Annotated in this window: 36 protein-coding genes, 1 tRNA gene and 1 pseudogene; 26 read left to right on the top strand and 12 right to left on the bottom strand. The window is 66.2% G+C overall.

Features of this window, described 5'->3' with window-relative positions; translation table 11 throughout:
- Positions 1–18 precede the first annotated feature (18 nt).
- Positions 19–95 (top strand) — tRNA-Met (locus GGD88_RS14705).
- Between the two features lie 190 nt (positions 96–285).
- Here the strand turns inward: GGD88_RS14705 and drmB are convergent.
- The 7 genes from drmB to GGD88_RS14740 all read right to left on the bottom strand — a co-directional run bounded on the left by drmB (position 286) and on the right by GGD88_RS14740 (position 16,178).
- On the bottom strand, positions 286–2,187 hold the full coding sequence (gene drmB, locus GGD88_RS14710; RefSeq protein WP_184436777.1) for a DUF1998 domain-containing protein: 1,902 nt from the start codon (positions 2,185–2,187) through the stop codon (positions 286–288).
- Between the two features lie 21 nt (positions 2,188–2,208).
- Positions 2,209–5,730 carry a DISARM system helicase DrmA gene (gene drmA, locus GGD88_RS14715; protein ID WP_184436779.1) on the bottom strand — a complete coding sequence of 1,174 codons (3,522 nt, stop codon included), beginning with the start codon at positions 5,728–5,730 and terminating at the stop codon, positions 2,209–2,211.
- 24 nt (positions 5,731–5,754) lie between these two features.
- Entirely contained in the window at positions 5,755–6,288 is a 534-nt protein-coding gene (locus GGD88_RS14720; RefSeq protein WP_184436781.1) for a hypothetical protein, read from the bottom strand.
- Positions 6,285–7,721 carry an HD domain-containing protein gene (locus GGD88_RS14725; protein WP_184436783.1) on the bottom strand — a complete coding sequence of 479 codons (1,437 nt, stop codon included), beginning with the start codon at positions 7,719–7,721 and terminating at the stop codon, positions 6,285–6,287. Before GGD88_RS14725 ends, GGD88_RS14720 begins: the two co-directional genes overlap by 4 nt.
- 40 nt (positions 7,722–7,761) lie before the next feature.
- Positions 7,762–11,844, bottom strand: coding sequence for a DNA methyltransferase (locus GGD88_RS14730; protein WP_221237172.1), 4,083 nt, complete (start codon positions 11,842–11,844; stop codon positions 7,762–7,764).
- Between the two features lie 5 nt (positions 11,845–11,849).
- Positions 11,850–15,083: a DISARM system SNF2-like helicase DrmD gene (drmD, locus tag GGD88_RS14735; protein ID WP_184436785.1), complete on the bottom strand. Its 3,234-nt coding sequence runs from the start codon at positions 15,081–15,083 to the stop codon at positions 11,850–11,852.
- Between the two features lie 216 nt (positions 15,084–15,299).
- Entirely contained in the window at positions 15,300–16,178 is an 879-nt protein-coding gene (locus tag GGD88_RS14740; RefSeq protein ID WP_184436787.1) for a helix-turn-helix domain-containing protein, read from the bottom strand.
- A 425-nt stretch (positions 16,179–16,603) separates the two neighbouring features.
- Here GGD88_RS14740 and GGD88_RS19425 point away from each other — a divergent pair.
- Positions 16,604–16,798: pseudogene (locus GGD88_RS19425) on the top strand (transcriptional regulator domain-containing protein); the annotation flags it as partial.
- Between the two features lie 46 nt (positions 16,799–16,844).
- Positions 16,845–17,432 carry a DNA -binding domain-containing protein gene (locus tag GGD88_RS14745; RefSeq protein WP_184436789.1) on the top strand — a complete coding sequence of 196 codons (588 nt, stop codon included), beginning with the start codon at positions 16,845–16,847 and terminating at the stop codon, positions 17,430–17,432.
- 130 nt (positions 17,433–17,562) lie between these two features.
- Here GGD88_RS14745 and istB read toward each other — a convergent pair whose 3' ends face one another.
- Together istB and istA are read right to left on the bottom strand one after the other, a co-directional pair.
- On the bottom strand, positions 17,563–18,441 hold the full coding sequence (gene istB, locus GGD88_RS14750) for an IS21-like element helper ATPase IstB (RefSeq protein WP_184436791.1): 879 nt from the start codon (positions 18,439–18,441) through the stop codon (positions 17,563–17,565).
- Positions 18,438–19,697, bottom strand: a complete 1,260-nt coding sequence (gene istA / locus GGD88_RS14755) for an IS21 family transposase (protein WP_184436793.1) — start codon at positions 19,695–19,697, stop codon at positions 18,438–18,440. Before istA ends, istB begins: the two co-directional genes overlap by 4 nt.
- 190 nt (positions 19,698–19,887) lie before the next feature.
- Between istA and GGD88_RS14760 the strand changes: the two genes are divergently transcribed.
- The 13 genes from GGD88_RS14760 (at position 19,888) to GGD88_RS14820 (ending at position 33,159) form a co-directional block, all read left to right on the top strand.
- Positions 19,888–20,841 (top strand): ArdC family protein, encoded by a 954-nt coding sequence (locus GGD88_RS14760; RefSeq protein ID WP_184436795.1) that lies wholly within the window; start codon positions 19,888–19,890, stop codon positions 20,839–20,841.
- Positions 20,841–21,341 carry a thermonuclease family protein gene (locus tag GGD88_RS14765; protein ID WP_184436797.1) on the top strand — a complete coding sequence of 167 codons (501 nt, stop codon included), beginning with the start codon at positions 20,841–20,843 and terminating at the stop codon, positions 21,339–21,341. The genes GGD88_RS14760 and GGD88_RS14765 overlap by 1 nt, the downstream gene beginning before the upstream one ends.
- Before the next feature lie 74 nt (positions 21,342–21,415).
- Positions 21,416–23,572, top strand: coding sequence for a ParB/RepB/Spo0J family partition protein (locus tag GGD88_RS14770; protein WP_184436799.1), 2,157 nt, complete (start codon positions 21,416–21,418; stop codon positions 23,570–23,572).
- 71 nt (positions 23,573–23,643) lie between these two features.
- On the top strand, positions 23,644–24,645 hold the full coding sequence (locus tag GGD88_RS14775) for a DUF7146 domain-containing protein (protein ID WP_184436801.1): 1,002 nt from the start codon (positions 23,644–23,646) through the stop codon (positions 24,643–24,645).
- 247 nt (positions 24,646–24,892) lie between these two features.
- Entirely contained in the window at positions 24,893–25,834 is a 942-nt protein-coding gene (locus GGD88_RS14780) for a DUF2493 domain-containing protein (RefSeq protein ID WP_246423800.1), read from the top strand.
- A 224-nt stretch (positions 25,835–26,058) separates the two neighbouring features.
- Positions 26,059–27,195, top strand: a complete 1,137-nt coding sequence (locus GGD88_RS14785) for a YaaC family protein (protein WP_184436805.1) — start codon at positions 26,059–26,061, stop codon at positions 27,193–27,195.
- A 967-nt stretch (positions 27,196–28,162) separates the two neighbouring features.
- Entirely contained in the window at positions 28,163–28,501 is a 339-nt protein-coding gene (locus GGD88_RS14790; RefSeq protein WP_184436807.1) for a DUF736 domain-containing protein, read from the top strand.
- A 198-nt stretch (positions 28,502–28,699) separates the two neighbouring features.
- Entirely contained in the window at positions 28,700–28,939 is a 240-nt protein-coding gene (locus GGD88_RS14795; protein WP_184436809.1) for a helix-turn-helix transcriptional regulator, read from the top strand.
- Positions 28,936–29,472, top strand: a complete 537-nt coding sequence (locus GGD88_RS14800; protein WP_184436811.1) for a S26 family signal peptidase — start codon at positions 28,936–28,938, stop codon at positions 29,470–29,472. Before GGD88_RS14795 ends, GGD88_RS14800 begins: the two co-directional genes overlap by 4 nt.
- A complete protein-coding gene (locus GGD88_RS14805) occupies positions 29,460–30,101 on the top strand; it encodes a lytic transglycosylase domain-containing protein (protein ID WP_184436813.1) in 642 nt (213 codons plus the stop codon). The genes GGD88_RS14800 and GGD88_RS14805 overlap by 13 nt, the downstream gene beginning before the upstream one ends.
- Positions 30,102–30,348: 247 nt before the next feature.
- A complete protein-coding gene (gene rlxS, locus GGD88_RS14810; protein ID WP_184436815.1) occupies positions 30,349–32,316 on the top strand; it encodes a relaxase/mobilization nuclease RlxS in 1,968 nt (655 codons plus the stop codon).
- 76 nt (positions 32,317–32,392) lie between these two features.
- Positions 32,393–32,863 (top strand): antitoxin PaaA2 family protein, encoded by a 471-nt coding sequence (locus GGD88_RS14815; RefSeq protein ID WP_184436817.1) that lies wholly within the window; start codon positions 32,393–32,395, stop codon positions 32,861–32,863.
- Complete coding sequence (locus GGD88_RS14820; protein ID WP_184436819.1) at positions 32,860–33,159, top strand: type II toxin-antitoxin system RelE/ParE family toxin; 300 nt, start codon at positions 32,860–32,862, stop codon at positions 33,157–33,159. Before GGD88_RS14815 ends, GGD88_RS14820 begins: the two co-directional genes overlap by 4 nt.
- On the opposite strand, the gene GGD88_RS14825 is transcribed toward GGD88_RS14820, so the two are convergent.
- Positions 33,131–33,814 (bottom strand): DUF433 domain-containing protein, encoded by a 684-nt coding sequence (locus tag GGD88_RS14825; protein ID WP_184436821.1) that lies wholly within the window; start codon positions 33,812–33,814, stop codon positions 33,131–33,133. The genes GGD88_RS14820 and GGD88_RS14825 overlap by 29 nt on opposite strands.
- A 181-nt stretch (positions 33,815–33,995) precedes the next feature.
- Between GGD88_RS14825 and GGD88_RS14830 the strand changes: the two genes are divergently transcribed.
- The 4 genes from GGD88_RS14830 (at position 33,996) to GGD88_RS14845 (ending at position 36,182) form a co-directional block, all read left to right on the top strand.
- A complete protein-coding gene (locus GGD88_RS14830) occupies positions 33,996–35,063 on the top strand; it encodes a type IV secretory system conjugative DNA transfer family protein (RefSeq protein ID WP_425502600.1) in 1,068 nt (355 codons plus the stop codon).
- A gap of 68 nt (positions 35,064–35,131) precedes the next feature.
- Positions 35,132–35,344: a helix-turn-helix domain-containing protein gene (locus tag GGD88_RS19430; protein WP_425502601.1), complete on the top strand. Its 213-nt coding sequence runs from the start codon at positions 35,132–35,134 to the stop codon at positions 35,342–35,344.
- A 23-nt stretch (positions 35,345–35,367) separates the two neighbouring features.
- The gene (locus tag GGD88_RS14840; protein ID WP_184436824.1) at positions 35,368–35,592 is read left to right on the top strand and encodes a hypothetical protein; all 225 of its coding nucleotides are present in this window, start codon (positions 35,368–35,370) and stop codon (positions 35,590–35,592) included.
- 62 nt (positions 35,593–35,654) lie between these two features.
- Positions 35,655–36,182, top strand: a complete 528-nt coding sequence (locus GGD88_RS14845; RefSeq protein WP_184436826.1) for a hypothetical protein — start codon at positions 35,655–35,657, stop codon at positions 36,180–36,182.
- Here GGD88_RS14845 and GGD88_RS14850 read toward each other — a convergent pair.
- Complete coding sequence (locus GGD88_RS14850; protein WP_184436827.1) at positions 36,171–36,788, bottom strand: hypothetical protein; 618 nt, start codon at positions 36,786–36,788, stop codon at positions 36,171–36,173. The genes GGD88_RS14845 and GGD88_RS14850 overlap by 12 nt on opposite strands.
- Positions 36,789–37,115: 327 nt before the next feature.
- Here GGD88_RS14850 and GGD88_RS14855 point away from each other — a divergent pair, with 327 nt between their 5' ends.
- Genes GGD88_RS14855 through GGD88_RS14875 form a run of 5 tightly spaced genes read left to right on the top strand, consistent with a single transcriptional unit; the run spans position 37,116 to position 40,108 of the window.
- Positions 37,116–37,532, top strand: coding sequence for a CopG family transcriptional regulator (locus GGD88_RS14855; RefSeq protein ID WP_184436829.1), 417 nt, complete (start codon positions 37,116–37,118; stop codon positions 37,530–37,532).
- Positions 37,529–38,497, top strand: coding sequence for a P-type conjugative transfer ATPase TrbB (gene trbB / locus GGD88_RS14860; protein ID WP_184436831.1), 969 nt, complete (start codon positions 37,529–37,531; stop codon positions 38,495–38,497). The genes GGD88_RS14855 and trbB overlap by 4 nt, the downstream gene beginning before the upstream one ends.
- Positions 38,498–38,523: 26 nt before the next feature.
- Positions 38,524–38,862, top strand: a complete 339-nt coding sequence (locus GGD88_RS14865; RefSeq protein WP_184436833.1) for a TrbC/VirB2 family type IV secretion system protein — start codon at positions 38,524–38,526, stop codon at positions 38,860–38,862.
- Positions 38,859–39,131 (top strand): VirB3 family type IV secretion system protein, encoded by a 273-nt coding sequence (locus tag GGD88_RS14870; protein WP_184436835.1) that lies wholly within the window; start codon positions 38,859–38,861, stop codon positions 39,129–39,131. The genes GGD88_RS14865 and GGD88_RS14870 overlap by 4 nt, the downstream gene beginning before the upstream one ends.
- The gene (locus GGD88_RS14875) at positions 39,125–40,108 is read left to right on the top strand and encodes a hypothetical protein (protein WP_221237174.1); all 984 of its coding nucleotides are present in this window, start codon (positions 39,125–39,127) and stop codon (positions 40,106–40,108) included. The genes GGD88_RS14870 and GGD88_RS14875 overlap by 7 nt, the downstream gene beginning before the upstream one ends.
- A gap of 582 nt (positions 40,109–40,690) precedes the next feature.
- Here GGD88_RS14875 and pyrE read toward each other — a convergent pair.
- On the bottom strand, positions 40,691–41,269 hold the full coding sequence (pyrE, locus tag GGD88_RS14880; protein WP_184436837.1) for an orotate phosphoribosyltransferase: 579 nt from the start codon (positions 41,267–41,269) through the stop codon (positions 40,691–40,693).
- A 172-nt stretch (positions 41,270–41,441) separates the two neighbouring features.
- On the opposite strand from pyrE, the gene trbJ reads away from it, so the two are divergent.
- Positions 41,442–42,200, top strand: a complete 759-nt coding sequence (gene trbJ / locus GGD88_RS14885) for a P-type conjugative transfer protein TrbJ (RefSeq protein WP_184436839.1) — start codon at positions 41,442–41,444, stop codon at positions 42,198–42,200.
- Positions 42,201–42,384: the final 184 nt, after the last annotated feature.

Genomic DNA, 42,384 nt, shown 5'->3' on the forward strand with positions numbered 1-42,384 from the left:
GCCCCATACATCCACCACCGCGGGGTGGAGCAGTCCGGTAGCTCGTCAGGCTCATAACCTGAAGGTCAGAGGTTCAAATCCTCTCCCCGCAACCACAGAAAAGCCCGCTAAGTCATACACTTAGCGGGCTTTCTTCATGTGCCTAAATCCACCCAATTTCCCGCCCAGGTAACATATAGGTAGCTCCAGAAAGCGAATTTGCGGCGGCATGGGCGTAGGCCGCGGCCCATTCCGAGGGGTGGGGGACGGCCGTCTGGTTGATCTGGCAAGGTGTAGCCAGTCCGCTCACGAAGTTGTCCGTTGCCATGCGTGTTCAAAAAACGCGGAGCCGCCACTTGCGAGCGTATCGACCAAAAACGCCCTGTCGAGATACTGGTTCCGCGCTTCGCAACTGGTTTCAGAGACGAGTAGGCATCCATGACAAGCTGCGCCCTGCAGGGCTCTGTCATCCAAAGTGGTGCCGGGATCGTGGTCCGAGCAAATTGGATCGTTCGAGCAGACATGGAGACGCTCAAAGGCGCGTCTGAAGATGGGAACGATCATCCGATGCTGGGCGACTACGCCGCCCAATGTCCCTTGAGTCCCAGACGTCGCCGTATAGATTAGAAGTCCACACTTGTCAAAACGGCCAGGCTGAGACAGTGACTCCAGCGCGTAAACTCTTTCTTTCAACGCGTTGGCTGGGTAACCGCAGACCAAGGCAATTTCGCTCATCAGCGCATGCGAAAGGCTATGAATCATGGTGTAGACAACGCCGGGCAGGCGAAGCGGATCGATGTCGCGGCTCAGGGCCCAGGTGCGATAGGCCGCCGAAAGGCGCGCCGCACGTTCCTGTGTTCCCGTCCTTACCAGCCAATCGGCGACCGAGGCCGGGTCGAAGTGAAAAAAGAGCCCTTCACCGAACTGCTCGACCGCCGGCAGCCAATCCAGGTCCGAAGAGAGTGGTGCTCCGTCAACCTTGAGCTGTATGTCTTCCAGTTCATCGTCGAAGGCAGTTCGTGCAGCTTCGAATCGAGTGAAACCGTATAGACAAGAGACCTCTCGCAGCCGATGGACGGCGATCAAAGCCTGGATACCTGAGCAGATAGGGTCACTGTCCGGATCCCAGGTAACGCGCGACAGCGTTTCCGCGAACAGCCGGGCCTGCCGTGTGTCCTCACCGATGTGCGGTCGGCCGCAGGCGAACACGTCGAACTCGGCTAGTTTTGGGGAGCGGGATAGGTTTTGTGTCGCCTGGGTGATCTGCCTTTGAACCTCGTCCCAAACCTCCTGATTTGACCAGCCCTCAAGCGCAGCCTTGAGCTCCGGCACCACCTTCCGGGCGACGCCGATCTCAGCCGCGCTGTCGCATTCCTGTAGACGGCTAAGATTGGCCTGCACCCGCTGGGCCAGCTCGTCAGAGGCCGCCGGCAGTGAGATGACTGTTGCGATCTGCGCGAAGTAGGCATTGGTGGCGGTGCGAGTCAGAAGACGGAGGGCCTTGTTACATCCCGCCGGGTCCGGCGTGTCTAGCCAAGGCCGCTCACCCTTGCACGGGCCCAGTCGGCCCGGCGCGAACAGCTGATCCAGGCTGAGGCTGCGCCCGCAATCGCACCGAATGCTCACATCCCGCGGGTCTGCGCTGGTGCCTTTTTCCACCATCCAAAGCGGTTCGCGGCAGTGGTCCTGCCCATGCACCACCCAGCGCCAATCAATATCCTGGAGGTGCCCTTTCTCGCACGCGCCGACGAAGCGGATCGGTGTGACGGTCCGCTTTCTGCCGTTGTCATCGATCCATTTCAGTTTACCCGAGGGATCGAGGTCGCCCCATTTTACTAAACGGCGTCGTCGTTCTCGGTTCGCGTCCTCGGCATTGTCCTGAGGCCCACCGTCCTCGGCGTCCACGACGAACCAGATCGGAAACACAGTGACCTGGACGCCTGGAGGCGCTTTCGTTCCCGGCTGATCTTCCAGCAAGGGCGGCGTTCGGAGGGACAGGTGGCGGGCTTCGTCGAGACGGCCGGCGGCTTTGAGCATGGCCTCCAAGCGGGCGGCAAGGCGATCCTCCTCGATCACTCTGAACGTGCCATCCCGCATCTCCCAGCGATCGAGTCCGCCAATCAGGACGGATCGAGTGGGCAGGTCCACCATGGCGCCGGGACCGAACGTGGTGATCAGTTGGCCAATCCGCTGGGTCGTGCGGCTCATGCTGAAGGTTCCCCGGATCCGTCAGTCGAGATCATCGGCATTGGCCAGTGGCTGGCCCCATGGGTTCATGACCTTGAGATAGACGCTGCCCTCAACATCCCGCATGGACCATCCGGCTACAAAATTCTGATGGTCGGGGCTTTCGTCCTTGATGAGGGGATCCAAAGGTGCATAGAGGAGATGCCGCCTGCCGCCCCGATGGGAATAGGAAAAGCGGGTCCCTTGAGCCGTCAGGTCATCGGCCGTGCGCGTCCATGCGTCAAGAAGGTCGGCAACACGGGTCCTTAGTGCTCCTTTTCCGCCCACGACGCAGTCCTCGTCTGGCACCCGGCTCACAATAGCGTCGATCACGCGGGTGCGGACGTCGGGATTGTCGGACAACGCGCCGACGGCCGTTTCCGCCGTCATCGCTGAATCGATATGGCGCCCGATCGCAACCACGATGGCGGCCAGCGCTCGGTCGAGCGCGCGTGGGGCCCAAGGTGTCACTGTCGTCGCCTCCACCGACCGGTAGAACGATCGGTGGAAGGCGCCGAAACCCTCATAGTGCGTCCGGTCCCGTGGCTTGTGCAGGTTCAGGATGGTCAGAACCAACCCCGGTCGAAAGGCGTCCCGGCCCACGCGGCTGGTGGACTGGATGTATTCGGCCGCTGTTTTCGGCTGCCCCTGAACGACCATCACGCCGAGCCGAGAGATATCCAGGCCCACCGAGATCATGTTGGTGGCGAGGGCGACATCGACACGCGCGCCAGACAGGGAAAAGGGGCGCGATAGGGCCGTCTTGGCCTGGGCCACGTCGTCTGTCGAGACGCGCGACGTCAGTTCCAGGGGTTCGCCGATGTGGCGATCCGCGAAGGGGGCGTCCGGCGGGGCTAGGCGGCGCCGCTGGCGTCCGTACCCCCGGGCATAGTTGCGCACTTCGTCCTCGACGATGCGCCGCGCACCGCCCAGTTCTCGCAGGCTGTTGAAGTAGCATAGCGCCGTCATGTAGGGGTCCGCCGCCGCCCCGTGCTCTTCGAACGCCTTCATGCCGGCGGCCGTCAACGTGTTGAGGGTCCTCAGGAACACCAGCTTCGGCCCACGTCCCTGGGCCGCCAGGCCGACATACCAGCGCGGTGGATTCTGCTCGTCGCGCACGGTTCGGGCAAAAAAGCTGTCCGTGCGGTCGATGCCGGGGGGCGGGAACACGGCGGTATCCGTCCGGTCGAACAGCAGCCGGATCTGCTCCGAGGCCTGACGAACCGTCGCCGTCGATGCGACGATCTTGGGCCGGACACGCCCCCCGTCATGAACCCTTGAGGCCAGACGGTCGATGGCTGTCTCGTACAGCGCCGCCACGGTTCCCAGCGGCCCCGAGATCAGATGCAATTCGTCCTGGATGATGAGGGCAGGCGGTTCAAGCGTTGACCCGTTGAACAGCGGCCGTCCCGCGCGTGGGTCATCGGCGGCGCCGAAGAAGCCCAGGTCGGCCTCGAACCGATCCACATGGCCGAAGAAATGCCCGGTCTCGCCGATCCACGGAAGGGCAGCGAACTTATCCACCGTGGCGATGAGGAACGCCGGCAGGCGGCGATAGATGGCATCATCCACCGTGACGATGGGCAAGGGGCGGTCGCCTGTGAAGTCACAGGCCGTATTGGCGCACCGGATCTCCAGGTTGTGGGGTGTCTGGGCGTTCGGGACCAAATCGAACGACTGCCGCGAGAACGCCGTGCCGCACCAGGGACATGTCTTGAGTGGAGCCGGCGGCTTTTCTCCTGTCCTCTTGAACCGACGCACCTGCGTGACGGCGGTATGGTTGCCGGTGTTGCCTCGGCCCCCCAGGACGTTCGGGGTTGCCGCCGAGCCCACCCACAGCCCGATCTCGATGGGCCAGTCTCCCAGCACCGGCCGGCCCTGCGCATCCACCAGGGCCGGGTCGGTGCGCGCCAGCTCGAGGGCGCAGACCACGCCGGCGGCCCGCGACAGCTGGTCCAGGGTCAGCAGACGCAGCGTGTAGCGCATGATGACGGTGACCCCAGCCCCCAGGACACCTGAGGCAGACAGTCGTCTGTGGGCGATGGCGAACGCGGCGAGCCCGAGGTAGGCCTCCGTCTTTCCGCCACCGGTGGGGAAGAACAACAGGTCCACCGTCTCCCTGTCGGGATGGTCCCCCTTCACCAGCCCCGGCAGGTTGAGGAGCACGAAGGCAAGCTGAAACGGTCGCCAGCGCAGGGCGGCAACGGTTTCCGGGGCCTGGCCGATGTCCGATCCAATCCGCTGCCGGTGTGCTCGAGATACAGCCCGGTTCGCGATGGCGAACGCCTGCCGGGCGCGGGGCTGTTCGCGCAGCAGCCGAATGCCCTCGGCGATGCGGTCGCGGGCGCGGCGCATCGCCGTGACCAACGTTTCCCCGGTCTCGCGTCGCCGGGGTGCCAGCAGGCTGGCGGCCTCAGTGACTTGGGACCCAATCCAAGTTCCGTACTGGTCCGGTAGGGGGGCCAGGGCATCCCCGAGGGCTTCGCCAGTGCCATCGGCCAACGCAGCCAGTGCCTCGGCATCGAAGGCGACGTCCGTGATGGCTTCGTTTGGTGCGATCCGGTCCACCTCCGCCAGCGGTAGCGGGGTTGTCCAGACGTGGCGGACCACACCGTCGGTGGGATCGCGTGTCCAGTCCGTCGCCGTGTTGCGGCCGGTGGCAAAATCCTCTTCGTTGCGGTAGTGCAGGTCGGCGACGCGCAGGTCATGATCGGTCGAACGGTAGTCCGACAGGTCCAGCCGAGGTGCGAAGCCCGCGTCGCAGAACACGTCAAGCCGGGCCTGGAACGCATAGCTGACGTCGCGGTGTCGGCTGCGTGGCCGACGCCGTCTGTTGACCAGGAACAGGGTGACGACCAACACCTCCCGCGTGTGTCCTTCCGGCATCCGGATCGTGGTCGGCCGGGCCACGCTTTCCAGCACCAGGGCACCGCCGGCGCCCATGGGGGCGGCACTGCCTGGCAACACCGTCCGGGCGGGTGCGCCCGGTGCGACGTCAATCGTGACCTTTGCCTCGCCCGGCTGGCGGATCCAATCCGGCGCGAAGGGGTCCTGGTTCTCGCTGTCTTCTGTCTCAGCCGTGCTGATGTCCGTGGCCTCGGGGGCGCGCCAGATCGTCGGCAGCGGCGGTTCGGTGACATAGTCGCCCCAGGTGGCCCGCACCTGAAGGCGGGACACGGTGCGGTCCACCAGAACGGTCAGCCCCACCGACGAGGGCAGGAAGCGGCGCTTGGCGGCTGGGGTGTCGTCGGCAGCCTCATCGTCAGCCGCGCCATCTCCCAAGACAGAGGCATCGGTGTCTTCCGTCTCCAGGAGCGTTTCCCGATCTTCCTGCATGGTGGGGTCATCGGCCGCGCCGACCGGGTCCTCCGCCGGCGCGATGAAGCCGGTCAGGTACCACCGCGAGGGCGGCTCCTTCAGGCGTTCGCGGGCCAGATCGGCGTCGGTCGGCTGCGGTGCAGGCCCAACCAGATCGCGGCGCAGAACGTCGACAAGCTGGGAGCGGATGGCGGAGGGCGTGGTCATGACAACGGGATCGGGTACGGCATGTCAGGCGATGGCCGGGAGCGGCTTGGGGGTTTTGAGCGCGCTGATCTGCCTGTAGATGTCCTTCGCTTTCGCCAAGCGCTCCGGCGAGGCCTTTTCCGGCTTGCGGCGCGCCGTTTCCTCCCAGGGATCGGGGACCTTCTCGACCATGTGCAGAAAGGCGGCGGTGGCGGCCAACTCGAGTTCGATGGCACCGAACGTCGCGACGGTGCTAACGAAGGCACTCTTGCCCTCGTCCAGCGTCTCCGGATCGGAATCGACGGTATAGATCGAATACCAGCCGCCCCACTGGGTGGGTTTTTCCTCCTCCTTGACGAGTTCGAAGACTTCGGCCAACTCCATGGCGTCCGACAGGTCCTCGCTGTAGGGGCCGTAGTGCCGGTATTCGAAGTCGAATCCCTCGCCGTAGCCGGCGAGTTCCATCAGGTAGGCCGTTTTCTGAAGGCGGGTGCGTCCAACCAACCTACCTCCGGCATGACGGACGATGCTGACGGCCTTTTCCCGGTCGGCCATAGCCTTCCTCATGAACCCGGTCATGTGCCCGTCCCCCCTGTTTCCTGGTCCAAGGCTGTCCTCACCACCGCTTCGGCATCCGGGTCGTCACGGCCCACATAGGCCCTGAAAAACTCGAACGGCTCAACCGCCGCAACAATCGGCGACACGGTTGCGATGTCAACCACATCGCCGGCCAGAGAGCGCATGTGGATTTGATTCAGAGGCCCTTTCGATCCCTGCAGTCGGGTATAACAGCTTCGTTTTCCCTCATCGATCAGAATGCGCGGCGCTTGGGCGGCATTGTCCGCGTTGAATTGCTCGATCCGCTGCCCGATCAATTCCTGGCGCGCTTTCACCCATCGACGTTGGTCCTCACGCTCAGCCTCGGTCATGGCCTTGTGCGCCGGGCGCCGCCGTTCAAGTTCGATGCGGATATCGATGCACCTCGGCAGCCTTCGGTCCAGAAGCATGCGGCTCAGACGCCCAACGTCCGCGTCATTTGCCTCCCGCATCATCGGCAATGCGCCCCAGAACACGGTGTCATCGAGGTCCAGGGCGCGATCAAGGCAATCGGGCGACACGGCAAACCGGATGATCGGGTGCGTCTCCGGCAGGCCGGTTGCCGCGACGTTTTCCGACTTCACCAGCGTCATGACGCGCGCCATCAGTTCGGTGAACACTTTTTCGGCGGCGCGGGTTGCCTTGTGAAAGTATACATTGGGATAGAGGTGAAACAAAGAGAGAACGTAGTTTTCCGCCGCTTGCGTCGCTTTCGGGCCGAGCACGAAGGTCTCGATGGTACCGGCGGGTTCGTTGTCCTCCACCACCTGAACCTCACCGATCTCCAGGTTCGCCGTCAGCCACTCAAAGTCGATCCTGCTGTTGCGCACGCCGGTCATCAGGCTGTCGCGCCGCATGTAATCCAGGCGGTCGGCATCGAACTGGCTGGATACCACGGCGTCATAAAGGGTACCCGGCCCCTTGCGCCCGATCAGCGTCGCGACGTCATTGGCGAAGCCGCTGCCCATCGCTCTGAAAGCCTCGGCGATCTCGCTGTCCCGGATCAGGCGCTGGCTGACCTCTTCATGGCTGGCCAGCGCCAGACCGAAGCGCTCGCCGATCTTCTCGAAGGCATGGCTGAACATGCCGTGGCCGACATCGTGAACCAGGGCGGCGGCCACGGCAACGCGGGCGTCATGCTCAAGAACTTCGCTTCCGGAGTCCGAGATATATTTCCGAATGATGCCCATCAGGCGCCGGGCGGTGTGGAAAACGCCGAGGCTGTGCGCGAAGCGGGTGTGGGTCGCGCCCGGAAACGTGTATTCCGAAAAGCCAAGCTGGCGCACGCGGCGCAGGCGCTGAAACGGGCGTGTCTGGACCACGGTCCACAGGGTTTGTTCAAACTGACTGCGGTCGAACGGGATCAGATCGTGCAGGGGATCGCGGATGCGCTGGGGTCTGGCGGACGCGGTCATGAGGGCTCCATCAGGGACGACACCCTGACGTGTACCACTCTCAGGGATCGGCGAAAAGTTCGCCCTGACGATCGGGCGCGCGGCCCGTCCCTTTGGTCTCGTCGCCGTCATCTTCCGCATCGTCTCCCGCGTCGTCCCGGGGGCCGGCGGTCAGGCCGAGGGCCTGTTCCGCCGCCGCGCGCTCGGCGTTGAGGGCCAACAGGCGGGCCAGCACCTCATCGCGCACCGGGGCCGGCCAGAACAGGCGGCCCTGATAGGTGAAGTCGGCTTCCGTGTCTTCGGTCAGGAATTCCGGCACGGCGTCGGGGATCAGGTCGTCCCAGCCATAGGCGCGCAGGACGGCGTGGTCCATGGCGGTGTGCAACTCCCGCAGGCGCACGATGTCAGCCGATTTTTCGCGGGGAGTGTGGAAGCGGTTGTAGGTCTTGGTCAGGCCCTCGTCGCGCGCGATCATCAGCGCGGCGCGGTGGTCGTGATAGGCGCGGCCGGCGGCTTCCAGCGCCGGGTCAATTGAATTGTTAAGAAAGGGGAATGTGAAAAAACAATCTGATACCGTGTACGTTAAATCGTCCTTAAATGTGGTTCCAAAAAACCTTGCCCAAGTTTCATGAATTCTGCATTGAATGCATGAAAATTTGATGTCGTTTCCCAGAAATACATTTAAGTTCTGCGAAAATACCAAACTGCTCTGCAGTATTGAGATTAGAAATTGTGGAGATGCCTTGCTAGAGGTCGCGTAAACCCAATCGTTTGACGAAATGTCACAATACAGGCCAGACCTTCTTTCAGCGAAGCGCCACCATCGGTTTCTATAGGCTGGCCGGTTGTCCGTGGCCCTTTCAGGGCGAACCGTACGCTCTATGATCTCCAACAGATCCGGCCAATCCGCCGCCACCGGGCCGGGGTAGTCGCGCGCCATGATGCCATCGCGTCTTTGTCTGTCCCGCGCCTCTTCCGACAGATCCCACCAACTGTCCGTGTTGGGGTCGCGGCGCAGGGGGAAGTCCTCGAAGTCGATCACATAGCGCCGGTGCCGCTGGCGCGGGTCATTGTTGACCTCCTGGCCGCCGATATAGGGGAAGATGCGTTCCGCGTTGCGCGGGTCCTTCTCGATCAGGCGTTCCATGTCCGCCAGGGACGACGCCTCCCCCTTCGCCGCAGCGACGTCATCGAAGGTGAAGCCCATGCCGAGCACGATGGAGCCCTGGAACGCCTTGCCCCGGTTGGCCGTCAGCCGTTGCGGGGAGTCGTCCAGCGGTCCGTCCACCAGATAGGCGGAGATGCGCTCGACCAGCCGCCCGTCCAGCAGTGGCTTCGCGACCGTGCCCTTGACCACCGTGACGACGGAGACCACCACGGCGGCATCGCCCGGCCATTTCAGGCGGCGGGTGGCGTGGCTGATGGCACCGCCGGCCTTCAGGATGGCGGTCAGGCCGGTGGCCCGGGTGTCGCCCTGGCGGATGGTGTTGGTGGCGATCAGGCCGAAGGCGCCGCCCTCGCGGATCAGGCCGAAGGCGCGGCGGAAGAAATGCGCCACCACATCGCTGTTGCCGTGGGCGCCTGGGTTGATCGTCTTCAGCCAGTCAGCGTATCCGGCGCGATGGCCGGCCGCCAGGGTGTTCTTGCCGGCGAACGGCGGGTTGCCGACGATGGCGTCGAAGCCCGGGTTGGGCCGGTCCACGAACACCTCGGGGAATTCGACCGGCCAGTGGAACGGCGTGACCGGATGCTCGCCCCGCCGCAACCCGGTGCGCAGGTCGTCCACCTTGCCCTGTTCGGCCGGGCTGTCGTGCCAGCTTTCCAGGTCCTGTCGCGCCTTTTCCCGGGCGCGCGCCCTGTCGGCGGAGAAGAAGGCGGCGATGACGGCATCGCCCAGCCGACGCACCTCGTCCAGCACCGGTTCGACCTGGCGCAGGCGCACCTCCTGTACGGCCTGGGCGACATCGTCCGGAGCCTCCCGGATCTCCCGCCGCGCGGCCATGACCTTGTCGATGCGCTGGCGGACATGCCGCGACAGCAGCGGCACGCCCTTGCCGCCCGGCGCCCAATGCAGCGCGCCGATGGCGGTGAGGGTCAGGCCGACGAGGCTGTCGCCGGCCTTCAGCGCATGGTCGAGGAAGGTGAACTCGTGGTCGCGGGCCAGGGTGGCCAGCCACAGCGACAACCGCGCCAGATCGACCGCCATCGGGTTGCGGTCCACGCCGTACAGGCAGCGTTGCGCCACCAGACGGCGCGCCAGCAGATCCTCGTCCTCATCCGACGGCACCTGGGGGCGGCTGCCGGGATGACGTGCCCAGGCGGCGACCAGGGCCTCGGCCAGCACGCGGCAGGCCTCGACCAGGAAGGCGCCGGAGCCCATGGCCGGGTCGCAGACCTTCAGGTCCAGCACCTGCGCCGGGGTGGCGTCCGGCCCCAGACGCTCCAGGGCCGGCGCCAGGGTCTGGCGCACGATCGGGCCGCTTAGGTCGCGCGGGGTGTAATGGCTGCCTGTGCGGCGACGCTCGTCGGTGGGCTGCAGGATGGCGGCGCCGGCCGGCAGCACGGCGGCGCCGGGGCTGCCGCGCTCATCCGCGATGGGTTCCAGCGCGGCCGCCAGAGCGGTGCGGTCGTTGGCGGCCTTGAGCGCGCGTTCCACGCCGGCGCCGAAACTGGTGCGGTGGGTGCCTTCCTTCAGGCGCTTGAGGCGATCCTTGGCCTTCAGCCCAACGAGTTCGTCCAGATCGACGTAAACCGGCACCGCGTTGCGCTTGCCGCCGCGGATGGCCAGCACGGGGCCGCAGGCGGCCTCGACCGTGAAGCCCATGACGGTCTCGTAAACCGAGCCGATTTGCTCCACGTCCAGGGTGCGGTAGGACAGGCGCTCGCCGTCCAGCATCAACAGCCCGTCCAGGATGGCCAGGACGGTGCCGTCGGTCAGGGCTGGAACGCGCGACGCCTGGTCAGGGGTGGCCCGGCCCTCCAGAAACGGGAAGCGGGTGGGGTCGAACAGCGTGCCGCCGCGCCCGATCATGAAGCCGCCCCGGACGCCGCCATGGATCATGCGGAACAGGGCGAGGATCTGGCCCCAGCCGCCGACCCGCTCGTCCATCGTGTCGGGGTGGCGGGCGCGGTCGTCCAGCAGGCGGGCATGCAGGCCGCGCAGGGCATAGCCGCGCTCGTACAGATCGCGGGCGGCCGCGTCGGTGCGGGCCGGCAGCAGGTCCCGGTCCTCGGCGAACAGGATGAAGACGAGGCGGAGAAGGACCGTCAGCAGGCCCTCGTACAGGTGCTGCGGCCGGTGTTCGACCAGGCCGGCGATCAGGTCGGGTTCGGCGGCCTTGAAGCCCCGGAGCAGGTCATGCAAGGCTCCCAGCACCTGCCCCGACAGCTTTGTCGAGACACTGGCCTGGGCGGCACGGCTTTCACGCAGCAGCGCGGACAGCCGGTGGCTTTCCGGTGCCGTGAACAGGCGCTCGACACCCAGCATCAGTTTGAGCCCGCCCAGCATGGACCGCCCGGCGACGGTCGTCAGCGGCTGCAGCGGGAAGGCGAGCCAGCCGGAAGTCTCACCCTTCGGCGCATAGACCAGCCGGATCTCGGCATCTTGAGGGCGCTGCCGTGGTTCACAGACCAGCACGCCGGCCTCGATGCCGCTTTCGCGCAGGAGGCGTTCGAAGCGGTGTTGCGGGGTCGCTTCCCAGCCGTCCAGGCCGCCGCGCGCGTCGGGATCGACACCGGGCGCCTCCAGCCGGACCAGAAGCTGATGGCGGGGCGCGCCGTTGGCCCCCGCGCCGGATTTGCCCGCCGCTTGAACGGCCCACTGCGGTTCCAGCGTCGTGTCGTAGTCCGGCAAATGGACGCAGACTCGGTCGTCCAGCGCGGGACCGTCGGGCGCACCCTCGATCCGCGCGGCCGGCCAGCCCAGGATGTCGCTGAAGAAGGCCCAAGGGTCGGGCAGGGATGGGCCGTCATCTGTCGGGTCGCCCAGCAGCGCCGCGACGGCGGCGTTGTCGGCGCGGGTCTGGAGTTCCGGCACCAGACCCAGCTCGCGCAGCCGCTCCGGGGCGACCACGAGGCCCACGGGCCTGACATGATCAAGCCATTCCCGATCCGGATCGGTCAGGGGGATGTCGGCGTTTCGCATCCGCGTCATCCCGTCGCCGGCCAAAGATAGACGAGGCCGACCGCCTCCACCCGGTGTGCGCGCGGGGCATGGGCGTCGCGGACGCGGGCGGGTTCCTCGGCGATCTCGCGATCAAGGGCGGTCAGGCGCTCCGCCCAATGGCGGCGGTCGCGCTCGCGCTGGCGGCGTTCCTCGGCCGGCCAAAGTTCAAGCTGATCGGCGTCTTTCGCCGTTCTTGCGATGCGCGCACGCTGGTCCACCAGAAGCGCTTTCAGGCTGTCCGCCTCGCGCGCGCCCAGGGTTTCCAGTTGTGCCGTCACGGTGTCCAGGCGCGACGCCGCGCGCTCGTTCAAGGTCGCCTTGAGGGCGCGGGAGTCACCGGGGGCCATGGCGCGTACGCGGTCGGCCACGGACTCAGGTACTGGACGACCAGCGCGGAGGGCGTCCTCAAGCTGGTCCATGGTGGTCGCCTCGCCCGTCTGCCCCAGGGCCTTGAGCGGGGTTCGGCCCCAGTCCCGTTCGCGAATCAGAGCGGTCACCGGGATGAACTCCTCGTGCAGGCGGGCGGCGCCGGGGCCATAGACGGCCAGACGCCCGACCATGACGAGACGCGGCTGGGCACCGGGACCGATCAGGGCGCAGACGCGGTTCAGGCGGGCCTGGAAACCCTGCGACAGGAACCGCGACAACAGCCGCCGGACGAAGCGGTGTTCCAGGTGGATCTGGACCACGTCGGCAGCATCGGCGCCCGTCTCTGCGATGGGCGGTTCGAAGGCGACGGCGCGGGCCGGTTCACGCTGGCGCCAGACGGCGACGGGTTCACGGTGTCCGCGTTTGCGCGGGCGGAGATCGTCGAAGATGGTTGTCCAGCCCGGATCATTCGCGAACAGCGGCAAGGCGGGGTCCAGCCTGAAGGTCTCGACGCCGTCCTTCAGCGTGTCCGCGCGGGCCGCATCCAGGGACACCCCCGACCGCCCCAGGGCCGTTTCGACCACGCGTCGCAGCTCACCGGGATCAATGCCGACCTTGCGTCGGGAATCTTCCAGAACACGGCGCAGATCATCCAGGTCCGCCTTCAGGCGTGAGATGCGGGCGTCCCGTTCGTCGTCCATCTCGTCGCGGCTGGTGGCAAGGCCCGCGTCGTCCTCTTCGGCGTCGATGGCCCGTCCCAGCGCGGCGGCATCGCCCTGTCGGATCCCCGCGCGCGTCAGGCGATCCGAGATGCGCGATTCGACGACCTGCCCGACGGAGCCAAGCTGGGTGCGGATGCGCTCGGTTTTCTCCACCAGGGTGCGCAGGACTACGTCTTCCGCGCGCTGCGCATACACAAAGTAGCGGCACGTCACGACGGGGGAAGGCTGAAGCTTGCGGTCAATACGGCCGTTGCGTTGTTCCAGGCGGCTGGGGTTCCAGGGCAGGTCCACATGAATCAGGTCGTGGCAGTGGCTTTGCAGGTTGATGCCCTCCCGCGCGGCATCGGTACACAACAGGATGCGCACGGGCGCCTTGTCCGGATCGGCGGTGAAGGCGGCCTTGACGGCCTCGCGGCGGTCGGCACCGGTGGCACCGGTGAAGGTTTCGACGCGAGCATCGGCGCGGTCCGTCTCGGCCAGGGCTTCCAGCAGGCGCTTCTGCAACCAACGCCGGGTGTCTTCGTACTCGGTAAACAGGATCAGCCGGCGGCGGGTCCAGGTCGTGCCGTCGTCGGCCAGCATGTGGGTCCGCACCCATTCCATAATCCAGTCGACGCGCGCATCGGGTCTGGTTGCCGCCGGTTTCGCCACCGCCAGCATGCGATCAACGTGTTCAAGCTCGTCCGCAAGGGCGGTGCGGGTCGCTTCGCGGGCGCCCAGACGGGTGATTGCGTCCGTCTCGTCATCCTCCTCCCGGTCCAGCATGTTTTCGAGGGTGGCGTCGTCGTCCGCGCCTGGGAGCAGGTCGTCAAGGTCCGGTGGCGACAGGTCGTCCGGCTTGGGCCTGTCCAGGAGGTCTTTCTCTGCGGCGTCCAGCGCGGCGGCCAGGGATCGGCGGTGAACCTCCAGCGTGCGGGCGAACGCCGCGACCGAAGACAGAAGGCGCTGTTGCAGATGAATGAAGACCAGCGTTGCCCGCGTCCGCTGTCCGGGCGGAAGACCTGCCAGACGACTGTCGCGCACGTCGGCATATGCCATCAACATGCGCGACAGAACGAGTTCCGGCGAGGAGTCTGGCAAGCCGTCCAGGACAACCGGCTCCACCCTTCGTTCAGGAAAGGCACGAGAGTCGATGGCTCTCAGGTCTGCCTTCAGGCGGCGCACCATGATCGGCTCCAGGTCCCTCGGGCGCACCGGCACTCCCCGCGTGAAGCGCTGCGGGTCCAGGATTTCCAGCAGGGCCGAAAAGCTGTTGGAATGGCCGTTGTGGGGCGTGGCCGTAAGGAACAGGCGATGTTCGAACCGGGGTGCGATGTCGCGGATGGCCTGGGTGAACTGGCTGTCGATGGCGTATTTTGCGCCGCTTGCGGGGGCTGAGTTGTGCGCCTCGTCGAGGATCAGTAGTGAACGGGGGCGGAAGGAGCCGAGGATATCGCGCAAGCCGGCCGTGTAGGTCTCATCGGTCAACAGGCGGTGCGAAATGATGAAGCGTGACCCAGTGCTCCAGGGGTTGACCCCAAACCCCCTCAATCGCCGCAGCTCGGCAAGCCTTTCTCGGTCGATGATGGTGAATGAAAGGCCGAACTTGGCTTCCAACTCGTCCTGCCATTGCTGAGTCATGGATGGCGGGGCCGCCACCGCTATCATGTCGATGCGCCGCCGTAGCAGGAGTTCGCGAACAATCAGGCCGGCCTCAATGGTCTTGCCCAGGCCGACGTCGTCAGCGATCAGCAGGTTGACGCGTGGGAGTCGGAGCGCCTTGCGTAGTGGCAACAGCTGATAGGCATCCAGGCGAATACCGGCCCGGAACGGCGACTGCAATAGATGCCGGTCCGCCGAGGTCGCCGTGTTCCATTTGAGGGTTCGCAGATAGGAGGCGAACACTGGAATGTCGTCCGTGCCGTCTCGAGCGATTTCCCCCCACGCATCATCCGACAAAACCTGCGGCGCGATCTCCGCAGACCAGACCACATCCAGTTGGTCACCCTGAGCGTCGTCGGAAATACAAGAAAGGTTGAGGAAGGGCGTCCCGCCATCAGGGTGCGAAGCGCCTTCTACAAGCCAGGGGCGTCTACGGATCTCGACGAAATCTCCTACGGAAGGATGGCGCTCCACCGAGTTCTCCATGTCAGGTGTCGCCCTCATCCTGCCTGATCTGGTTCTCCAATCAAGGGTCGAGGATCAAGCCCTGTCAGATCCTTTCAAATCTGAAAAGCCTTATCGTAGCGTGGCGCTGGCGGCCGCGATGCGGATTTATCTCCGCATGATGCACTCTTAACGGATCCCGATCCCGCCTGCACCGCTTTCGTGAAACCGTTCTGGCGAGTGCTTCTGAGGCGGCCACTAAATCCTGTCCCGGCGGAACTGCGAGGGCGTCGTTCCGGTCACCTTGCGGAACACTTTGGTGAAATGTCCGTGGTTGGAGAAGCCTACGTCCAGGGCGATGTCGACGATGGTCCGGCGGTCGTCCAGTAGGAGTTCCTTCGCCTTCTCGACCCGCCGTTCATGGAGATACTGGTACGGGCTGCGGCCGAACGAGGTGTGAAACGCAGTGCCGAAGTGTGAGCGGCCGAGGCCGACCACTGTGGCCATCTCGGAAAGCGGAACGGTGCGGTCGAGGTTGGCGTCTATGAAAGCCGTGATCCGTCTCTGTCGCGAGGCGCCGAGGCCCCCGGAGAGATAGTGCGCGTCACCATCTCCGACGGCGTACTTCTCAAAAAGCCGGAATGCGAAAGCCGCGCCGAATTGGTCGACGGACCGGCTTGCTCTTTCAGCCGCCTGATTTAGGGTTTCCGCAAACCACGGGATCATGTCCGACAGCACGGTGTCCTCGACGACAGCAGAGGGGATGAGACGCGGCACCTTCCCCTGGAACATCGGCGCAATCGACGACTCCACGAACTCCGGCGTCAGCGCCACAATCAGGGCGGCATCGCACCCATCCCATTCGACCCGCACCGGCCGATCCGCCGGGATCAGATGGAAAGCGGTTCCGGACAGCGATACCGTCTGGTCCTTCGGCGCGTCCAGGGTGCGCCAGCGGGCTGTCACCGCGCTCGCCGGCCGCACGAGCGCCGTCTGAAGAAGTTTCGTCCAGTGCCCCGGACGGGGCGGGAACCGGCAGCGGCAGACGATGAGGCCGTTACCGGTCGCCCGCTCGGTCAGAGTGTCACACAGGACCAACCTGTCCGCCTGGAAATCGATCGTCAGGATGTCCGTCATGGCAAGCGCTCCATGATCGGTGCGGTCGACACCCCCCAAGCACGCTCTCGCAGCGCGCAACCGCTAAAGGCACGGCAAGACTTCGATTATGGTTCATCGTCTTCTTGTCTTAATTGTGTCGACAGAAAATGGTCGTTGGACGGATGTATGGCGATGTTTAGAGCCGCTCTAGTCTGCGGGCATCGCGTCTCACTGCCGGGGAAACAGCAGAGGTCTGCGACGTTTTGGTTCGTTTGCCTGATATCGCATGAGACCCCGGTATTTCGTGAAAGCCGCTCTTGCCAGGGTTGTCGATAGTCATCGACAGGGCCGCGTCAGGTAGAACGGCCGGAACTCCGAACATCCTCTGATCCCGTTCCAATCCGGTGCGACATCGTCGGCCGGTTGCGCCGTTTCGCGCCGTGGTCCTTGAGGAGGGCCGTTCCATGATCGAGAGGCGCCGCTTTCCTCCGCCGCCTTTTCCGCCGCCCGACTGGCGGAACGCCGCGACCTATCGCCCCCTGCTGGCGCTCGACCGAACCGCCTGGGCTTGGCAGTGGCTGAAACGCAACCCGGACTTCCTCGTGTCGGTGCGGCGGACCCGGCCGTACGCGAGCACACCCATTGCCAGGACGCCCGCGCCTCGGTTCGTGATCTCGCCCCGTGCCGAGATGGACCACCAATGGGGTGTCCTGTTTCGCCGACGAGACGATGGACCTGGTGTTCTGGTCGAGCGAGATGGTGCCGAGCGTCCTGACCGTCGAGGCCCGGGCTGGGGATGCCACCGCGGCCGAGCCGTTCGACCTGGGCCGGCTTCCGCTGCCGATCATGCTGCTGCGGCAACCGAGCAGCGCCCGGCAGTTGCTGATCCGGGACGGGGCGCGCTGCCTCCAGATCGAGGTGCTGACCAATGGAACGCCCCGGCATCCCGCGCGGCATCCGGTCCGCCTTCTGTTTCCGCTGGGGCCGGCGCCCGAGGACGAGCCGCGCCTGTTGGCCTTGCGGCGGTTCCTGCATGTCCGGCGGGAAAGCGTCCTTCCCGACCGCCTGTACCCGCCGGAACGGCGTGCCGGGCGGTGGCTGGACATGCTACGCGCCTGCGATGCGCGACGGGCCGGAGCGTCCCAGCGCCAGATCGCCGCCGCCATCTTCGGCGCGGACCGGGCGGCGCAGGACTGGGGCGGGCGGTCGGACTATCTGCGCCTGCGGGTTCAGAGACTGGTTCGCGGCGCCGAGAACATGGCGGCTCGGGGGTATCGCGACCTCCTTCGGTAAGCGGGAACCTGCTGGAGGCGGAGGGTCGGTGGGGGATCCGCGACGGGTTTGGATGGCGGAGGGAGTTGTCAACGCCGCGTGAATTTTCCCCAGAAGTGGCGCGCGAATTTTCCCCACATTGAAAAAAGGGTTATGTGTTGGGCTGTTGATCGGGGCTCCTGTTTTTCGGTGGTCGGCCCCTTCGTTTCGGCGCCGTCGGGGACGGTGATGTGGACGGTCGGGCCAGTGTGTTTTCCGGGATCAGGCCGGCGTGCTGACGCAGGCGATAGCTGGCGCCTTCGATCTGTATAACGACGGCGTGGTGGAGCAGGCGGTCGAGCAGCGCGGTGGCGACGACGGGATCACCGAAGACGTCGCCCCACTCGGCGAAGCCGCGGTTGGACGTGAGGATCATGGCGCCGCGCTCGTATCGGGCATTGACGAGCTGGAAGAAGAGGTTGCCGCCGCCGGGGATGACGGGCAGGTAGCCGATCTCGTCCACGATCAGCAGCGCCGGCCGGCAGAGGAAGCGGATGCGTTCGCGCAGGGTGCCCTCGCGTTCGGCCTTGGCGAGGGATGCGATGACCTCGGCCAGGGTGGCGAAATAGACGCTGCGGCCGGCCTTGACCGCCTCGACACCCAGCGCCAGGGCCAGATGGCTCTTGCCGGTGCCGGGCGGACCGAGCAGATGCAGGACCTCATGGCGGTCGATGAATTCGAGCTGCGCCAGGGTGAGGATGCGATTGCGGTCGAGCGACGGCTGGAAGGAGAAGTCGAAGTCGGCCAGGGTCTTGACCGTGGTCAGCCGGGCCATCTGCAGGGCTGCTTTCACGCGGCGTCCCTCGCGGCCGGTGTATTCCTCGGCCAGCAGGGCGTCGAGCGCCTCCAGCGGGGCCACCTCACCGCGCTCCAGCTGGCGGATGGTGTGGTCGAGAATCTCCAGGGCACGCGGCATCTTCAGGCCGACGAGATGCCGCCGCAGGCTGTCGACGGTGGAGGTGGCGCCGGTGGTGGTCACGGTCGAGGTCATGGCCGCGCCTCCCCGGCCAGGCGCCGCCCGACCTCGGCATAGACGTCGAGCGGCCGGCGCGACACCCGGGTGCCCCCAAAACCGATCGGCTCGGGCGGCGGGTCGCGCGGGGTCTGGCTGTTGGGCGGCGGCGGCGCCGTGCGGTGACCCTCGGCGATGCGGCGCAGCCCGCGGCCGTCCAGCACGGGATGGCTGGCGATCAGCGTGTCGTCCTCGAGGATGCGGATCTCGTCGGCGAGGACATGGACCTCCACGGCGCGCCGCCGGGTGCAGTCGGGGACGCTGTAGAGGTTGCCGCCGACGGAGACCATGCCGTCGCGCGTGACGCGCCGCTCCAGGCTCAGCACGGCGCGGAAGGGGCCGGCCGGCAGCGGCTTGAGGGACGGCCGTTCCTCGGCGAAGTGCTCGGCGACGATGCGGCGCGTGGTGGCATGGCACCGCGCGTTGGCCACCTCGTCGCGCCACTGCTCGAACTGCCGGTTCAGGTCCTCGAGGGAGCGGAAGCTGCGGCCCAGGAAGAAATCCTGGCGGACATAGCGGAACGGCCGCTCGACCTTGCCCTTGGTCTTGGCGCGATAGGGCCGGCAGGCCTTGGGCGCAAAGCCGTGGTGGGCGGCGAAGGCCAGCAGGGTCCTGTTGTAGACGATGCCCTCGTCACCGTCGCCCTGGACGGCCGTCTTCATGCGGTCGAAGAGCACCTGCTCGGGGACCCCGCCGACGGCGGTGAAGGCGGCGGTGAGGCAGCGCAGCACCGTCTGCAGGTCCTGGTGGGGGACGAAGCGGCCCCACAGGAACCGGCTGTGGCCCAGCACGAAGGAGAACAGCCACACCACGCGCTCGGTTCCCGGTTCGTCGGTGAAGGTGGTGCGGAAGTGGGCGAAGTCCACCTGGGCCTGGCGGCCTGCCGGGGTCTCGAACCGGCGCTCGAAAGCGGGACTGGCGGCGGGTCGGACGGTTCGGACATAGTCCTTTACGGCGGTGTAACCGCCGCTGTAGCCGCGCTCGCGGATCTCGCGCAGCAGCCGCTTGGCGGTCAGCTCGGGCACAGCCTGAAGACGCTGGCGCAGATACTCCTGCCAGGGGGCAATGACGGGCTCCCTGGGCGGCCGGGGGGCGTAGACCGGCGGCTCCAGCCCGCGCTTGATGCATTTGCGGACCGTCTTGCGGTCCAGTCCGGTGCGCCGGGCAATGGCCGACAGGCTCAGGCCCTGCCGGTGAAGATCAAGGATCATGACAACGTCCCCAAGTGTGACCACCGCGCCCTCCGCCCCCTCTGTTGGAGAGCGGCATCTGGGAGGCGCGGCGTTCGCGTAACCCTGGGGGCTAGCCCCCAGGGTTACGCGACGGTTGCGTCAGGGTGGGGAATTTTCAAACGCCACAAATGGGGAGTTTTCATCCGGCACTGACAGGGAGTGGCCTTCCGCCGGCCCGTCGGGGAGACATGCCATGTCCCGCGCACCCGCACGGCGGTCCAACGGCGACCGCGCGAACCTGTATTCCGAGATCACCGACCGCATCATCGCCGAGCTTGAGGCCGGGCGCCTGCCCTGGGTCCAACCCTGGGGCACCGATCAGGCCCGCACAGCGGTCGGCCTGCCGCGCAACGCCGGCTCGGGCCGGCCGTACTCCGGGATCAACGTCCTGATCCTCTGGGGAGCCGTCATCGAACGCGGGTATTCCGGCCAGGGCTGGTTGACCTTTCGGCAGGCCAAGGCCCTGGGCGGCTCCGTCCGCAAGGGCGAGCGCGGCACCACCGTCGTCTACGCCGACCGTTTCGTGCCGGAGGACGAGCGCCGCCGCGCTCTGGAGAAGGGCGAGAATCCCCAGGCCATCCCATTCCTGAAGCGCTTCACGGTGTTCAACACCGACCAGTGCTCCGACCTGCCCGAGGACATCGCCACCACCGCGCCGCCGGTTCCCGAGGGCCTGATCCTGCCCCGTGCCGAGGCCCTGATCGCCGGCACCCGGGTGGATTTCCGCATCGGCGGCAACCGCGCCTTCTACAACCCCCTGCACGACTTCGTGCAGGTGCCTCCTCCGCAGGCGTTCTACGAAACGTTGAATTGGCATCGCACGGCGCTGCATGAACTGGGTCACGCGAGTGGCCACAGAACGCGTCTCGACCGCGACCTCTCCGGTTCGTTCGGCTCCCGCAAGTATGCCTTCGAGGAACTGGTGGCCGAGATCACCGCTGCCTTCACCTGCGCGGCGCTGTCGATAATCCCGACCGTCCGCCACGCCGATTATATCGCATCCTGGGCTGACGTCTTGCGCGAAGACAACCGCGCCATCATCCGCGGTGCCAGTCAGGCCAGCAAGGCCGCCGACTGGCTGATGGGCTGCCTGCCCGAGCATGTCGTGATCCCCGCCACCACCCTCGATAACGAGGAGGTCGCGTGATGAAAGCCACCGGTACGCCTCTCTTTCTATTCCTCATTGCCATGGCGGTCATCGCCTTCTGGCCGCTGTCGAAGCCCCTGCCCATCGGTCCAGCCACCGTCCTGTCCGGCGACAGGCTGGTGATCCATGACGTCACGTTCCGGCTCGTGGACATCCGTGCGCCGGATCCGGATCGCATGTGCCGGCACCGCGACGGTCGCCCCTGGCCCTGCGGGGCCGATGCGATGGCCACCCTGCGCGAGGCCACCGGCGACTTCCTCGTGTCCTGCGCCGTCCAGGGACCGGAACAGGACGGCGCCGCCCCCGCGCGCTGCGTCGTTCGCGGCGAGGATCTGGGCCGCACGATGCTGTTGGAGGGACTGGCGGTCGCCATCGGCCAGCCGTCCACCGAATACCTGGGCGCCGAACGCACCGCCCGGTTCCTGCAAAAGGGCCTGTGGGATGATCCGGATCACACCGACGCGGCCGAGATTTCGGGCGGTGCGGTCCGCCGGAGGTGAAGGGCCGTGGGGGTTTTCGTGACCGGTTATCGGGTCGGAGGGAGGCTCCGGCCGGCCGGTCACGGAGAACCACCATGACGAGTGCATCCCGCAAGAGCGCGTCCCGCAAGGTGACCCTGAACGGCACGCGCGACATCCCCTTCAACGCGCTGGTCCTGTCGCAGGCCAACGTCCGCCGGGTCAAGGACAGCGTCTCCATCGAGGATCTGGCCGACGACATCGCCCGGCGGGGTCTGCTGCAGAGCCTGACTGTGCGCCCGATCCGCCAGGAGGACGGCACCGAGACCGGCACGTTCGAGGTGCCGGTCGGTGGCCGTCGCTATCGCGCCCTCGAACGGCTGGTCAGGCAGAAGCGCATGACCAGGACCGCACCCGTGCCCTGCATCGTCCATGACGACGGTCTGGCCGAGGAAGATTCGCTGGCCGAGAACGTCCAGCGCGTTGCCCTGCATCCCCTCGACCAGTTCCGTGCCTTCCAGGCCCTGCGTGAGGCCGGGCTGACCGAGGAGGACATCGCGGCACGCTTCTTCATCACCCCCACCGTGGTGCGCCAGCGTCTTCGGCTGGCTTCGGTGTCGCCGCGCCTGCTGGACCTCTATGCCGAGGGCACCCTGGTCCTGGAACAGCTCATGGCCTTCGCCGTCACCCCCGACCACGACCGCCAGGAACAGGTCTGGGAGGCCCTGTCCCAGGGCAGTCACCGCCCGCCCCATGTCATCCGCCGCATGCTGACCGAGACCGCCGTGCGGGCGGGTGATCGACGCGCCCAGTTCATCGGCATCGAGGCCTACGAGGCCGCCGGCGGTCTTGTCCTGCGCGATCTGTTCACCGAGGACAATGGCGGCTGGCTGCAGGACGTCGGCCTCTTGGAGCGCCTGGTGGCCGAACGGCTCAGCACCGTCGCCGAGAAAGTCCGCGCCGAGGGCTGGCGCTGGGTCGAGGCGGCGGTCGACTTCCCCTACGGCCACACCAATGGTCTGCGCCGTCTGCCGCGCGAGACCGTCCCCCTGACCGAGGCGGAACAGGCCGAGCGCGAGGCCCTGGTGGGAGAGATGGACGCCCTGTTGGCGGGGTATCCGGAACCCACCGAACTGCCCGAGGACGTCGACGCGCGCGTGGGCGAGATCGAGACCGCGCTGAAGGCGTTCGAGAACCGTCCGGCCACGTTCGAGCCCGACGAGGTGGCCCGCGCCGGCGTCTTCGTCTCCATCGATCTCGATGGCGAGGTCCGCATCGAACGCGGCTTCGTCCGGCCCGAGGATGAACCGCCCGTGCCGGCCCCCGAGGCCGATCCGGATGCTCAGGCGTCGGCCGAACCGGACGGCACCGAGGGTGCCCCGCTGTCCACCGGGGCCATGCCCGAGGCCAACGCGCCGGGTGCCACCCAGGCGACGGATCCCGACCCGGATCCCGTGGACGACCCGTTGCGCCCGCTGCCGGACCGGCTGGTCACCGAACTGACCGCGCACCGCACGCTGGCGCTCCGGGACGCGCTGGCCACTCGCCCCGACACCGCCTTCCTGGCCGTGCTGCACGCCTTGTGCCTCTCCACCTTCCATCGCCACGCCGTCGCAACCTGCCTGGAGATCACCGGCCGTTCGGGGCCGTTGGCGGTGCAGGCCCCAGGGCTGAAGGACAGTGCGTCGGCGCGGGCCCTGGACGCCCGCCAGGATGCCTGGATCGACCGCCTGCCGGCCGATCCGCGCGACCTTTGGGGGGCGTTGCAGGCCCTGTCGTCGGACGAGCGCATGGACCTGCTGGCCCATTGCGCCTCGCGCACCGTCAACGCGGTGGTCGAGCCCTGGAACCGGGTGCCGGCCCGTACCGATCATGCCGACGCGCTGGCGCGGGCGGTCGGGCTGGACATGGTCGCCGCCGGCTGGCGCCCGACGGTCGACACCTACCTGAGCCGAGTTCCCAAGGCTCGCATCCTGGCCGCCGTCCGCGAGGCGGTGGGCGACGAAGCCGCCGACCGTCTCGTTTCGCTGCGCAAGGGCGAAATGGCGACCGAAGCCGAGGCCCTGCTGGCCGAAACCGGCTGGCTGCCGGAGCCGTTGCGGACGCCCCAAGCGGACAAGTCGGCCGTCCCCGAAGTCCCGGACGCGGTGTCCGAGGGGCCGGAGGCGGGTGCTGCCGATGCCGATATCGGCGCGCCGAAAGCGCCACCGAACGAGGGCAAGACGGGTCCCCATGCCGAACACATCGACGACGCCACCCGCGCCGCCGAATAGCCCGCATCCCTCACGCGGCCCGGTTCCGGTGTTCCCGGGGCCGGGCCGTTTCTCTGCCGGAGGGCTCCGCCATGTCCCTTCCCGAGATCGTGTCCCGCCTGGCCGCCGAGGCCGAGGCGGTCTGTCGTACCTATCTTCCCGCCGGCCGGCGCCAAGGCGCCTATTGGCAGGTCGGCGATGTACTCGGCACACCCGGCGGCAGTCTCTATGTCCGCCTGACCGGCCCCCGTGCCGGTAAATGGACCGATGCTGCGACTTCGCAACACGGCGATCTGCTGGACCTGATCGCCGCCAACCGCGGCCTGGACCTGCGCGCCGCCCTCGACGAGGCCACCGCCTTCCTGCGCCTGCCACACGATCCCCCGGCTCCCGCGCGCGAGCCCGTTCCCGCCAATTCCACCGCCGTCGCACAACGCCTGTTCGCGGCTTCCCGGCCCATCGCCGGTACCCTGGCCGCGCGCTATCTGGCTGGACGCGGCATCGTTCTGGCCCATCCCGAGCCCGCGCTCCGCTTCCATCCCCGTGCTTTCTGCCGGCCCGATCCGGGCATGACTCGCACCCAATGGCCGGCCCTGATTGCCGCCGTCACCGCCGCCGACGGCACCCTGACCGGTGTTCATCGCACCTTCCTCGACCCCGCCACCAGCGGTAAGGCGCCGCTGATCCGGCCGCGCCGCGCGCTCGGATTGCTGCTCGGCAACGGCGTCTGGTTCGGTGCCGCCCGCCCCGTCCTGGTCGTCGGCGAGGGTCTGGAAACCATCCTTTCTCTGCGTTCCGTGCTACCGGATCTGCCCGCCGTCGCGGCGTTATCGGCCGCTCATCTCGGCGCGTTCAAGCCGCCGCCCGGCCTGCGCCGCCTGTACGTGGCCCACGATGCCGACGCCCCCGGCCTGCACGCGCTGGCGCGTCTGGCAGGCCGCCTCGGACCCCGCCCCATCACAGTCCGTCCGCTGCCGCCGGTCGGTGCGGATGCCAACGCCGACCTGCTGTCCCTCGGCCCGCGCCGGTTCCGCGCGCGTGTTCTCGGCCACCTGGATCCGGCCGATGTGCCCCTGGCCCTCGGTAGGGAATGAGCCGGGACAGGGGCGCCGGATCGGCGGGGACCGGCGGTCGCGTTTGGTTTCTCCCCCGCGTGGGACCGCGCCGGCGGCCTTTCCATGTGGGGGTCTGCCGGAGGCCGGCCGGCGCCGCAAGGACGCCAAGGCGTCCTCCTCCACTGCGTTGCGGCCCGATCGGGTGCGGCGCCGTCCTCGGGGCCTCCGGCGGGCGATCCCCGGAAAGGCCGCGATGGGCGCGGCCTCCAGCCAGCGGGAGAGCCCCATGGTCCGCGACGTCCTGCCCCCCACCGACGATCCGCAGCCCGCCGTCTCCGCCACCGCCCACCTGCTCGAGGAACTGCACCTTTACGGCATCCGCCCGTTCCAGGACGAACCCGATCCGCGTCCCATGCCCGACGCGGAGACCGCCGAAAGCGCCGTCATAGCCTGCCTCGACACCCTCGCCGACCTGTTCACCGGCACCCGCCTGGAGGACGATCTCGGCGACCTGCTGTGGTCCGTCGTCAACGCCTTCCACCGCCGCGTCGGCGCGCTCGACCGGGCGTTGGACACCAACGAACAGGCCCAGCGGCGCTCCCAGGCCGAGCAGGATGGCAGCGAGGTCCGATCCGTCGAGCTCGAACGCTTGACCGCCGAGGGCATCGGCCTGATCGAACGCCGCAACGCCTTCGAGGCGTTCCGCGACACCGCCGCCGAGGCTTTCGAGGCCATCACCGGCGGTGCCTGGCGTCCGCGCGTCGGGTCGTTCACCAACCGCCGGGCGCTGACCGCCGCCGTCATCGACAGCCGGGATTTCCTGGCCGCGCGGCAGCGCGCCGAGACCCAGGTGCTGTTGCCGCCGGGTCCGCGCGTAGCCTTCGCCGGCGGCCCGGCCTGCACCGATCATCGGCGCATCTGGGCCGTGCTCGACAAGGTGCGCGACCGCCATCCCGACATGGTGCTGCTGCACGGCGGCGCGCCGAAAGGCGCCGAGCGCATTGCCGCCTGCTGGGCCGACCAGCGCGGTGTGCCGCAGGTCGTCTTCCGACCCGACTGGACCCGCCACGGCAAGGCCGCGCCCTTCCGCCGCAACGAGCAACTGCTCGACGCGCTGCCTATCGGTGTTATCGTTTTCCCAGGCTCCGGCATCACCGACAACCTCGCCGACACCGCCCGGCGCATGGGCATCCCGGTGTGGAAAATCGGCCTGGATGGCGGCGCGTGAGCGCCGCCAAACACAAGTGTCATAGCCGCTGACGGCATGGCCTTTCCGGCTGGGTTGGGCCGAAAGGAGGCTGGCAGCTTCCGCGCGTCGCAGACGGGAAGCTGCCCTTATTCGACCAATCCTATTGTTCACGCCACGGAAAAACGTCAAGATCGCGCTCGGACTTTCTAAGCGCCACGAGATCATTTAGCATTCACCACTCGTCCGATGGTGAGGAGGATGAATTGAGGCTGCAAGACCCCCGCGAAGGTGAAATCATTCATGTAAAAAAGCGGCCAGCCGCCTTCTCCTTCTTCCCCACCTATCACGGCGCTACCCGAGAGGGTTTGCACTCCACGCTGTTCGCGACCCATCCTTGGAACATAATCAGGCACGAACTAGAGAAAATCATCGACGCCACTGCCCAGCGACAGGCCCTGGCGTTTTCCAATCAGGCACGGGACTTTTTCACCGCAGCCCAGAGTTCGGACGTCAATGCCGCGAAGCCGCTTTTACTCTACTACTCGCTCCTTAACCTCGCGAAGTGCTTTGTCGTAAAGAAGCGCGGCACCGCCCTCGGGATAGTTAGACACGGGCTCTCGGAAAGGCTGCCAGCTACGCAGGGCGCAATCCATGGCCACGTCTCCATCGATATTGCACAGAACCCGGGCGTGAGTGCGTTCGTGATGTTCGCCAACGCACTCAACGCGCCCCTGCCGGTGCCGGCAGCGGGGAACACGCATGTCCAGATGCGATCACAGGACTTCCTCGGCCAGATCCTGATCGGGCACCGAGTGTTCAGCCAAGCGGAGCGGCAGACAGAGCGCTTCATCAGCCTGGAACGCGTCGAGTACATGCACGATCCCGCAACCAGAGAGGCCTGGATCAGGGCAAGAGCCTACGCTGACGATTTCATCCGTCTTGGCTATCCAATGACGGGACTATCCAAGAGCCTAAACGACGCCTCGATCTGGAGAAACGTAAAATGCGAGCACACGATCGACGGGCGACGGATCATTGAAGCCGAGATGACGAATGTGGTCGCTTATGGCCAACGCCCTTCTCAGGCTTTGGAACAGCTCAGCGGTATGACCCGGTCAAGATTGTGGAGGTCGGTCACTGCCACCCCGCCCTACCGGAAGTATTATGTCTACCACGCCTCGTCGACGCAGTTCCTTATGAATCAGCTGCTCACGATGTATCTCGCCACTTTCTATTTTGGCTCTATCACACGCTACAAGCCGGAGCAGTTCGACTTTATCCTGCGCAGCCCGATCGGCCCGTTCGTGTTCGAATTCTTCGCCAATCAGCCCACGCAGTTCCTATACCTCATGACTTCGGAATTCACAGGCCAGGAAGTCGCGAAGGCAGCTATCGCCTGAAAGGAAACCCTCGCCCCACCCCCCTATGCGACGCTATACAGCGTCGCGGATGTCCGGATCGGGAATGATTAAGGGGCGGCTTTCCGGGACCGCCATTCAGCACCCTGAACGATGAAAATGGGCGCAAATCTTACGGTGATGAATAATACCCGTTTTGGGTCGCCGATGCATCAGTTTTCACACCAGGATGGTGGCGCCCGCGCGGCTTGGCCGCCGCACGCCGGGCTCTCGTGAACCGAGCCGCCTTGCGGCGTCTCGGCCTTCGGCTTCGATCCCCTGGCGCAAGGAAGACAAAGGAAACTTGGGCGCGGTGCGGGCGGTGAGGGCCGCTCGCATCCCCCGACATCGGCACGTGGCAGCGCGTCGTGAACGCCTGAAGCAGTAACCGCTGGCTCCCGAGTCGGCCGCTGATCGCCCTCTCTTTGGGATCAGCTTGACCCGCGACGGACGGAGTGGGTGGGCCATTCAGGGCGTGCGGATCGGTCCAGAGACGGCGCGCCAGCCAGCGAGCCCGGCGTCTCCCGTGATCCTCGACGGCGCGTCAGGCCGCCCATGCGGAGACGCGTATGGCCGCGATGCCAACGCCTTTGCCCGCCTGGGTCGCTCAGTCCGGCGACGGTGCTGGCGGTTTGCCGTCGCCCGATGAATCCTGTCGTCTGTCCGCTGAAAGCATGCCCGAGTATGGCCATTTCGGTCTCCCATGGCGTCCGTGTCCTGCGCGCGCGACCATCCCTGCGTGTCTCCTGAAGGCCGTGAACCCGCGCCGCGCCGGTCCAACCCCGCGCCCCGACAAATTTCCCCTGGCCGGTTCCCGGCCATTCCTCGCGGGACAAATTTGCCGGGCCTTGGGGTCCTCCCCTGCGGTCCGGCCCTTCGCTGCGCTGCGGGTGGGCCGACGCGCCTCGCGGGCTCCCTGGCCGAGACATCGCAGGGATGGTCCCAGCGAGACACGGCAAGGAGACCCACCATGGCCATCACCCTCGGCACCTTCACCAAGCAGGACGACGGCAGCTTCACCGGCACCCTGAAGACCCTGAACGTCACCGCGAACCTGAGCATCGTCCCGGTCGCCAAGGCGTCCGACAACGCCCCCGACCATCGCGTCTACGCCGGCGGCGGCCAGCGTTACGAGGTGGGCGCGGGCTGGAGCCAGGTCGCCAAGTCCAGCGGCGAAACCTACCTCAACCTCAAGATCGGCGCGCCCGAATTCGGCCCGCACTGGGTCCGCGCGCGGCTGGTCAAGCTGGAGCGCCCCGGCGACGACGGCACCACCCACATCGCCCTGTGGGAGCCGCGCGACCGCTGATCCCGGCCTTCCTCACGAGCCCCGCCCCGGTGCGCCGGTGGCGGGGTTTCGTGTGCTTGGGCCGGGTCCGTCCGCGCATGCCGCCGCTACGCCCACGGGGGGCTCGAAAACGCCCGCGCCCGATTTCGAGCGTCCCGCGCCGCCGTCATGCCCGTCACGCTGGCTCCCGTTGCATCCCCAGACGAGGAGGGTCCGGCCATGGACGACGAGGCCACCCGTGCGGCCCGGGCGAAGAAGGGCAGCCCGTTCCTGAACACCGCGCAGGCCGCGTTTTACGTCGGCTTGTCGGCGCGCACGCTGGAGAAGATGCGCCTGACCGGTGGCGGTCCCCGCTTCCGCAAGCACGGCCGGTATGTGCGCTATCACATCGATGATCTCGACGCCTGGTCGCTGGGCGAACAGCGCGTGTCGACCTCGGACGCGGGAGAGACGCCATGACCGCCCGCGCCATTCTGCGCCGCCGCCGTCGGCGCCAGCGGCCGGTCGTGCTGGCGCTGGCCGGCCTGGGCGTCGCCATTCTGTCGCTCACGCCCGCGGAGCGGGCCATGCCCTGGCTGGTGTGGAACGCATCCGCCAGCGCGCCCGTCGGGCTTTATCGCATGACCGACGCGCCCGCCGAACGGGGCGCCCTGGTGCTGGTCCGGCCGTCCGCCGATATGGCCGCGCTGGCCGCCGAACGCGGCTATCTGCCGGCCGGCGTCCCCCTGATCAAGCGCATCGCCGCCGTCGCGGGCGACCACGTCTGCGCCGTCGGATCGGCGGCCGTCCTGCACACCCAAACCGTCGTTCCCCGCCGGGAGACGGACGCCTCAGGACGCCCGTTGCCGCGCTGGAGCGAGTGCCGCCGTCTCGCCGACGGCGAGGTCTTCCTGCTCATGGCCGAGGCGCCGGACTCCTTCGACAGTCGCTACTTCGGGCCGGTGCCGTTGGCCTCGGTGATGGGGAGGCTCGTGCCGCTATGGACCGACTGACGCTCGCCCTGCTGGGCGCGATCACGGTCGTGGCCGCGCCCGCCCAGGCCGCCGACCTTGCCGAGTGGCGGTCCCATGTCGCCGAGACCGAGCGCAGGTTCGGCGTGCCCGCCGCCTGGATCGAGGCTGTTTTGATCGCCGAAAGCGCCGGCAATCCGGCTGCCGTGTCGCCGAAGGGCGCCATGGGCCTGATGCAGATCATGCCCGCGACCTGGGTCGAGTTGCGCGCCGAACACGGCCTGGGCGACGATCCCTTCGCGCCTCGCGACAACATCCTGGCCGGCGCCGCATACTTGCGCGCCATGCACGACCGGTTCGGCTTTCCGGGGCTGTTCGCCGCCTACAACGCCGGCCCGACGCGGTACCAAGCGCACCTGATGACGGGCGATCCGTTGCCCGCCGAGACCCGTGTCTTCGTCGCCCGGGTCACTCAAATCCTCGGCGAAACGGCATCACCGCACGTCCCAAACGGGCGGCCAAACACGTCCCCCAGCATCGCGGAAACGCCCCCGAGTCCGTCCGGACGCGGCCTGTTTTTCACGCTCGGAACGACGTCCGGCGCGTCGTTTTCGGCGTCGCAAAGCGGCCTGTTCGTGCCGCTGACAACGGTCACCGACGCCGTCGATTGAACGGTCTCAACGGCAATAAAGTTGACGTGCGAAGCATCGCCCCCGGAACATATCCAAGACCCTACATCGCATGAGATAGTAATTGAGCGCAGAGAGAAGAGGAGTTGGATATAAGGCAAGATAAAAGAGGGCCTCCTCCTTTCGGCTATCCCTTTGTCTGCACATCGTTTTTTCGGGAGGGCGCTGAGGCGTGAGGAGGTGTTCGCCTGGAGCGCATTGATATCCATTGTCTTTTCAGGAGGCTGCCATGGCCGAGGACGAGTTCACGCCGAAGCTGGGCAAACCCCGGTCGCGCGGCTCCAAAAGCGGCAAGCGCTATGCCCATCAGGTGCTGGCCGCCGTCAACCGGGCTGGCGGTCGCGCGGCGCGCAAGTCCGGCGCCGGGCTCGGCCGCATCGGGCGCGGCGGTGCGCCGGCCGCCGCGCTGGCGGGACGCCGTCGGTCGGCGTCACGATCCCGCCGCCGCGTGATCGTCAAGGCGCGGATTGTCCGCCTGGCCGGGAAGGGGATGGAGACGGCGCGCGCCCATCTGCGCTACATCCAGCGCGACGGCGTGACCCGCGACGGAGAGCGCGGCTCGCTGTATGGCGCCGACCGGGACCGGGAGGACGGTCGCGCCTTCCTGGAGCGCGCCGACGGCGACCGGCACCAGTTCCGCTTCATCGTCGCGCCAGAGGACGGCGGCGAATACGACGACCTGCGGCCGCTCACCCGCCGCCTGATGGCGCAGATGGAAACCGACCTCGGCAGCCGTCTGGACTGGGTGGCCGTCGACCACTTCAACACCGGTCATCCGCATAGCCACATCCTGCTGCGCGGCAAGGATGAGCGCGGCCACGATCTGGTCATCGCCCGCGACTATATATCCCATGGCCTGCGCGAGCGCGCCGCCGATCTGGTCAGCCTTGATCTCGGACCCCGCACCGAACACGAGATCGCCCTGCGCGACCGCGCCGACATCGAGGCCGAACGGCTGGTGCCGCTGGACCGGCAGTTGCGGTCGATGGCCGACGCCGATGGCCTCGTCTCGCCGGCCGTCCGTGATGCGACCCGCCAGACGTTGCTGGCCGGACGCCTGCGCAAACTCCATCGTCTGGGGCTGGCCAAGGAGACGCGCGCCGGCCGCTGGCGTCTGACTCCCGACCTTGAACACACTCTGCGCCGCATGGGTGAGCGGGGCGACATCATCAAGACCCTGAACCGGGCGCTTGCCGAGCGGGGCCGCGCGCCCGATCCCGGTGAGACCGTGGTTCACGATCCGGACACCGCCGGGACCCGTGTTGTCGGGCGGGTGGTGGCGCGCGGTCTGTCCGACGAGATTCGCGACCGGCAATACCTGATCGTCGATGGTCTCGACGGGCGGACTCACTATGTCGACATCGGTCCGGGCGACGGCACGGAGCCCACACCCGAAGGCGCCATTGTCGCCGTCTCCCCACGCTCCGTTCGGCCGCGCGACGTGGATCGCAGCGTGGTCGCCGTCGCCGAGGCCCACGGCGGGCGTTACAGCGTCGACCGGCATCTGGCCCACGACCCGTCGGCAACCGAGGCCTTTGCCGAGACCCATGTTCGCCGCCTGGAGGCCATCCGCCGCGCCACCGGCGCCGTCGAGCGCGAGCCGGACGGCACCTGGGTCATCGGCCCCGATCACCTGAACCGCGTGGCGGACTTCGAACGGACCCGAGCGCGCGCGGCGCCGATGGTGGTCCGCGTGCTGTCGCCGCTGTCGCTGGAGCGCCAAGTCGAGACCGACGGTGCGACGTGGCTCGACCGAGATCTGACCAGCGACACCCCGGAGGCTACCCGCGAGGCCGGCTTCGGCCGCGAGGTGCAAGCCGCGCGGCTGCGCCGGACCCGCTGGCTCATCGAGCAGGGCCTGGCCCGGGACGAGGCGGGAGGTGTCCGTTTCCGGCAAAACCTGTTGGCCACCCTGCGCCGGCGCGAGATGACGCGCGCGGCGGGGGCGCTGTCTGAGGAGTTGGGCCTGCCCTATGCCGAGGCCCGTCCGGGCGAGCGGGTGGAGGGGACCTATCGCCGTGCCGTCGATCTGGCCAGCGGCAAGATGGCCGTGATCGAGAAGGCTCGCGAGTTCACCCTGGTGCCCTGGCGCCCGGTGCTGGACCGCCATGTCGGCCGGTCAGTGTCCGGTGTCCTGCGCGGCGAGACCATCTCCTGGACCATCGGCCGCCAGCGTGGCGGGCCGTCGATCTCGTGAGGCTGACACCGTTCCGGCCTTGCACGGTTTCCATCAACCCTGCACACTGAGAACATGCGGACACAAGGAGCTTCCCATGCACGGCATGACCCTCGAGCAACTGCGCACCTCCGTCCAGGCTGGCGGCGTCCGCGACGTTACCCTCAGGGGTGAAGGCGGTTCCTTCCTGGTCGAGATCGCGACGGGCACCGACGCAGCGGTCCTGGTCAAGGCGCGCAGTACCGAACCGCGCCGGTTCCGCACGCCGACCTCGGCCATGATGGTGCTGCGCGGCGTGGGCATCGACGAAGCCCGCCTGGATGCCCGCGACTGGGATCCGACCCGCAAGGACCGCAGCCGGGCGCGGGATTCACGCGCCGAGGCGATGCGGCGGGCGCACCGGGCGGCGGCCCACGCCGACTGGCTGGCCGGCGAGATCGCCGCGTCCATCGACGATCCCCGGCCGAACATCCCGCATGACGTGGTGATGGCGGACCTCGAAGCGGACCTTGCCGCTCTGCCGGACGGCCCGGATGACCGGTCGGGTGACGGGGGGCCTGATCCATGACGGCGCCCTGGCGCCTCAACTGGCGACCGATGGCGCAGGAGGATCTCCGCAGGATCGTCCGGTACATTGGTCGCGACAATCCTTCGCGCGCCCGCACCTTCGGCCTGGACATCCGTGACAAGGTGAGCCGCCTTGCGGACCATCCGGAGATGGGCCGGCCCGGACGGCCCGGCTTGCGGGAGGGCATCCGAGAACTGGTGGCCCATCCCAGCTACGTCGTCTTCTACCGCCTGCATACCGAGACCCGGACGGTCGAGATCCTGCGCGTCAAACACACGGCGCAGCGGATCCCGTGACCTTGGCTTTGCGTCGCTTCCTTGCGATCGTGCGGTCATCTGTCGGCCGCGCGTCGGGCGGTACGACCGAGAGCCGGCGCGGCCGTCCCCGAGCCGGATGGGCCTCGGCATACAGCACGGCGAGATCCAGGGCCTCGCCGTCGAGGTCGGGGTAAGCGGCCAGGATGCGCTCGCGGGGCAGGCCGGTGGCTACCGACGCGGCCAGGTCATGCACCGGGATGCGCGTGCCCCGGACGACGGGCATGCCGCCCAGGATGGCCGGATCCTCGGTCACGCGTGCCTGCGCGGCCCCCAGCCGGGTGCCCCGCGTGTCGGCATCCGCGACGAAGGGGGACAGGCTGACGCTCAGGAAGTCGTCGTCAACCCGCCAGTCGGCCTCCGCCCAGCCCTCGAAGGGACGAGCGAGAAGCGGGGCGGTAATGCGTTCGGAGAAGCGGCCGATCAAGGCGAGGCGTTCCTCCGCCGTCAATGCTCGCGCGGCGCGGACATAGAACCCCACCAGCGGACAGGCGGCCAGATGGACGCGCCGCCCGTCGGCGACCGAATAGAGCCGTTCGGGCAGGATGCGTTCGTCGATCACCCGGTTGACGTCGCGCAGGGTGACACCGGCGACGACGGCGGCCTCGTTGGGGGTCAGCAGGCTGGCGGCCATCATATGCCTCATAAATCGTCCGATGCTTCGGAATATAATTCACTCTGATTGCCTCGCCAAGGTCCAAGGCGGTCGCGTCGTACACCATCGCATCAGACCGCCGTTGTCCGGTTCGGGCCGCTGGCCGAGCCTTGTCCGCATCGTCCCGGCACTCTCGCCGGGACCGGAGCGGACGGACGATGCCATGACCCCCACCAAGCTGCTGATCGGCCAGGTCCTGGTCGTCTTCGCCATCGTGATCCTGGGTGTCTGGGCCGCGACACAGTGGGCCGCCGACATGCTGGGCTATCAGGCCCAACTGGGCGAGCCGTGGTTCATGCTGTTCGGCTGGCCGGTCTATCCGCCGTGGGCGCTTTTCGTCTGGTGGTTCGCCTTCGAGGCCTATGCGCCCGAGGTGTTCGACGCCGCCGGTCTGCTGGCCGGCATGAGCGGCTTCATGGGCGCCGCGGCGGCCATTGTCGGGTCGCTGTGGCGGGCGCGCCAGGGGCGGATGGTGACCACCTACGGCTCGTCGCGCTGGGCCACCCGCCGGGAGGTGGAGCGGGCCGGTCTGTTCCGCCCGGCCGGGGTGTTCCTGGGTCGGCTCGGTTCCCGCTACCTGCGCCACGACGGGCCGGAGCACGTCATGGCCTTCGCGCCCACGCGGTCGGGCAAGGGCGTGGGGCTGGTGGTGCCGACGCTGTTGTCCTGGACCGGCTCGGCCGTCATCCACGACATCAAGGGCGAGAACTGGCAGCTCACCGCCGGCTGGCGGTCGCGCTTCTCGCACTGCCTGTTGTTCAACCCGACCGACCCGCGCTCGGCCCGGTACAATCCGCTCCTCGAAGTCCGCAAGGGACCCCACGAGGTCCGCGACGTGCAGAACATCGCCGACATCCTGGTCGACCCCGAAGGCGCGCTGGAACGGCGGAACCACTGGGAGAAGACCAGTCATGCGTTGTTGGTGGGCGCCATCCTGCATGTGCTCTACGCCGAGGAGGAGAAGACCCTGGCCCGGGTGGCGACCCTGCTGTCCGACCCCCGGCGCGGCTTCGCCCGCACCCTGCACCGGATGATGACCATCAACCACCTGGGCACCGACGCCGAGCCCCGTGTCCATCCGGTCGTGGCCTCGGCCGCTGGCAGCGTTACCGTCCATTTAAGCTGCCATGGACCGCCAAACCCAACGACCCGTCATTGCAATCAGCCTGCTTGTCCCCCACTTCCTACAACAACCGACCGAAAGTTGCCGGATCCTGTTGACATCGGGTGAATCTTGTTGCTTTCTGTAGAGGTGTGGCGTATGAGATGCGTCCCCAAAATCCACAGTGAGCGTATGGCATGCCTCGGTGTAACGGTGAAATCAAGAGATTGCGGTTGGCGTTAGGCTTGTCACAAAACAAGGCGGCGGGTCGAGCTGACTTGGATCGCTCAACTTATCGGAATGCAGAGCACGGCGAGCCTGTGAGCGAGCTCACCGTTGAAAAGATCGCCATGTGCTTTTCGGATCTTAGTGGGAAGCCAGTCACTGCGGCTCAGCTTGTCAAAGAGTGAAAGTCTGGCTTGAGGAGGTAGCTGTGGCAGATGCGAAGACACGGAGAAGTGCCGCCGAAGTTTATGCTTCTGTGGCATCGCCGAGTGAGCTTCTGTACCATATTGCCCATGCTCGGAAAGAGAACTCCGCTGAAAAATACGACGGCGAACAGTTGAAGTGCGTCTCGGCCAATCGGCGTGCTGCTGATATTGCTCAATTCCGTGCGGCGACGCAATTGTTCAAAGAGCGCTCAATCCCTCGAAAATAAACAAGGTTTCTTGGAAGAGAGCCCGATGGATTGGGTTCTCTTTATTTTTGGGAAAATGGCAGATGATGTTTTCTGAGGCAGAAATACAACAAAGATTTGAAGATCTTTACAATATCGCTTGCGGTTTTTGTGCCGATTTTAACGAGGGTTGCGATATAAGAGCCGAAATAGATCCGTCTTTATTGTATTTATGTGTGGTATCAATGTATGATGATATTTCACGATATAAAGACTACCATCTTAATAACCCTGAAAAACAGCGTTCTAATCCCATTAAACGTGCAGCGTACGGTGCAAAATGGATTACGCGTTTCTCGCCCATAATTTTTCCACGAATGGGGCATGAAACGGGCGAAGGCGCGTCTAAAGACAGTGATGTTCTAGTCAATGCAGCTTTTGCTCTTCATTTTGCTCTTGTGAATATGGAAATTGAGGCTAGCGTTAGCCTTCGGCTTTCTACCGAATATTACTATCAGATTGTTTATGATCTTCTTTACCGCTCTCTTTCGTCAGATGCTCTTATAATACTGTTTCAGGCTTTAGCTGATGTTGCGAATAAAACACGTGGCCCTACTTACTTAATTGAATAGGCTTAATACTATTTGAGCGGCAGTTATGAGCGTTGGTATGGCCATTAATAAAGTGGACACTAAATAGGAAAAAAACACAAAAGTCCTGATTCCGAAGCCGCTATTGTCATAAAGCTCATATTTTTTGTGCAAAAGATTTGAAACGGGGCCTGAGTGCTTGCTTAGCCAATGCTCTCTACTAGATCGAACGCCAGCGTTCCGCATTCTTTCAAGCTTTTCCCCGTCAGCATCGTTTCTTGTACTTCCTTTTTCGGATTGATCACCTGCTCTATCATCCAAAATAAAGGTTTCACCTAAATTGAAAACCTCTTTCAACTCAAGATTTATTGCCTTGGCGCGCTCCATGGTTATAACAGCAAGTTCTTGAGAAAAAAATTCGTAGCGGTTCGAGAATATTTTTATAACGTCGGGGCAAAAAATATTGTAAACAATTGTGGATATTGAAAAGGACAGAACCCCAAAATAGATGAAGTGTAGACTGTTAACGGTAAACTCTTCCGCCTCCGTATCCGCCAACCCTATGCGCTGCCCTACAATAGAAAACAAGCTGGATGTAAAATCTCCGAACAAAATAAAATATCCAATAACTGGCATCAGAACAGTCATCCTAGATATCGGTGACCGTCCGACCGAACGAAGCTGATACCAAGTAGGAACCTTCATTCCTCGCCCCCACCCCAAACTACCGCGAGAATTTTAGCGCACGCGCGGCTTCAGGAAAACATAATTTGTACCAGGACGCGTTCGGCGCCCACGGCGTCAACGAGGGCCGGCCCCGGGGCGAGGATCTGCTGCCGGGATTCTGAGCCTTCGGACCCTCCCGGACCCTGGGGCGCGCAAGGGCGTACATAACCGCTCTCAGCGATTCCGCCCGTCCGAGAGAGCCTTGCTCCAACCGCCGCCGCGCCTCGCGGCCAAGCCGGAGCAAGCCCCATGCGCCGTCCCCGTATTCGTCATCAATGCCTGCTGGAGGCCGACCTCAGCGACCGCCTCGACGCGGCCGCACGCCATCCTTCGGCCACCAAGTCCGCCATCATCGCCGATGCCCTGAAGGCGTGGTTCGAGCGCAAGGGCCAGCATGAGCTGGACAACCGATTCGGCCCGCGCCTCGACCGGCTGTCGCGCGGGCAGGCGCAAATCCGCCGCGACCTGGACGTGGTGCTCGAGAGCCTGGCGCTGTTCGTGCGCTACCAGCTGACCCAGACCGCCCACCTGCCGGAACCCGACGCCGCCGCCCGCGCGCAGGGCCAGGACCGCTTCCAGCGCTTCGTCGACCAGGTCGGGCGCCGCATCGCCAAGGGTAAGGGAACCTTGCGGTCGGCCGATCCGGACACGGAGGCGTCGTCATGATCCCGCACCCGGAAGCCGACGACCGCCGCCGCACCATGCTGCGCACCGCCATGGGACCGGTCATCGCCGCCGCGCTCGCCGATCCGGCCGTGCTGGAGGTCATGGTCAACCCGGACGGCAGCCTGCGCCTGGATCGCCTGGGCGAGGGGCGCATCGACACCGGCGCCCGCCTGGGCGCCGCCGAGGCCGAACGCATCATCCGGCTGGTGGCCTCGCATGTGCGCGCCGAGGTCCACGCCGACAGCCCGGTGGTCAGCGCCGAGTTGCCCTCGGGCGAGCGCTTCGAGGGCCTGCTGCCGCCGGTCGCCCCGGCACCCTGCTTCGCCATCCGCAAGCCGGCGTCGCGGGTCCACACCCTGGCCGACTACATCGCCGACGGCATTCTCACGCCGATCCAGGCGGACGGTCTGCGCGCGGCCGTGCGGGCGCGGCGCAACATCCTCATCGCCGGCGGCACGTCGTCGGGCAAGACCACGCTGGCCAACGCCCTGCTGGCCGAGGTCGCGGCCGGCGACGAGCGCGTGATCCTCATCGAGGACACCCGCGAGCTTCAGTGCGCGGCGCCTGACTGCGTCAGCCTGCGCACCCGGCGCGGCCATGTCTCGCTGGCCGATCTGGTGCGCTCAACCCTGCGCCTGCGCCCCGACCGCATCATCGTCGGTGAGGTCCGGGGGGCCGAGGCGCTGGACATGCTCAAGGCCTGGAACACCGGCCACCCCGGCGGCATCGCCACCGTCCATGCCAACTCGGCCCGTGCCGCTCTCTACCGCATCGAACAGCTCTGCCAGGAGGGCGTGGTCACCGTCCCCCGGCGTCTCATCGCCGAGGCCATCGACCTCGTTGTCTTCATCGCCGGCCGAGGCTCGGCCCGCCGGGTGGAGACCGTCGCTGCCGTCACCGGCCTCGACGGGGCGGGCGATTACGCCGTCACGACTCTCACCCCCGAAGGGCTGGCCGCCCTGTGACCCCATCCCGCCCACAGGAGGACCCCATGACCCGTCCGTCCCGCCTTCGTCCTGTCGTCCGCAACGGCCTTGCCGCCGCTGTAGGCGCCGCCGTCCTGCTCGCCGCCACCGCCGCCCGGGCCGCCGGCTCCGGCATGCCGTGGGAGGCGCCCCTGGAACAGATCCTGGAGTCCGTCCAGGGGCCGGTGGCCAAGATCGTCGCCGTGATCATCATCATCATCACCGGGCTGACGCTAGCCTTTGGCGAGACCTCCGGCGGGTTCCGCCGCCTGATCCAGATCGTCTTCGGCCTGTCCATCGCCTTCGCGGCGTCCAGCTTCTTCCTGTCGTTCTTCTCCTTCGGCGGCGGAGCGCTGGTGCGATGAGCGGGGCGCCCTCTTCCCTGCCGGGCTTCGAGGTGCCGCTGCACCGGTCCCTCACCGAGCCCATCCTGATGGGCGGCGCGCCGCGCGCGCTGGCCATCGTCATCGGCACCACCGCCGCCGCCATCGGCCTCGGCCTGCAGCAGTGGGTCGCCGGCCTGGTACTGTGGGTGGTCGGCCACACCATCGCCGTGCTGGCCGCGCGGCGCGACCCTGACGTCGCCGTCGTGCTGGTGCGCCACCTGCGCCAGCGGGGCTGGTGGTCATGCTGAGCCTCGCCGAATACCGGCCCCGCGCCGACCGGCTGGCCGACCACCTGCCCTGGGCCGCCCTGGCCGGGCCGGGGATCGTGCTGAACAAGGACGGCTCGTTCCAGCGCACGGTGCGCTTTCGAGGGCCGGATCTGGAGAGCGCGACCGAAGCCGAACTGGTCGGCTTGTGTGCCCGAGCCAACAACGTGCTGCGCCGGCTGGGGTCGGGTTGGGCGCTGTTCTTCGAGGCCGAACGGCGCCCGGCGCCGCACTATCCGGCCTCAGACTTCCCCGATCCGGTCTCGGCCCTGGTCGACGCCGAACGGCGCGCGGCCTTCGAGGGTGGACGCCCGGCCTTCGAGAGCGCCTATCACCTGACGCTGGTCTTCCTGCCGCCGCCCGACAGTCAGGCCCAGGCCGAGGCCGCCCTGCTGGAGCGCGAGCATCCGGCCGGCGGGCGCAACTGGCCGCGCGAGCGTGCCCGCTTCGTCGAGGAGACGGACCGCATCCTCGACCTGCTGGCCGGAGTCCTGCCTGAGGTGCGGACGCTGGACGATGCCGAGACCCTCACGGCCCTGCACGGCACCATCTCGACCAAGCGCCATCCGGTCGCCGTCCCCGACGTCCCCATGTACCTGGACTGCGTGCTGGTCGACACCCCACTGACGGGCGGACTGGAGCCGATGCTGGGAAGCGCGCACCTGCGCACCGTCACCGTGCTCGGCTTTCCGGGCATGACCCGGCCCGGCGTGCTGGACTTCGGCTACCGATTGGTCACCCGCTTCCTGCCGCTGGACAAGACCCAGGCCACCCGCGCCCTGACCCGCCTGCGCCGGCAGTGGTTCGCCAAGCGCAAGTCCATCACCGTCATGCTGCGCGAGGTGCTGACCAACGAGCCGGTGCCGCTGCTGGACAGCGACGCCGACAACAAGGTGGTCGACGCTGACGTGGCGCTGCAGGCGCCCGCGTCGGGGCTTGGCCCCGACGCGATTCTATAGATCTGTGCGAAAAGAGGCCGGCCTTGTCCGGCTTCTTTTCGCACGGGGCGGCGATCATGTCGGCTTCGGCCACCTGACCGCCACCGTCACCGTCTGGGACGAAGACCGCGCCCGTGTCGAGGACCGGGTGGGCAACGGGCTCGTACTTTCTGATGCAGAAAAGCAGACGCTTGACTTGATAATTTCAAGATGAAGTAAAACAGAATGCAACTAATTGCCATCAGGCCGTGGCAACACAGCAGCTTCTAGTCTTGCTATCTCAGCGATTATACTGATCGCTGCCCCCTCGGTTCCGTCATATTTCAGAAAGCTGATAGCCCGAGAAATCGCGGACCCCACCCTATCCGCGAAATCAACTGCCTCAGCGTTGGACAATTCCCGGTCTTGGTCATAAGCGGCAGCGGTCAGAAAATGGTAGAGGCTGTAGGCTACTGCTCGCCGCTTATCATTTGCTTCGCTTTGGCAACGATAGGCCAACGCCGCCGCATCACTTAAACAGCGAGACCCAGCGAATGCGCCTTGGATCTGACGGTTGGAAATCAGCGATTTTAGTTTCTCGACAGGCGTCATAGCCCCAGGAGGTCACTCAAAGTCAGTGCGTGTAAGAAGAGGCACCAAGCGCACGTCTCTTTCTTGCAGGCTCTGCATAGCGCCCTCTAGACGATCCACAATGGTGAAGACCTCTTCCACCTTACATCCCGCTTCGCGCACGGCGTCAACCGCCTTTCCAACAGATCCACCGGTGGTAGTGACGTCGTCCACCAAAATCACTTTCGCGCCTATCGGTAGGTTTCCGTCAATCAGCTGATTAGTACCATGACCCTTTGGTTCTTTACGAACAAAGAAACCGGGAACCCTTCGCGGACGCACATTACTATGCGCTGCGACCACCGAAACTATTGGCACGGCACCCAAAACGAGGCCGCCTATAGCGGCTATATCCCCGCGTTTTTCGATCTCATCCAAAATTAGAGATGCGATAAGGCTGGCCCCTTCCGGGTCAAGCATGGTGGGCTTCATGTCGAAGAAATAGTCAGTCATCTTTCCCGAAGACAACTTAAAGGCACGGCCTTTTCGCAGAGACTTCTCCGCTATGATCTGGCGAAGTCTCTCTAGTGGTTTGTACGTTGTCCCGGTTTCGGCAAAGGCGACGGCCACCATGCATCATCTCCACAGGCCTGGAATCAAAGCGCGAGCACGAGGCTCGCGATACGATCTAGGCCGAGTTTGTAGTTACGTAGAGATGCGCGCTGCACCTTCTACAACATCTTGTGCGTAAGTGAGGAGGATAAACTGTTTTGCACCCTGTGTCACTGACGAATTGCGCGGCGATATGCACTCGCTTGGGCGGGTGAGTCAAGGCAAATTTCAAGGCAACGCGGGGTGCTGGCGGAAGCGGAGTCATTTTGACGAACTCATTCTGCCGATCATCCTCGGTGCCGGCCATGCCGCATGGCCGGTGTTCGATTCCACCAACTACGTCCAGAACGTCCTGCAGGCCGCCCGCGCCCTGGAACAGATCAACAACCAGATCCTGGCGCTGCAGAACCAGGCCGTCATGCTGGAAAACATGGCGCGCAACCTGACCAGCCTGGACCACTCCGCGCTGGAGGACCTGACCGGTGCCCTGGTCCGCATCGACGCCCTGATGCGCGAGGCCGAGGGGCTCAGCTACGACCTCGCGGACCTCGAGGATCAGTGGCGGGCGCGTTACCCCGAGACCTACGACAGCACCGTCACCGTCGACGACATGGCCGTCGCGGCACGCCAGCGCTGGCGCGACGCCATGGACGCCTGGCACCAGTCGATGCGCGTGCAATCGCGCATCGTCGAGGACATTCGCGCCGACCACGGCGTGCTGGCTGATCTCGTCACCCGCAGCCAGGGCGCCGTCGGCGCGCTGCAGGCCCAGCAGGCCGGTAACCAGCTCCTTGCTCTCGCCGCCAAGCAGCAGATGCAGCTGCAGACCCTGCTCGCCGCCCAGGCCCGCGCCGAGGCGCAGGAGAACGCCCGCAAGGCCCAGGCGGAGGAAGCGGCCCGCATCGCCACCGAGCGCTTCCTCGGCGACGGTGTTGCCTACACCCCGCGCTGATCCCTTTGCCGTGTCTGCACTTGACCGAAGGCAGGCGACGCACATGGACGACCTTAACGTTATAGATTCCTTCCTGGACACCTTCGTCCACTAGGCCGTAGACTCATAAGCTCTGGCACCACAGGCGTACCGAGATGAACTTGAGGGCGGCGAGGAAGTTGTCGGGACGCTTGTCGTAACGGGT

This window comes from Roseospira goensis, from assembly GCF_014197795.1.
GTDB lineage: Bacteria > Pseudomonadota > Alphaproteobacteria > Rhodospirillales > Rhodospirillaceae > Rhodospira > Rhodospira goensis.

Coding starts and splice junctions, on each gene's coding strand:
- drmB (WP_184436777.1), bottom strand. CDS start 2,187: ATGAGCCGCACGACCCAGCGGATTGGCCAACTGATCACCACGTTCGGT.
- drmA (WP_184436779.1), bottom strand. CDS start 5,730: ATGACCACGCCCTCCGCCATCCGCTCCCAGCTTGTCGACGTTCTGCGC.
- GGD88_RS14720 (WP_184436781.1), bottom strand. CDS start 6,288: ATGACCGGGTTCATGAGGAAGGCTATGGCCGACCGGGAAAAGGCCGTC.
- GGD88_RS14725 (WP_184436783.1), bottom strand. CDS start 7,721: ATGACCGCGTCCGCCAGACCCCAGCGCATCCGCGATCCCCTGCACGAT.
- GGD88_RS14730 (WP_221237172.1), bottom strand. CDS start 11,844: ATGCGAAACGCCGACATCCCCCTGACCGATCCGGATCGGGAATGGCTT.
- drmD (WP_184436785.1), bottom strand. CDS start 15,083: ATGGAGAACTCGGTGGAGCGCCATCCTTCCGTAGGAGATTTCGTCGAG.
- GGD88_RS14740 (WP_184436787.1), bottom strand. CDS start 16,178: ATGACGGACATCCTGACGATCGATTTCCAGGCGGACAGGTTGGTCCTG.
- istB (WP_184436791.1), bottom strand. CDS start 18,441: ATGACCTCGACCGTGACCACCACCGGCGCCACCTCCACCGTCGACAGC.
- GGD88_RS14760 (WP_184436795.1), top strand. CDS start 19,888: ATGTCCCGCGCACCCGCACGGCGGTCCAACGGCGACCGCGCGAACCTG.
- GGD88_RS14765 (WP_184436797.1), top strand. CDS start 20,841: ATGAAAGCCACCGGTACGCCTCTCTTTCTATTCCTCATTGCCATGGCG.
- GGD88_RS14770 (WP_184436799.1), top strand. CDS start 21,416: ATGACGAGTGCATCCCGCAAGAGCGCGTCCCGCAAGGTGACCCTGAAC.
- GGD88_RS14775 (WP_184436801.1), top strand. CDS start 23,644: ATGTCCCTTCCCGAGATCGTGTCCCGCCTGGCCGCCGAGGCCGAGGCG.
- GGD88_RS14780 (WP_246423800.1), top strand. CDS start 24,893: ATGGTCCGCGACGTCCTGCCCCCCACCGACGATCCGCAGCCCGCCGTC.
- GGD88_RS14790 (WP_184436807.1), top strand. CDS start 28,163: ATGGCCATCACCCTCGGCACCTTCACCAAGCAGGACGACGGCAGCTTC.
- GGD88_RS14795 (WP_184436809.1), top strand. CDS start 28,700: ATGGACGACGAGGCCACCCGTGCGGCCCGGGCGAAGAAGGGCAGCCCG.
- GGD88_RS14800 (WP_184436811.1), top strand. CDS start 28,936: ATGACCGCCCGCGCCATTCTGCGCCGCCGCCGTCGGCGCCAGCGGCCG.
- GGD88_RS14805 (WP_184436813.1), top strand. CDS start 29,460: ATGGACCGACTGACGCTCGCCCTGCTGGGCGCGATCACGGTCGTGGCC.
- rlxS (WP_184436815.1), top strand. CDS start 30,349: ATGGCCGAGGACGAGTTCACGCCGAAGCTGGGCAAACCCCGGTCGCGC.
- GGD88_RS14815 (WP_184436817.1), top strand. CDS start 32,393: ATGCACGGCATGACCCTCGAGCAACTGCGCACCTCCGTCCAGGCTGGC.
- GGD88_RS14820 (WP_184436819.1), top strand. CDS start 32,860: ATGACGGCGCCCTGGCGCCTCAACTGGCGACCGATGGCGCAGGAGGAT.
- GGD88_RS14825 (WP_184436821.1), bottom strand. CDS start 33,814: ATGATGGCCGCCAGCCTGCTGACCCCCAACGAGGCCGCCGTCGTCGCC.
- GGD88_RS14830 (WP_425502600.1), top strand. CDS start 33,996: ATGACCCCCACCAAGCTGCTGATCGGCCAGGTCCTGGTCGTCTTCGCC.
- GGD88_RS19430 (WP_425502601.1), top strand. CDS start 35,132: ATGCCTCGGTGTAACGGTGAAATCAAGAGATTGCGGTTGGCGTTAGGC.
- GGD88_RS14845 (WP_184436826.1), top strand. CDS start 35,655: ATGATGTTTTCTGAGGCAGAAATACAACAAAGATTTGAAGATCTTTAC.
- GGD88_RS14850 (WP_184436827.1), bottom strand. CDS start 36,788: ATGACTGTTCTGATGCCAGTTATTGGATATTTTATTTTGTTCGGAGAT.
- GGD88_RS14855 (WP_184436829.1), top strand. CDS start 37,116: ATGCGCCGTCCCCGTATTCGTCATCAATGCCTGCTGGAGGCCGACCTC.
- trbB (WP_184436831.1), top strand. CDS start 37,529: ATGATCCCGCACCCGGAAGCCGACGACCGCCGCCGCACCATGCTGCGC.
- GGD88_RS14865 (WP_184436833.1), top strand. CDS start 38,524: ATGACCCGTCCGTCCCGCCTTCGTCCTGTCGTCCGCAACGGCCTTGCC.
- GGD88_RS14870 (WP_184436835.1), top strand. CDS start 38,859: ATGAGCGGGGCGCCCTCTTCCCTGCCGGGCTTCGAGGTGCCGCTGCAC.
- GGD88_RS14875 (WP_221237174.1), top strand. CDS start 39,125: ATGCTGAGCCTCGCCGAATACCGGCCCCGCGCCGACCGGCTGGCCGAC.
- pyrE (WP_184436837.1), bottom strand. CDS start 41,269: ATGGTGGCCGTCGCCTTTGCCGAAACCGGGACAACGTACAAACCACTA.
- trbJ (WP_184436839.1), top strand. CDS start 41,442: ATGCACTCGCTTGGGCGGGTGAGTCAAGGCAAATTTCAAGGCAACGCG.